At 63.0% G+C, this 46,041-nt stretch carries 51 protein-coding genes and 1 tRNA gene; 34 read left to right on the forward strand and 18 right to left on the reverse strand.

Annotated elements, in window-relative coordinates:
• Nucleotides 1-168: 168 nt before the first annotated feature.
• Nucleotides 169-1,458 carry a serine--tRNA ligase gene (serS, locus tag ACKLNI_RS00765; RefSeq protein WP_413717080.1) on the reverse strand — a complete coding sequence of 430 codons (1,290 nt, stop codon included), beginning with the start codon at nt 1,456-1,458 and terminating at the stop codon, nt 169-171.
• Nucleotides 1,459-1,570: 112 nt separating this feature from the next.
• Between serS and ACKLNI_RS00770 the strand changes: the two genes are divergently transcribed.
• The 12 genes from ACKLNI_RS00770 to ACKLNI_RS00825 all read left to right on the forward strand — a co-directional run bounded on the left by ACKLNI_RS00770 (nt 1,571) and on the right by ACKLNI_RS00825 (nt 10,032).
• The gene (locus tag ACKLNI_RS00770) at nt 1,571-2,107 is read left to right on the forward strand and encodes a hypothetical protein (RefSeq protein WP_413717081.1); all 537 of its coding nucleotides are present in this window, start codon (nt 1,571-1,573) and stop codon (nt 2,105-2,107) included.
• Nucleotides 2,108-2,232: 125 nt separating this feature from the next.
• Nucleotides 2,233-2,556, forward strand: coding sequence for a preprotein translocase subunit YajC (gene yajC, locus ACKLNI_RS00775; protein WP_413717082.1), 324 nt, complete (start codon nt 2,233-2,235; stop codon nt 2,554-2,556).
• A gap of 16 nt (nt 2,557-2,572) precedes the next feature.
• Entirely contained in the window at nt 2,573-4,237 is a 1,665-nt protein-coding gene (secD, locus tag ACKLNI_RS00780) for a protein translocase subunit SecD (protein ID WP_413717083.1), read from the forward strand.
• Nucleotides 4,238-4,241: 4 nt separating this feature from the next.
• Nucleotides 4,242-5,213: a protein translocase subunit SecF gene (gene secF, locus ACKLNI_RS00785; RefSeq protein ID WP_413717084.1), complete on the forward strand. Its 972-nt coding sequence runs from the start codon at nt 4,242-4,244 to the stop codon at nt 5,211-5,213.
• Nucleotides 5,206-6,102 carry a sulfotransferase domain-containing protein gene (locus ACKLNI_RS00790; protein WP_413717085.1) on the forward strand — a complete coding sequence of 299 codons (897 nt, stop codon included), beginning with the start codon at nt 5,206-5,208 and terminating at the stop codon, nt 6,100-6,102. Before secF ends, ACKLNI_RS00790 begins: the two co-directional genes overlap by 8 nt.
• Complete coding sequence (locus tag ACKLNI_RS00795; RefSeq protein ID WP_413717086.1) at nt 6,095-6,847, forward strand: sulfite exporter TauE/SafE family protein; 753 nt, start codon at nt 6,095-6,097, stop codon at nt 6,845-6,847. The genes ACKLNI_RS00790 and ACKLNI_RS00795 overlap by 8 nt, the downstream gene beginning before the upstream one ends.
• A 5-nt stretch (nt 6,848-6,852) precedes the next feature.
• Nucleotides 6,853-7,200, forward strand: coding sequence for an Mth938-like domain-containing protein (locus ACKLNI_RS00800; RefSeq protein ID WP_413717087.1), 348 nt, complete (start codon nt 6,853-6,855; stop codon nt 7,198-7,200).
• A gap of 3 nt (nt 7,201-7,203) precedes the next feature.
• Entirely contained in the window at nt 7,204-7,821 is a 618-nt protein-coding gene (ccmA, locus tag ACKLNI_RS00805) for a heme ABC exporter ATP-binding protein CcmA (protein WP_413717088.1), read from the forward strand.
• Entirely contained in the window at nt 7,818-8,474 is a 657-nt protein-coding gene (gene ccmB, locus ACKLNI_RS00810; protein ID WP_413717089.1) for a heme exporter protein CcmB, read from the forward strand. Before ccmA ends, ccmB begins: the two co-directional genes overlap by 4 nt.
• Before the next feature lie 133 nt (nt 8,475-8,607).
• Nucleotides 8,608-9,336 carry a heme ABC transporter permease gene (locus ACKLNI_RS00815; protein WP_413717090.1) on the forward strand — a complete coding sequence of 243 codons (729 nt, stop codon included), beginning with the start codon at nt 8,608-8,610 and terminating at the stop codon, nt 9,334-9,336.
• Complete coding sequence (gene ccmD, locus ACKLNI_RS00820; protein ID WP_413717091.1) at nt 9,336-9,488, forward strand: heme exporter protein CcmD; 153 nt, start codon at nt 9,336-9,338, stop codon at nt 9,486-9,488. The genes ACKLNI_RS00815 and ccmD overlap by 1 nt, the downstream gene beginning before the upstream one ends.
• A complete protein-coding gene (locus ACKLNI_RS00825; RefSeq protein WP_413717092.1) occupies nt 9,481-10,032 on the forward strand; it encodes a DsbE family thiol:disulfide interchange protein in 552 nt (183 codons plus the stop codon). The genes ccmD and ACKLNI_RS00825 overlap by 8 nt, the downstream gene beginning before the upstream one ends.
• 641 nt (nt 10,033-10,673) lie before the next feature.
• Here ACKLNI_RS00825 and acnA read toward each other — a convergent pair.
• Nucleotides 10,674-13,424, reverse strand: coding sequence for an aconitate hydratase AcnA (acnA, locus tag ACKLNI_RS00830; RefSeq protein ID WP_413717093.1), 2,751 nt, complete (start codon nt 13,422-13,424; stop codon nt 10,674-10,676).
• Between the two features lie 239 nt (nt 13,425-13,663).
• On the opposite strand from acnA, the gene ACKLNI_RS00835 reads away from it, so the two are divergent.
• Nucleotides 13,664-14,362, forward strand: coding sequence for a DUF1223 domain-containing protein (locus ACKLNI_RS00835; RefSeq protein WP_413717094.1), 699 nt, complete (start codon nt 13,664-13,666; stop codon nt 14,360-14,362).
• Nucleotides 14,363-14,423: 61 nt separating this feature from the next.
• Here ACKLNI_RS00835 and ACKLNI_RS00840 read toward each other — a convergent pair whose 3' ends face one another.
• The 4 genes from ACKLNI_RS00840 to purB form a co-directional block, all read right to left on the reverse strand.
• Nucleotides 14,424-15,122 (reverse strand): ArsR/SmtB family transcription factor, encoded by a 699-nt coding sequence (locus ACKLNI_RS00840; protein WP_413717095.1) that lies wholly within the window; start codon nt 15,120-15,122, stop codon nt 14,424-14,426.
• Between the two features lie 243 nt (nt 15,123-15,365).
• Complete coding sequence (locus ACKLNI_RS00845) at nt 15,366-16,397, reverse strand: flagellar motor switch protein FliG (protein ID WP_413717096.1); 1,032 nt, start codon at nt 16,395-16,397, stop codon at nt 15,366-15,368.
• Nucleotides 16,398-16,541: 144 nt separating this feature from the next.
• Complete coding sequence (locus ACKLNI_RS00850) at nt 16,542-16,709, reverse strand: hypothetical protein (protein WP_413717097.1); 168 nt, start codon at nt 16,707-16,709, stop codon at nt 16,542-16,544.
• A gap of 84 nt (nt 16,710-16,793) precedes the next feature.
• Nucleotides 16,794-18,101, reverse strand: a complete 1,308-nt coding sequence (gene purB, locus ACKLNI_RS00855) for an adenylosuccinate lyase (protein WP_413717098.1) — start codon at nt 18,099-18,101, stop codon at nt 16,794-16,796.
• A 129-nt stretch (nt 18,102-18,230) separates the two neighbouring features.
• On the opposite strand from purB, the gene ACKLNI_RS00860 reads away from it, so the two are divergent.
• The 4 genes from ACKLNI_RS00860 (at nt 18,231) to ACKLNI_RS00875 (ending at nt 23,948) form a co-directional block, all read left to right on the forward strand.
• Nucleotides 18,231-18,665, forward strand: coding sequence for a DUF6314 family protein (locus tag ACKLNI_RS00860; RefSeq protein ID WP_413717099.1), 435 nt, complete (start codon nt 18,231-18,233; stop codon nt 18,663-18,665).
• 85 nt (nt 18,666-18,750) lie between these two features.
• Nucleotides 18,751-19,350 carry a biotin transporter BioY gene (locus ACKLNI_RS00865; protein WP_413717100.1) on the forward strand — a complete coding sequence of 200 codons (600 nt, stop codon included), beginning with the start codon at nt 18,751-18,753 and terminating at the stop codon, nt 19,348-19,350.
• 170 nt (nt 19,351-19,520) lie between these two features.
• On the forward strand, nt 19,521-20,687 hold the full coding sequence (locus ACKLNI_RS00870; protein ID WP_413717101.1) for an amidohydrolase: 1,167 nt from the start codon (nt 19,521-19,523) through the stop codon (nt 20,685-20,687).
• 57 nt (nt 20,688-20,744) lie between these two features.
• Nucleotides 20,745-23,948, forward strand: coding sequence for a glycosyltransferase family 2 protein (locus tag ACKLNI_RS00875; protein ID WP_413717102.1), 3,204 nt, complete (start codon nt 20,745-20,747; stop codon nt 23,946-23,948).
• A 63-nt stretch (nt 23,949-24,011) separates the two neighbouring features.
• Here the strand turns inward: ACKLNI_RS00875 and ACKLNI_RS00880 are convergent, their stop codons facing one another.
• The 3 genes from ACKLNI_RS00880 to ACKLNI_RS00890 are packed head-to-tail and all read right to left on the reverse strand — an operon-like array spanning nt 24,012 to nt 27,228.
• On the reverse strand, nt 24,012-24,476 hold the full coding sequence (locus tag ACKLNI_RS00880; protein ID WP_413717103.1) for a DUF6173 family protein: 465 nt from the start codon (nt 24,474-24,476) through the stop codon (nt 24,012-24,014).
• 2 nt (nt 24,477-24,478) lie between these two features.
• Complete coding sequence (locus ACKLNI_RS00885) at nt 24,479-25,522, reverse strand: MBL fold metallo-hydrolase (RefSeq protein ID WP_413717104.1); 1,044 nt, start codon at nt 25,520-25,522, stop codon at nt 24,479-24,481.
• Nucleotides 25,522-27,228, reverse strand: coding sequence for an acyl-CoA dehydrogenase family protein (locus ACKLNI_RS00890; RefSeq protein ID WP_413717105.1), 1,707 nt, complete (start codon nt 27,226-27,228; stop codon nt 25,522-25,524). The genes ACKLNI_RS00885 and ACKLNI_RS00890 overlap by 1 nt, the downstream gene beginning before the upstream one ends.
• 114 nt (nt 27,229-27,342) lie before the next feature.
• Here ACKLNI_RS00890 and ACKLNI_RS00895 point away from each other — a divergent pair, with 114 nt between their 5' ends.
• Nucleotides 27,343-28,287 carry an L-threonylcarbamoyladenylate synthase gene (locus tag ACKLNI_RS00895; RefSeq protein ID WP_413717106.1) on the forward strand — a complete coding sequence of 315 codons (945 nt, stop codon included), beginning with the start codon at nt 27,343-27,345 and terminating at the stop codon, nt 28,285-28,287.
• Here ACKLNI_RS00895 and ACKLNI_RS00900 read toward each other — a convergent pair.
• Nucleotides 28,284-28,520, reverse strand: coding sequence for a hypothetical protein (locus tag ACKLNI_RS00900; RefSeq protein WP_413717107.1), 237 nt, complete (start codon nt 28,518-28,520; stop codon nt 28,284-28,286). The two genes, ACKLNI_RS00895 and ACKLNI_RS00900, sit on opposite strands and share 4 nt — an antisense overlap.
• A 147-nt stretch (nt 28,521-28,667) precedes the next feature.
• Between ACKLNI_RS00900 and ACKLNI_RS00905 the strand changes: the two genes are divergently transcribed.
• Both ACKLNI_RS00905 and ACKLNI_RS00910 read left to right on the forward strand, forming a co-directional pair.
• Complete coding sequence (locus ACKLNI_RS00905; RefSeq protein ID WP_413717108.1) at nt 28,668-29,369, forward strand: M48 family metallopeptidase; 702 nt, start codon at nt 28,668-28,670, stop codon at nt 29,367-29,369.
• A gap of 71 nt (nt 29,370-29,440) precedes the next feature.
• A complete protein-coding gene (locus ACKLNI_RS00910) occupies nt 29,441-29,716 on the forward strand; it encodes a DUF6455 family protein (protein ID WP_413717109.1) in 276 nt (91 codons plus the stop codon).
• A gap of 105 nt (nt 29,717-29,821) precedes the next feature.
• On the opposite strand, the gene ACKLNI_RS00915 is transcribed toward ACKLNI_RS00910, so the two are convergent.
• From ACKLNI_RS00915 to ACKLNI_RS00930, 4 genes are all read right to left on the reverse strand, one after another.
• Nucleotides 29,822-31,168: a pilus assembly protein TadG-related protein gene (locus ACKLNI_RS00915; protein ID WP_413717110.1), complete on the reverse strand. Its 1,347-nt coding sequence runs from the start codon at nt 31,166-31,168 to the stop codon at nt 29,822-29,824.
• Between the two features lie 4 nt (nt 31,169-31,172).
• Nucleotides 31,173-31,577 carry a TadE/TadG family type IV pilus assembly protein gene (locus ACKLNI_RS00920; RefSeq protein ID WP_413717111.1) on the reverse strand — a complete coding sequence of 135 codons (405 nt, stop codon included), beginning with the start codon at nt 31,575-31,577 and terminating at the stop codon, nt 31,173-31,175.
• Nucleotides 31,578-31,579: 2 nt separating this feature from the next.
• A complete protein-coding gene (locus tag ACKLNI_RS00925; RefSeq protein ID WP_413717112.1) occupies nt 31,580-32,011 on the reverse strand; it encodes a TadE/TadG family type IV pilus assembly protein in 432 nt (143 codons plus the stop codon).
• A gap of 285 nt (nt 32,012-32,296) precedes the next feature.
• Nucleotides 32,297-32,950, reverse strand: coding sequence for an alpha/beta hydrolase (locus ACKLNI_RS00930; protein ID WP_413717113.1), 654 nt, complete (start codon nt 32,948-32,950; stop codon nt 32,297-32,299).
• A gap of 177 nt (nt 32,951-33,127) precedes the next feature.
• On the opposite strand from ACKLNI_RS00930, the gene iscR reads away from it, so the two are divergent.
• The 12 genes from iscR (at nt 33,128) to ACKLNI_RS00990 (ending at nt 42,867) form a co-directional block, all read left to right on the forward strand.
• Nucleotides 33,128-33,589 (forward strand): Fe-S cluster assembly transcriptional regulator IscR, encoded by a 462-nt coding sequence (gene iscR, locus ACKLNI_RS00935; protein WP_413717114.1) that lies wholly within the window; start codon nt 33,128-33,130, stop codon nt 33,587-33,589.
• A 100-nt stretch (nt 33,590-33,689) separates the two neighbouring features.
• The gene (locus ACKLNI_RS00940; RefSeq protein ID WP_413717115.1) at nt 33,690-34,772 is read left to right on the forward strand and encodes a cysteine desulfurase family protein; all 1,083 of its coding nucleotides are present in this window, start codon (nt 33,690-33,692) and stop codon (nt 34,770-34,772) included.
• Between the two features lie 14 nt (nt 34,773-34,786).
• On the forward strand, nt 34,787-36,310 hold the full coding sequence (gene sufB / locus ACKLNI_RS00945; RefSeq protein WP_413717116.1) for a Fe-S cluster assembly protein SufB: 1,524 nt from the start codon (nt 34,787-34,789) through the stop codon (nt 36,308-36,310).
• A 4-nt stretch (nt 36,311-36,314) separates the two neighbouring features.
• Nucleotides 36,315-36,503: a hypothetical protein gene (locus tag ACKLNI_RS00950; RefSeq protein WP_413717117.1), complete on the forward strand. Its 189-nt coding sequence runs from the start codon at nt 36,315-36,317 to the stop codon at nt 36,501-36,503.
• Complete coding sequence (locus tag ACKLNI_RS00955; RefSeq protein WP_413717118.1) at nt 36,500-37,453, forward strand: component of SufBCD complex; 954 nt, start codon at nt 36,500-36,502, stop codon at nt 37,451-37,453. Before ACKLNI_RS00950 ends, ACKLNI_RS00955 begins: the two co-directional genes overlap by 4 nt.
• On the forward strand, nt 37,450-37,761 hold the full coding sequence (locus ACKLNI_RS00960) for a heavy metal-binding domain-containing protein (RefSeq protein WP_413717119.1): 312 nt from the start codon (nt 37,450-37,452) through the stop codon (nt 37,759-37,761). Before ACKLNI_RS00955 ends, ACKLNI_RS00960 begins: the two co-directional genes overlap by 4 nt.
• 141 nt (nt 37,762-37,902) lie before the next feature.
• Nucleotides 37,903-38,433 carry a hypothetical protein gene (locus ACKLNI_RS00965; protein WP_413717120.1) on the forward strand — a complete coding sequence of 177 codons (531 nt, stop codon included), beginning with the start codon at nt 37,903-37,905 and terminating at the stop codon, nt 38,431-38,433.
• 81 nt (nt 38,434-38,514) lie between these two features.
• The gene (gene sufC / locus ACKLNI_RS00970) at nt 38,515-39,270 is read left to right on the forward strand and encodes a Fe-S cluster assembly ATPase SufC (protein ID WP_413717121.1); all 756 of its coding nucleotides are present in this window, start codon (nt 38,515-38,517) and stop codon (nt 39,268-39,270) included.
• The gene (gene sufD / locus ACKLNI_RS00975; RefSeq protein ID WP_413717122.1) at nt 39,270-40,562 is read left to right on the forward strand and encodes a Fe-S cluster assembly protein SufD; all 1,293 of its coding nucleotides are present in this window, start codon (nt 39,270-39,272) and stop codon (nt 40,560-40,562) included. The genes sufC and sufD overlap by 1 nt, the downstream gene beginning before the upstream one ends.
• A 12-nt stretch (nt 40,563-40,574) precedes the next feature.
• Nucleotides 40,575-41,075, forward strand: a complete 501-nt coding sequence (locus tag ACKLNI_RS00980) for a YIP1 family protein (protein WP_413717123.1) — start codon at nt 40,575-40,577, stop codon at nt 41,073-41,075.
• 2 nt (nt 41,076-41,077) lie between these two features.
• Complete coding sequence (locus ACKLNI_RS00985; protein WP_413717124.1) at nt 41,078-41,647, forward strand: YIP1 family protein; 570 nt, start codon at nt 41,078-41,080, stop codon at nt 41,645-41,647.
• Nucleotides 41,647-42,867: a cysteine desulfurase gene (locus ACKLNI_RS00990; protein ID WP_413717125.1), complete on the forward strand. Its 1,221-nt coding sequence runs from the start codon at nt 41,647-41,649 to the stop codon at nt 42,865-42,867. Before ACKLNI_RS00985 ends, ACKLNI_RS00990 begins: the two co-directional genes overlap by 1 nt.
• A 96-nt stretch (nt 42,868-42,963) precedes the next feature.
• On the opposite strand, the gene ACKLNI_RS00995 is transcribed toward ACKLNI_RS00990, so the two are convergent.
• Complete coding sequence (locus ACKLNI_RS00995) at nt 42,964-43,092, reverse strand: hypothetical protein (protein ID WP_413717126.1); 129 nt, start codon at nt 43,090-43,092, stop codon at nt 42,964-42,966.
• A 152-nt stretch (nt 43,093-43,244) separates the two neighbouring features.
• Here ACKLNI_RS00995 and ACKLNI_RS01000 point away from each other — a divergent pair.
• A tRNA-Arg gene (locus ACKLNI_RS01000) sits at nt 43,245-43,321 on the forward strand.
• An 82-nt stretch (nt 43,322-43,403) separates the two neighbouring features.
• Nucleotides 43,404-43,595, forward strand: coding sequence for a hypothetical protein (locus ACKLNI_RS01005; protein ID WP_413717127.1), 192 nt, complete (start codon nt 43,404-43,406; stop codon nt 43,593-43,595).
• Between the two features lie 132 nt (nt 43,596-43,727).
• On the opposite strand, the gene ACKLNI_RS01010 is transcribed toward ACKLNI_RS01005, so the two are convergent.
• The 3 genes from ACKLNI_RS01010 to ACKLNI_RS01020 form a co-directional block, all read right to left on the reverse strand.
• Nucleotides 43,728-44,309 (reverse strand): hypothetical protein, encoded by a 582-nt coding sequence (locus tag ACKLNI_RS01010; protein WP_413717128.1) that lies wholly within the window; start codon nt 44,307-44,309, stop codon nt 43,728-43,730.
• Between the two features lie 227 nt (nt 44,310-44,536).
• Nucleotides 44,537-44,956, reverse strand: coding sequence for a hypothetical protein (locus ACKLNI_RS01015; RefSeq protein WP_413717129.1), 420 nt, complete (start codon nt 44,954-44,956; stop codon nt 44,537-44,539).
• A gap of 576 nt (nt 44,957-45,532) precedes the next feature.
• A partial coding sequence (locus tag ACKLNI_RS01020) for a hypothetical protein (protein WP_413717130.1) occupies nt 45,533-46,041 on the reverse strand: 509 nt, incomplete at its 5' end.

A 46,041-nucleotide genomic window follows, 5' to 3' on the forward strand; every position in this document is an offset into this window, starting at 1 on the left:
CCTGCGGAAACATCTGGGCAAACCGCCTCTGGGCCAGTGAGCGGCCGCAGGCGGAGTCGCTGTCCCCGAAGCATATTTCCGCGAGCAGGTGCATCCTGACGAAAACGCACATTCTTCCTGGGCGAAATACGGCGGGGAGCGCGAGGGGCAGCGCCCCTCGCATTCGTGTCAGACCAGCTGACCCTCGGGCGTGATCCGGGTCCGGCCGCCGAGCCATGGATAAAGCCCCTCGGGCAATGCCACGCCGCCATCCTCGGTCTGGCCGTTCTCGAGGACCGCGATCAGGCAGCGGCCCACGGCAAGTCCCGAGCCGTTCAGCGTGTGCACGAACTGCGGTTTGCCATCCGCGTCGCGGAACCGAGCGTTCATCCGACGCGCCTGGAAATCGCCGCAGGTCGAGACCGAACTGATCTCGCGATAGGTGTTCTGCCCGGGCAGCCAGACTTCGATGTCATAGGTGCGCCGCGCGCCGAAGCCCATGTCTCCGGTGCAGAGAACGACCGTCCTGTAGGCAAGGCCAAGCCGCTGCAGGATACCCTCGGCGCAGCCCAGCATGCGCTTCTGCTCGTCGTCCGAGGTCTCGGGATGGCAGATCGTGACCATCTCGACCTTCTCGAACTGGTGCTGGCGCAGCATGCCGGAAGTGTCCTTTCCCGCGCTTCCCGCTTCCGAGCGGAAGCACTGGGTATGCGCCGTGTAGCGCCGGGGCAGGCTGTCGCCATCGACGATCGTCTCGCGGACGATATTCGTCAGCGTGACCTCGGACGTGGGGATCAGCCACCAGCCGTTCGTCGTGCGATAGCTGTCCTCGGCGAATTTCGGCAGCTGGTTCGTGCCGTACATCGCCTCGTCCCGTACGAGGACCGGCGTGATCGCCTCGGTCAGGCCGTTTTCGGTCGTGTGAATGTCCAGCATCATCTGTGCCAACGCCCGGTGAACGCGGGCCACGGCGCCCGACATCAGGACGAACCGGCTGCCCGAGAGCTTCGCAGCGGTCTCGAAATCCATACCCGGCTTCACGCCCTCGATCTCGAAATGCTCCCTGGGCTTGAAGGAAAACTCGGGCGGGGTGCCCCAGCGGTGGATCTCGACGTTGTCGTTTTCGTCTTCGCCAACGGGCACGTCGTCGGCGGGAAGGTTGTCCAAAGACATCAGCAGGTCGCGCAACCGGTCGTCCTCGGCCTTGGCCTCGGCTTCCAGCCGCGCGATCTCGTCCTTCTTCTCGGCAACGAGCGCGCGCAACCGTTCGAATTCGGCCTCGTCGCCTTTGGCCTTCGCGGCGCCTACCTCTTTCGAGGCCGCGTTGCGCTCGGCCTGAGCAGCCTCTGCTGCGGCGATCCGGGCCCGGCGGCCGGCGTCGATTTCCAGGATTTCCGACGAAGCGCCCGAGATCCCACGCTTCGCCATGGCGGCGTCGAAGGCGGCGGGGTTCTCGCGGATGGCGCGAATATCGTGCATCGGTCTCTCCTCGGGTCATGTCGATGCGCCGCTATATGGCGGATTCGCAACGGCTTTGGAACCATGAAGCGCATGCCTTGATCCGGCCACGTTGCATGGAGATATGAGACGCATGTGGAGCCTTGTCTTCAGACTGGCGCTGATGGCCAGCGCATTGCTCGTGGCGTGGAATTTCGCGCGCGCCTGGCTTGGTGTTCTCTCGGCCCCGAAGAAGCGTCCGGAACTGCCGCCCGAAAGCCCCGCCGAGATCGCGGCGCGCGTCATGGCCGAGGAAGCGACGCGCCATGTCACGGCGATCGAGGTCGCGATCGCGGGGCTGGCCGACACGGAACTCTGGGCGGCGACCGAGCGTTTCACCGGCGCGGTCAGCCGCCTCAAGGACGCCATGTTGGCAGAACCGGCGCATTACCGGCGGGCGAAGCGGCATCTTGGCCAGATCCTGATCGCCGCCGAACAGACCGCGAAACATTTTGCCCGACACTACGCCGCGACGCCCGACCCCGGCACGCGCCGGCGGTTCCTTGAGCTTTTGGGCGATCTGGGAGAGGCCTTCGACCGGGCGGCGGGACACTACGCCAGCGCGGGCGCCGCCGAGTTGCAGGCCGAGGCCGAGGCGCTGAAGGAGCTTCTGCGCCGGACCCGTCGCTGAACCGAAACGGGCGCGGGCAAGAAAAACCCGGTCCTCCCTTGCTTGCCAAGGTCAAAGCCCACAGATAGGGTGCGCGCCAATCCAAACGGGGGGGACACCCCCGGCCAATAACACAAGGACTGACGATGTTCGTGACACCAGCCTACGCCCAGGCGGCCGGTGGAGCAGGGGGAGCCTTCGCGAGCTTTCTGCCCCTGATCCTCATTTTCCTGATCATGTATTTCCTGCTGATCCGCCCGCAGCAGAAGAAACTGAAAGAGCATCAGGCCATGGTCGAGGCGCTGCGGCGCGGTGACCAGGTGGTGACCGCCGGCGGCCTCGTGGGCAAGGTGACCAAGGTGCGCGACGACGGCGAAGTCGAAGTCGAGATCGCATCCGGTGTCAATGTTCGCGTGGTCAAGCACACGATCACAACGGTGCGGTCCAAGACGGAACCCGCGAACTCCTGACGAAGGGGCCGCCCCGATGCTTCAGATCCCTGCGTGGAAGCGCATTTCCATTCTGGCCGTATGCCTGGCTGGCATTGTCTTTGCGTTTCCGAACGCGTTCTACACCCGCGTAGAACAGCATAACGACGCTGTTGCCGAGATTGACGCCTTGGGTGCTACGCCCGAGCGCGAGGAGGCGGCGGCCGGCTGGCCCTCGTTCCTGCCGGCGACGCTGGTCAACCTCGGGCTCGACCTGAGGGGCGGGGCGCACCTGCTGGCCGAGGTCCATGTCGAGGACGTCTATTCCGACCGGATGGACGGCTATTGGCCCGAGGTGCGCGACGCACTCGTCGGCATCCGCGACCAGGTGGGGTTCGTCGAACGTCTGGACAGCGCGCCCGAGGGCACGCTCCAGATCCGCATCCAGAATGCCGAGGCGATGCCGGGCGCTCTCGAAGCGGTCCGCGCCTTGGCCCAGCCCGTCGTGTCCCTGACCGGCGTCGGAGCGCGAGATATCGAAGTCGCGGGTGACGGCAACGTCATCACCGTGCAGCTGACGCCCGAAGAAAAGGTCGCCACCGACAACCGGACGATCCAGCAGGCGCTGGAAATCATCCGCCGTCGTGTGGACGAGGTCGGCACGCGCGAGCCGACCATCCAGCGGCAGGGCGAGAACCGTATCCTGATCCAGGTGCCGGGCATCGGTTCGGCCGCGGAACTCAAGGCGCTGATCGGCACGACCGCGCGCCTGACCTTCCACCCGGTTGTCAGCCGCACGGGCGACCCACAGGCCATCCCGGGGCCGGGCAACATCGTGGTGCAGGATCTCGAGAACGAGAACGAGTATTACATCGTCGAACAGGCGGCGGTGCTGTCGGGCGAGGACCTCGTGGATGCCCAGCCGACCTTCGACCAGAACGGGATGCCGGCGGTCAGTTTCCGCTTCAACCCGTCCGGCGCGCGGGTTTTCGGCCAGTACACCTCAGAGAACGTGGGTGCCCTGTTCGCCACCGTTCTGGACGACCGGGTGATCACCGCGCCGCAAATCCGAGAGCCCATCACCGGCGGATCGGGGCAGATCACCGGAAATTTCTCCGTCGAATCCTCGACACAGCTTGCCGTTCTCCTCCGGGCCGGCGCCCTGCCGGCAGAGCTGACCTTCCTGGAAGAGCGCACGATCGGCCCCGAACTGGGGCAGGACAGCATCGACGCGGGCCGCATCGCCTGTATCGTCGCCTTCGTGGCCGTGCTGGTCTTCATGGTCCTGTCCTACGGGCTGTTCGGCGTGTTCGCGAATCTCGCGCTTCTCCTGAACGTGGGGCTCATGTTCGGCGTGCTTTCGGTCATCGGTGCGACGCTGACGCTGCCGGGCATCGCCGGGATCGTGCTGACCATCGGCATGGCGGTCGACGCCAACGTGCTTGTCTTCGAACGGATTCGCGAAGAACTGCGAACGGCCAAGGGTCCGTCGCGGGCCATCGAACTGGGCTACGAGCGCGCGCTGTCAGCCATCATCGACGCCAACATCACCACGTTCATCACCGCCACGATCCTCTTCGTACTCGGCTCGGGCCCGGTTCGCGGCTTTGCCGTGACGCTGGGAATCGGTATCCTGACATCAGTCTTCACCGCGATTTTCGTGACCCGGCTGTTCATCGTGATGTGGTTCGAACGCAAACGTCCCCGGACCATCGAGGTGTGATCCCATGCGACTGAGACTGGTTCCCGAACAGACGAATATCGACTTCTTCCGCTTCGCGCGGGTGACCCTGGGCGCTTCCGTTGTTGCCGTCATCCTGTCCATCGCCGCCTGGCTGCTGATCGGACTTAACTTCGGGATCGACTTCCGCGGCGGCACCACGATCCGCACCGAGGCAAGCCAGCCCGTCGACGTGGCCGCATACCGCGCCGCGGTCGAGGCGCAGAATCTCGGCCAGGTCTCGATTTCCGAGGTTTTCGATCCCTCCTTCCGTGACGACCAGTATGTGGCGATGATCCGCATCGAGGCCCAGGAGGGCCAGGAAAGCGCCACGGGAGAGGTCATCCAGGCCGTTGAAGCCGCGCTTTTGGCCGTCGAGCCCTCGATCAAGTTCACCTCGGTCGAATCCGTGGGTCCCAAGGTTTCGGGCGAGCTGATCCAGACCGCCATTCTTGCCGTCCTTGCGGCGATGGGGGCGATCCTCGTCTACATCTGGCTCAGGTTCGAGTGGCAGTTCGCCGTCGGCGCCATCGCGGCCCTGATCCATGACGTGATCCTGACCATCGGCATTTTCAGCATTCTGCAGATCCGCTTCGATCTCGCCACCATCGCGGCGCTTCTGACGATCGTCGGCTACTCGATCAACGACACGGTGGTCATCTTCGATCGCCTGCGCGAGAACCTCAGGAAGTACAAGACGACGCCTCTGCAGGAGGTCATGAACCTGACCACGAACGAAACTCTCAGCCGCACCCTGATGACCTCCGGCACGACGCTGCTGGCGCTGATCGCACTCCTGATCCTTGGCGGCGACGTGATCCGCGGATTCATCTTCGCGATCACCTGGGGCATCATCGTCGGTACCTATTCCTCGGTCTATGTCGCCAAGAACGTGGTCCTGATGCTGGGCGTGAAGCGCGACTGGTCAAAGCCGACCGATGGCGGTGCGGGCACGCGGTTCGGCAATATCGATGCCTGACGCTGCCGCCCAGCTTCTGAGCCCACGGGCACAGAGCTATCGCGGCAGAATCACCGACCCTGACCTCTGGGACGGCTTTGCGCCCAGGCGGGGCGACGTGATCCTGGCGACACCTGCGAAATCCGGCACGACATGGGCGCAAAGCATGATCGCGATGCTTCTGCGGGGTACGACCGATTTGCCGGACGTTCTGGGGCGCGTCTCGCCGTGGATCGACGCGACGTTCCAGCCCGCCGCCGAGACGCAGGCGCTTCTCGACCGCCAGACCGGGCGCCGCGTGATCAAGACCCATACGCCTCTCGACGGCTGGCCCGTCTGGGACGGTGTCCACGTGGTCGTGGTCTTCCGGCATCCCATGGAAGTCTTCCTGTCCAGCCGGAAACACCTCCAGAACCGGCGGGGCCTCGACTCGCATCCAATGCTGGAAAGCCAGTCCGATGCTCTGGATTTCTACCTCGAGACACCGTTCTCGCCGGACGAGGTCGACCGGGACACGCTGGCGACCATCGTTGCGCATTTCGAGGCCACGCAGCTTGGCCGCTGGCCCGGGGCGCTCATGCTGAACTACGCCGCCATGTCGCGCGACCATGCCGGGACCATCGCGCGCCTTGATGCTCACCTTGGAGCCGGCGCATCGCCCGAATTGCGGGAACGGATTCGCCAGGCGACCGAATTCGGCGCAATGAAATCCCGCGCCGCCGAGTTCGCGCCCGAGGTGTCCAACAACCTCTGGCATGATGAACGCGCGTTCTTCGCCTCCGGACGATCCGGCGGCTGGCAGGACCAGTTCACCGAGGCCCAGATCGCGCGCTACGACGCGCGCTTCGCCGACCTTTTGCCCGACCCGCGGCTCCGGCGCTGGATCGAGACCGGTCAGGGAGATGTCTGACTCGCTGGCCCGCGCCTTTGCGACGGAGGGACTTTGGCTTCTCACCCTCGGCGCCTTTCTCGCCGGAATCGTGCGCGGCTTCACGGGTTTCGGCACAGCGATGGTTTATCTGCCGGTCGCCGCGCAGGTGCTGTCGCCGTTCGAGGCCTTGACGACGCTCCTGATCAAGGATCTGACCGGCCCCTTGATCCACGTCCCCCGAGCCCTGCGCGACGGGCATCCGGGCGACGTGGTGCGGCTTGGTATCGGCGCACTCGTTGGTCTGCCGTTCGGAGTGTGGGTACTGGCGCAGGTGCCTCCCGAGGTCTTTCGCTGGGGCGTGTCCCTCGTGGCGCTCGGCATGCTTGCCCTGCTGATCGGCGGAGTGCGGTACCGAGGCCGGCTTACAAAGCCGCTGATCTTCGCTACGGGAGCCATCGGGGGCTTTCTCGCCGGATGCGTCGGGCTTCCGGGCCCGCCGATCATCCTTCTCTACATGGCCTCGACGTTGCCGATCACGGCGATCCGCGCCAACAGCATGCTCTACCTGATCCTGGCGGACATTCTTCTGCTGGCGGTTCTTTGGTGGAACGGGTACCTCGTGGTGACGGCGCTCATGCTGGGCGTTCTGATGATCCTGCCCTATACCTTGGGCAATTGGGCGGGTGGGCGGCTTTTCCGGCCCGAGGCCGAGCGGTACTATCGCGTGGCGGCCTACCTGATCATCGCGGGCTCGGCGCTTCTGGGCCTGCCTGTCTGGGACTGAGAGAAATGCGGCTGAACGAAGTCAGATATACCGACGCACTTCCCGTAGAGGGCTATGGCCCCGGCTTCTTCCGTATCGGCGGCGTCCCGCGCAAAGGCGCCGTGGCCATTCTGCCCACCGGTGTCGCCGCCTGGGGCGGATACGGGGATACCGCGACACTCGTCTCCGCCGACATCGACGTTCTCCTCGTCGGAACCGGCGCCGAGATCGCCCATGTGCCGCCGGCATTCCGCGACGCCCTGGAAAGCGCGGGTATCGGGGTCGAGGCCATGGCCAGCCCGCAGGCCTGCCGCACCTACAACGTTCTTCTGGGCGAGGGGCGCCGCGTGGCGCTCGCCGCGCTGCCGGTCTGATCCATGGCGCTGCTCTCGGTCACGAACCTGACCTGCGCGCGCGGCGGCCTGCCTGTCCTGGCGGGGCTCGCCTTCTCGCTTTCGCCCGGCCAGGCGCTGATCCTGCGCGGCCCGAACGGTTCCGGCAAGACGACGCTTCTTCGCACCATCGCCGGTCTCCAGCCTCCGGTCACCGGCACGATAGAGGCCGCGCCCGACAGCATCGCCTACGCGGCCCATTCCGACGGACTGAAGTCGACGCTGACGGTGGCCGAGAATCTCGAATTCTGGGCTGCGCTTTTCGGCACCTCCGGCATCGGCCCGGCGCTTGAAGCCTTCGATCTCACCGGTCTCAGGGACCGCATGGCGGGCCGCCTGTCGGCTGGGCAGAAGCGCCGTCTCGGCCTGGCCCGGCTTCTGGTTGCCGGCCGTCCGGTCTGGGCGCTCGACGAACCCACCGTGTCGCTCGATAGCGCTTCGGTGGGGCTCTTCGCCGCCGCCACCCGCGCGCACCTCGCCGAAGGCGGCGCGGCGCTCATCGCGACCCATATCGATCTCGGCCTCGACGCCGACACGCTGGATGTCTCGGGTTTCCGCGCCACCGAGGCGGCGGCCACCGATTTCGACGAGGCCTTCGCATGATCCGCCTCCTGACCCGGGACCTGAAACTGGCGATCCGGGCCGGCGGGGGCTTCGGCCTGGCCCTGGCCTTCTTCCTGATCGTGACGGTGCTGGTTCCCTTCGGCGTCGGACCTGACGCGGCGATCCTCGGGCCGATCGCGCCGGGTATCCTCTGGATCGGCGCGCTTCTCGCCTGTCTCCTGTCGCTCGACCGCATCTTCGCCACCGATTTCGAGGACGGCTCGCTGGAACTGCTGGCCACCGCACCGATTCCGCTCGAGGCCGTCGTCGCGATCAAGGCTCTGGCGCACTGGATCACCACGGGCCTGCCGTTGACGCTGGCGGCGCCGCTCTTCGGCATCTTCCTGAACCTGCCCGGCCCGGCCTTCGCGGCGCTGGTGCTGACCCTGCTCCTCGGCACCCCGGCGCTCTCGATGATCGGCGCGTTCGGCGCGGCGCTGACGGTGGGGCTCAAGCGCGGCGGGCTTCTGCTGTCGCTTCTCGTCCTGCCGCTCTACGTGCCGACCCTGATTTTCGGTGCCACCGCCGTGCGCCGCGCGGCGGAGGGACTGGCCTCGGGCGCCCCGGTCACGCTCCTGGCCGGTATCACCTTCGCGGCGCTCGCGCTCCTGCCGTTCGCCGGCGCCGCGGCGCTCCGGATCAATCTCCGATGACCCCGGTCCTTCTTCCTGGCTCAAATACGGCGGGGAGCGCGAGGGGCGGCGCCCCTCGCATCGGGCGGGCCGCGACACTTCGCACAAGCGGTCGTGACTTGTAGGCGGGGCCGGGGCTGAGTAGGTAAATTCCATGTCACTCTGGGAATACGCCAATCCGCGGAAATTCATGGCCACGACCGATCGGCTCGTGATGCCGCTTTTCGTGCTGGCCGGACTCTGCCTTGCGGTCGGACTGGTCTGGGGCTTCTTCTTCACCCCCGACGACTTCCGCATGGGCTCGACCGTCAAGATCATCTACATCCACGTGCCGTCCGCGATGATGGCGATCAACATCTGGGCGATGATGCTGGTGACCTCGCTCGTATGGCTGATCCGGCGGCATCACGTCTCGGCGCTTGCGGCGAAGGCTGCGGCGCCCATCGGGGTCACCATGACGCTGATCGCGCTCTTCACAGGGGCCGTTTGGGGTCAGCCGATGTGGGGCACATGGTGGGCCTGGGATCCGCGTCTGACCTCGTTCCTGATCCTCTTCCTCTTCTACCTCGGCTACATGGCGCTCTGGGCGGCGATCGAGGACCCGGACACGGCGGCGGACCTGACCAGCGTCCTCTGTCTTGTCGGTTCGGTCTTCGCGCTCCTGTCCCGTTACGCGGTCAATTTCTGGAACCAGGGCCTGCACCAGGGCGCGACACTGTCGCTCGACAAGGAAGAGAACATCTCGGATGTCTTCTGGTTGCCGCTTCTCGTGTCCATCGCCGGCTTCATCCTCCTGTTCGTCGCACTGGTGCTCCTGCGCACGCGGACCGAGATCCGTGCCCGCCGCATTCACGCGATCGAAGCCCGCGAGAGGATGACCTGATGCCCGAACTCGGCAAATACGCGGTCGAGGTCGCGCTGTCCTATGGCGTCACGGCGATCCTGCTCATTGGGATCGTGACCCTCTCGGTGGTGCAAAGCCGCAAGGTGCGCCGGTCGCTGGAAAGCGCCGAGGCGCGTCAGAAGAATGGCTGAGAAGCGGTCTTTCCCTTGGCTGGCCCTGATCCCGCCAGTCGTATTCGCCGCTCTTGCGGGACTGTTCTTCGGTGGGATGTACCGCGACGACCCCGATGCGCTGCCGTCCACCCTGGTAGGACAGCCTGCGCCGCCGGTATCCCTGACGCCGGTGGGGTCCGTGCCGCCCTTTGACAATTCCGTGATGGCCGACGGTCAGGTCAAGATCGTGAATTACTGGGCCAGCTGGTGCGCGCCCTGCCGGGTGGAACACCCGCAACTGATGCGGCTGGCCGAGGAGGGGCTGCCCATCTACGGGATCAATTACAAGGATGATTCGCAGAAGGCGATCGCCTTCCTGGAAGAGCTGGGCGACCCCTATGTCGGGATCGGCGCCGATACCGCGGGACGCGTCGCGATCGACTGGGGCGTCTACGGAGTGCCCGAGACATTCGTGCTCGATGGTACCGGAAACGTGGTCCTGCGCTTCGCCGGTCCGATCACCGAAAGCATCCTGGAAAACAGGATACGTCCGGCGATCGGAAAGGCGTCAGGAACCCAATAGCCAGATCAGGATCAGTGCCACCAAAGCCGCGCCTTCCAGGGGCGGAAGTGAAAGCGGCATTGCGCGGGCTATCACCCTGAGACTGTCACTCGTACGATGCATACTACGCTACCCCTGAACTGTTTACGGTCCCATTTATGCCTAATTTTCGCCAATTTACGAGGGAAACAGCCTGTTCAGGTTGTATTTCGAAGCAGCGCCGAAACAGTGCGCCTGTCCTTTCGGAACTGTTCGAAATTTCTTCGCAATCATTCGGGATGATGGCCACGGAACCGACGCAATTTGACCGCGTGGGCCGACTCACTTCGGGACAGAACGGGGGTCCGAAAAGCACGGGCGCTCCGGTCTTCCGACCGAAGCGCCCTGAAGATGGATTGCCTGCCCTAGTTGAGTATTCGTAAGGCACGACCTAGGCCACAGGCTCGTCGTCCACGACCGAATAATATCTCGGCGATTGTCTGGACTATCCCCCTCTGCACGCACTCATTAAAATCGTTAGTCTTAACCCCTCACTCGTTACCTACCTATCCGTTAGCATATATTTGACCCTGCGTCATCGGTTTCGTCGCCAATTTCACGTTTCTGAAACGAAAGCGGCCGCGCAAAAAGCGCGGCCGCACAATTCTTCATCGCTTTGAAAATCAGGCCGACTTGGCGAGATCCCTCAGCACATAGTGCAGAACACCGCCGTGCTCGATGTATTCCTTCTCGATTGCGGTATCGATCCGGCACTTGATCTGGATCTCCTTCACGGAGCCGTCCGCAAAGGTGATTGTACAAGGCACAAGCGATTGCGGCTTGAGATCGCCTTCCAGACCCGTGATCGAGACCGTCTCTTCGCCGGTCAGGCCCAGCGACTTGCGGGTGTCGCCGTCGGTGAACTCGAAGGGAATGACCCCCATGCCGACCAGGTTGGAACGGTGGATACGCTCGAATGATTCCGCGACCACGGCCTTCACGCCCAGAAGGGCGGTGCCCTTGGCGGCCCAGTCGCGCGACGATCCTGCGCCGTACTGCTCACCGGCGAAGATCACCAGGGGCGTGCCCTGCTCCTGATAGGCCATGGCGGCGTCGTAGATCGCCATCTGGCTGCCGTCCGGTCCGGTGGTGTAGCCGCCCTCGACGCCATCCAGCATTTCGTTGCGGATACGGATGTTGGCGAAGGTGCCACGCATCATGACCTCGTGGTTGCCGCGGCGCGAGCCGTAGGAGTTGAACTCCCGCGGAGCCACCTGACGGTCGACAAGGTACCGCCCGGCTGGGGTCGTGTCCTTGAACGATCCAGCCGGGCTGATGTGGTCGGTGGTGACCATGTCGCCCAGGATTGCCAGAATGCGAGCGCCTTCGACGTTGCTGATGACGCCGGGTTCCTGCGCCATGCCCTGGAAATAGGGCGGGTTCTGAACGTAGGTCGAGGTCGACGGCCAGTCATAGGTCAGACTGTCGGTGGTCTTGACGCCGCGCCACTTCTCGTCGCCCTTGAACACATCGGCATATTTCGACTGGAAGGCTTCGCGCGTCACGGTCTGTTCGACCAGCTCGGCGACTTCCCTCTGCGTCGGCCAGATGTCCTTCAGATAGACAGGGTTGCCGTCGCTGCCGGTTCCGATCGGATCGGTCGCCACGTTGATGTTCATGTCGCCGGCCAGAGCGTAGGCCACCACCAGCGGCGGCGAAGCCAGGTAGTTGGCGCGGACATCGGGGCTGATCCTGCCCTCGAAGTTCCGGTTGCCGGACAGAACGCTGGTGGCGATCAGGTCGTTTTCGTTGATCGACTTGGAGATTTCCGGCTGAAGCGGACCGGAGTTGCCGATGCAGGTCGTGCAGCCGTAGCCCACGAGGTTGAACCCGATGGCGTCGAGATCCTCCTGCAGACCGGCGGCCTCCAGGTAGGCTGAAACCACCTGGCTGCCCGGTGCCAGCGAAGTCTTGACCCAGGGCTTGCGGGTCAGGCCCTTGGCGCGCGCTTTCCGCGCCACGAGGCCGGCGCCGATCATGACATAGGGGTTCGAGGTGTTGGTGCAGGAAGTGATCGAGGCGATCACCACCGAGCCGTCCCGCAGCGTGTACTCTTCGCCTTCGACCTTGGCCGTCTTGCGTGCATCGGCGGGCGCGGTCAGCGTGTCGCCTTCGGAGGCCATGTCCAGCGCACCGTTCGAGGCATCAACGCCGCGGTATTCGCATACGACCTTGTAGAACGAGTCGGCAGCGCGATCGAGCGGGGTATAGTCCTGCGGACGCTTCGGTCCCGAGATCGCCGGAACGATGGTTCCCATGTCGAGGTGCAGCGTGTCGGTGTAGATCGGTGCGTAATCCGCGCCGCGCCAGAAGCCGTTCTCCTTGGCATAGGCCTCGACCAGCGCAATGCGGTCCTCGGAGCGGCCCGACTGGCGCAGGTAGCGTAGAGTTTCGTCGTCGATCGGGAAGAAGCCGCAGGTCGCGCCGTATTCCGGTGCCATGTTGGCGATGGTCGCGCGGTCGGCCAGCGGCAGGTGATCCAGCCCCTTGCCGAAAAACTCGACGAACTTGCCGACGACACCTTTCTTCCGCAGCATTTCCACGACCTTCAGCACCAGGTCGGTGCCCGTGGTGCCCTCGACCATCTGGCCGGTCAGCTCGAAACCCACGACCTCGGGAATCAGCATCGAGATCGGCTGGCCCAGCATCGCGGCCTCGGCTTCGATTCCACCGACGCCCCAGCCAAGAACGGCAAGGCCATTGACCATCGTCGTATGGCTGTCAGTGCCGACCAGCGTGTCGGGGTAGGCCACTTCCTGGCCGGCCTGATCGGTGTCGGTCCAGACCGTCTGCGACAGGTATTCCAGGTTCACCTGGTGGCAGATCCCCGTTCCCGGCGGAACGACGCGGAAATTGTTGAACGCGCTCTGACCCCATTTGAGGAAGGTATAGCGCTCCATGTTCCGCTCGTACTCGCGGTCCACGTTCATCTGGAACGCGCGCGGGTTGCCGAACTCGTCGATCATGACCGAGTGGTCGATCACGAGGTCAACGGGGTTCAGCGGGTTGATCTTCTCGGCGTCGCCGCCAAGCGCCACGATGCCGTCGCGCATCGCCGCCAGGTCCACAACCGCGGGCACACCGGTGAAATCCTGCATCAGCACGCGGGCAGGGCGGTATGCGATCTCGCGCGGGTTCTGTCCGCCGTTCGCTCCCCATTCGCCGAAGGCGCGGATGTCATCGACGCTGACCGTCTTGCCATCCTCGAAGCGCAGCATGTTTTCCAGAACCACTTTCAGCGAAGCGGGCAGGCGGCTGAAATCGCCAAGACCTGCGGCCTCTGCCGCCGGGATCGAGTAATAGGCAACGGACTGGCCGCCGACTGTCAGGGTCTTGCGGGTCTTGGAACTGTCGTGTCCGACGGTGATGGGCATGGATGACCTCCCTGGGGTTGAACGGGAATTTGAGGCGGGCATACTCCCCTCGCGGGCCTTTCCGCAAGGGGGTGCGGCTATTTTGTATACCATGGTGCACAAAAAAATCCACCAACTTCGGGTCATCCGCGTCCTGTGGTGCTCGCGCCGCTGTAACCAACTCTCTCAAAACCTTGATTGGCACGTCGGGGATGTCTCGGTTACGCAGGGATCAAGCTTGGAATGAAAAGGACCGCGCCATGCGATCGCGCCTTCTGACTCTTGTTGCGGCAGCCTGGACCGCACTCGGCGGCGCTGCTGCCGCCGACGGACCTGTCGTGGTCGAACTCTTCACCTCGCAAGGTTGCTCCTCCTGCCCGCCGGCTGACAAGATTCTTGCCGAGATCGCGGAGCGCGACGATATCATCGCCCTCGCGCTTCATGTCGACTACTGGGACTATATCGGGTGGAAGGACCTGTTCGCGAAACCCGCCTTCACGCTGCGCCAGCGTGCCTATGCCCACGCCGCCGGAGAGCGTTCGATCTACACCCCGCAAATGATCGTCGGAGGGGTCGACCACGTGGTCGGCACCAAGCCGATGAAATTGGCCGAGCGGATTGCGGCGCATGCCGATGCGGCGGACGCGGTCTCGGTGCGGCTGTCGCGGTCCGGCGATCGCGTCTCGATCGAGGCCAGGGCCGAGGGCCGGGTGCCCACCGGCATGGTCGTGCAACTGGTGACCTATACACCAAAGGCGACGGTTGAGATCGGCCGGGGCGAGAATGCCGGGCGCCGTCTCAGTTATCACAACATCGTCCGCGATTGGGTCGAGGTCGGCACTTGGGACGGGCGCGGGGTTTTCAAGTCCGATGTCCGGGTATCCGCGGATATGCCGGTCGCGGTCCTCGTGCAGGCAAGGGACGCGGGTCCCATTCTCGGCGCCGCAAAAACCCGCTAGAGTGTCCACTCCTGCCGCGGATACCGGACCCGGCGACGATCAGGCACCTGTGTCCTGCGCGCTAGAGGCCGCGTGACCTCAGATCCAGCCCCAGCGTTTCGCGAAGGCCCGTGGCGCCGCGCGGCGTCACGAAGACCCGCATTTCACCCCGGCGCGTGCGTATCCAGTCGCGCTGCCGCATCGCGTCAAGAAGGGCCGAGGCCAGCCCGCCACCAAGGTGGTGGCTGTCTTCCGTCCAGTCGCGGCATAGCCGGAGCGCGCAGCGTGGCCGGTCTTCGAACTCGCGATGATCGATGCCGAACTGACCGAACCATGCCGATCCTGCCTCGGTGACGACCGGGCCTTTCGGGCTCTGAGTCAGGATGCCTTTCGAGAACAGGGCGGCGGTCATTTCGCAGCCCAGACGCCCGGCAAGGTGGTCATAGCAAAGCCGGGCATGAAGCAAGCCTTCGGGCAGGGTCGCCTCGTATGTGGCATCCCGCCTGCGATCGGCCATGGCGGTGATCGAGTCGAGGATGTCGCAAACTTCTCCGTCCGCCAGCGAGTAGAGCCGGCTGCGCCCGATCTTCTGTTGTACGATCAGGCCCGCCGCAGCCATCCGGGCCAGGTGCTCGCTGGCCGTGCTGGGCGCGATATTTCCGACCCGCGCCAGTTCCGAGGCGGTCAGCCCGCCATCGAAACGCAGCGCCAGCAGCATGTTGACCCGCACCGGATCGCCCATGGCCGACGTGATCAGCGCAATTTGAGTCGAGCTCGTCATGCTTCGGTATTTACCGAAATAATAGTCGCCGCGAAAGTGCGAGGTTCGGTGCGGAACCCATAACAGCACCGAGGTCCACCATGAATTTCAACGATATCGAGCTGCGGCTTCGCCATCCCGAGGTGTTTCGGCACAGGACGCCGCGCGTGATGCGCCAGCGCGAGAAAGTCAGGCGTGCAGACCCATGGAAGCAGGTCAGAACTCCGCGCAGCGGCGTCTTGCACTCATGGTTGCCGGGCTGGCTCACCCGTCGTCTGCCACGAAGAAAATCTCTCCCGCGGTCTCCAATTCGCGGATCGCATTGACGATCCGCATCATCGCTGCCTCGCGGTCCTGCGTTTTTACCGCGCCTTTCTCCTTCGCTTCTTCGCCGATGTTTTCGGCCAGTCTCTTCGAGATGTTTTCCAGGAAGAACTCGACGGCCTTGCGGTCTGCGCCCTCTGCACCAGCGACGACGGTGACAAGATCGGCCTGCTCGATCCTGGCCTGGATCTTCGGCATGTCACGGGGCGAGATGCGCTCGGGGATATTGGCGAAGGTAAAGATCGCCTGGCGGACTTCGCGGGCGAATTCCGCGTCGTCCTTGTCCAACCCCTCGAGGATCTGGTCGCGCACCGAACCGGGAGCATAGTTCAGGATTGCGCCCACCCGCGTGACCGGACCCTCGGAAAAAGCGCGGGCAGGGCGTTTTTCCAGCTCATCCGCCAGCGAGACGCCGATGCGATAGACCACGTCCGGCGAGACGCTGCCGGTCAACGAGACGCCATAGGTGATCCTGCGCGCTCGCTCGCCGGGCAGCATCCCCAGCAGTTCCGCCGCCTTCGAGACCTTCAGTTTGGACAATAACACCGCGGCCACCTCGTTCGACTCGCGTTCCAGAATCTTCACAAGGCGCTCCGGGTCGACCGAACCGATCCGTTCCCAGGGATCTCCGCGATAGGCGGCAGGCGCCATTTCCCGCAAGCGGCTCGACGCGCTGGAGCTTATGACCCCGTCCAGCAGCCCAAGCGCACCGTCAAGCCCGGAGGGGAAGGACAGGCCGATATTCTCGATCGCGCTGACGAACTCGTCGACCACGGCGGCGACCGTGGCCTGGTCGACGGGGGCCATGCGCGCCAGCTGGATCGCAAGCTCGGTCTGTTTCGATTCCGGCAGCGACGACAGGGCCGGCACGGCGCCCTCCGCCAGCAGCAGGCGAACCACGACGGCGGCCTTTTCCTTGGGCGTCAGCTGTACGCCCGGCGCGGACGCAAAATCGAGAGACAGATCTGGCATGTCGGTGTCAAAAGGCATTCAGCATTCCCGGTTCCTGTTTCGTTCTTAGCAGGGCAGCCGTTAACGCATGGCTACCGACAGACGGCGCCGGAACAAAAAAGGGGCGGCCGTTTCGGGCCGCCCCTGACGCACATTCGGGAAAAACTAACTTGTGGTCGACGGGACGCAGGCCTGTTGCGCCGCATCGTATTCCGTGCCGTCCGCGCAGGACATCACGACTTCCTCTTTCGCGTGCTCGCCGAAGCATGCGGCCGAGGCAATGCTCGGCATCACGGCAAGGGCCAGAACGGCGAGAAGTGTCTTGGTCTTCATGGGTCGCTCCTTGTTGGTCCTCAACTACAAAGTAGCACGGGTTGACCCTTGGTCAAAGCGGCGATTTTCAGCAGTTTGAAAACCTCATGCTTCTCCGAAGACCCGCCGGAAGATCGTGTCGACATTCTTGGTGTGGTAGCCAAGGTCGAACTTCTCCTCGATCTCCGCGTCGCTCATGGCAGCGGTGACCTCCGGGTCGGCTTTCAGCTCTTCCATGAAATCCTTGCCTTCTTCCCAGACCTTCATGGCGTTGCGCTGCACCAGGCGATAGGAATCCTCGCGGCTGACGCCTTTCTGGGTCAATGCCAGAAGCACGCGCTGCGAATGGACCAGGCCTTTGAACTTGTTCAGGTTCGCCATCATGTTGTCGGGATAGATCACCAGCTTCTCGATCACGCCGGTCAGCCGCGCCAGGGCGAAATCCAGATGGATGGTGGCGTCAGGCCCGATCCCGCGCTCGACCGAGGAATGGCTGATGTCGCGCTCGTGCCAGAGCGCGACGTTCTCCATCGCGGGGACCACCGCCGAGCGCACCAGCCGGGCAAGCCCTGTCAGGTTCTCGGTCAGGACGGGGTTGCGCTTGTGCGGCATCGCGGACGAGCCCTTCTGTCCCTTCGAGAAGAACTCCTCGGCCTCCAGCACCTCGGTGCGCTGCATGTGGCGGATCTCGGTGGCGATGTTCTCGATCGACGACGCGATGACGCCGAGCGTGGCAAAGAACATCGCGTGGCGGTCGCGGGGGATGACCTGCGTGCTGATCGGCTCGGGGCGCAGGCCCATCTTCTCGCAGACATGCTCCTCGACCGCCGGGTCGATATTGGCAAATGTGCCGACCGCACCCGAGATTGCGCCGGTGGCCACTTCCCACCGCGCCTTTTCCAGCCGGTTCTTGTTGCGCTCCATCTCGGCATAGAAGCGCGCGAACGTCAGACCCATCGTGACCGGCTCGGCGTGAATGCCGTGGCTGCGCCCGATGCGCACGGTCATCTTGTGTTCCATCGCGCGCCGCTTCAGCGCGGCCAGAAGCGCGTCCATGTCAGCCAGAAGGATGTCGGCGGCGCGCACGAGCTGGACGTTCAGCGTGGTGTCGAGCACGTCCGACGAGGTCATGCCCTGGTGAACGAAGCGGGCCTCGTCATTGCCGATGATCTCGGCGAGATGCGTCAGGAACGCGATCACGTCGTGCTTGGTGACCGCTTCGATCTCGTCGATGCGGGCGACATCGAACTCGACATCCTTCGCTTTCCAGACCGCCTCGGCATTGGCGCGGGGGATCACGCCCAGATCGGCCTGCGCGTCGCAGGCATGGGCTTCGATCTCGTACCAGATGCGGAACTTGGTTTCGGGTGACCAGATCGCGGTCATCTCGGGGCGGGCATAACGGGGGATCATGAGTTCAGGGCCTTTCGTCTTGTCGCCGCAGTCCATAAACTGACCTCCGCACAGGGACAAGGAGGCTGGCTTGCGCCCATCTCATCGCATAACCGCGCGGGATCGCGGCACCGGACGGCGGAACCGGCTATGACCGGGCTGACCTCGCTCTCGCAGCTCGAGGGCCTCTGGCGACTGGACCGGCGCATCCGCCACTCTGACGGCGCCGAGAACAGGTTCGAGGGCATCTCGCGGTTCTCGCGCTCGGGCAAGCGCCTGGTGCAGGACGAGGAGGGTCACCTCACCGGCGTGGCCGGGCAGCCCGGCCTGAGGGCGACACGGCGCTATGTCTGGATGCTGGACTCGCAGCGGATCGAGGTATTGTTCCACGACATGCGCCCCTTCCATACGATTCCGACCGGCGTGGTCTGTCCCGAGACGACCTATCTCTGTTCCCCGGACCGCTATCATGTCGCCTACGATTTCAGCGACATGGCAGCCTGGCGCGCGCAGTGGCGCGTCGAGGGGCCGAAGAAATCCTACGTCATGGACAGCACGTTCCACAGGATGGATCGGGAAAGGTGAGGCACCTTGACCGCTTGCCAGCTTCAACGCCGGGTGCAATAAGCCGTTGAAAGTGGAATTCTTGGCGGAAAAGGGAGCCTTATCCATGTCAACTCTCGCCCATCGTCCGGTCCTCAGCGACCTCGTCTGGAACGCCGAAGGCACCCAGCTCTGGCTGAAGCGTCTTGCGCTTCTGGTGGCCGGCGTGGCCGCGCTGACGGTTTCGGCCAAGGTGCAGATCACGACGGTTCCGGTGCCTGTCACGCTTCAGATGCTTGTCGTCATGGTGATCGGCGCCTCCTACGGCCCGCGCCTTGCCGGCGCGACGCTGGCATCCTACCTGGCGCTTGGCTTCCAGGGCCTGCCGGTATTCGCCGGCGCAGTGGCCGGACCGGCCTATTTCGCGGGTCCTACGGGCGGATATCTCGTGGGCTTCCTGCTTGCCGCAGTGCTTGTCGGAGCGCTGGCCCGCGCGGGCTGGGACCGGTCTCCGGTGTCGATGGCGCTGGCCATGGCCGCGGGCATCCTCGCCGTCTACGTTCCCGGCGTCGTCTGGCTTGCTGCCTCCTGGGGCGCGGCGCTTGGCTGGGAAAACTGGTATGCCTATGGAGTAAAGACCTTCATCTGGGTCGATGCGCTGAAACTGGTCGTGGCCGTCATCGCCTTCCCGGCGATCTGGAAGCTGGTCGGTGACGCCCGCGCCTGACCTGACTGGTCCTTGAAGACTTTGGAACGCGGCCCCCGGGGCCGCGTTTTTCGTTTGCATCGGCTTCTGGCGAAGCCGACCCGTGCGAGGGGCCTTGCCCCCCGCGCCCCCCACCGTATTTTAGCCAGAAAGAAAGGCCGTCCGGCCCAGTCTGGAACCCAGGAGACTCCATGCCCGTCCGTAACCGATTTGCCGAACTCCATGACGAAATCACTGCCTGGCGACGGGATTTCCATGAACACCCGGAACTTTTGTTCGACGTTCATCGCACAGCCGGAATCGTCGCCGAGAAGCTGAAGGAATTCGGATGCGACGAGGTGGTCACGGGGATCGGGCGCACGGGTGTCGTCGGGATCATCCGGGGAAAGAGCAATGCGTCCGGGCGCACGGTCGGTCTGCGCGCCGACATGGACGCGCTGCCGATCGAGGAGGCAACCGGCGTGGCTTACGCCTCGAAGACCCCCGGCAAGATGCATGCCTGCGGCCACGACGGGCATACGGCGATGCTTCTGGGTGCGGCCAGGTACCTGGCCGAGACGCGCAATTTCGACGGCTCGGTCGCCGTGATCTTCCAGCCCGCCGAGGAAGGCGGCGGCGGCGGCCGCGAGATGGTCGAGGAGGGCATGATGGACCGGTTCGGCATCGACGAGGTCTACGGGATGCACAACATTCCCGGCCGCGCCCTTGGCACCTTCGCCATCCGTCCGGGCATGTTCTATGCCGCCACCGGCCTGTTCGAGGTCGAGATCCGCGGCAAGGGTGGTCACGGCGCCTATCCGCATGACACGATCGATCCCATCGTGGTGGCCAGCCAGACGGTGCTGGCTTTGCAGACCATCGCCAGCCGCAACGCGGACCCGATGCGCCCGCTGGTCGTGTCGGTCACCTCGATCGAGAGCAGTTCGAAGGCTTTCAACGTGATCCCGGAAAAGGTGGTACTCAAGGGTACGACGCGTACCATGGACGAACGCACCGCGGACCTTGCGGAAGCACGATTCGGGGAGATCGTCGCGAAGACGGCCGAGCTGTACGGCGCGACGGCGACCTTCCAGTACACCCGGAACTATCCCGCATTGGAAAACGCCGAGGCCGAGACGGAATACGCTGCCGCTGCCGCCAAGGCGGTTGCCGGGGATTGTGCACTGGCCGATGCCTCGATGTGGGGCGAGGATTTCTCGTTCTTCCTGAACGAGCGGCCCGGCGCCTATATCCATCTCGGCATCGGGGACGCCGCCGACCTGCATAACGAAGCATACAACTTCAACGACGAAGCGATCCCCTTCGGGTGTTCCTGGTTCGTCGAGATCGCCGAAAGCCGGTTGCCGGTTCGCACCTGACCCGGTGGCATCTGCCCCGCCGCTCGGGTAACATCGCCCAAAACGGGCAGGGCAGGCATGGACCACCAGATCGCGATGCTGTGGATGCGGGGAAGCCTCAGCTTCCTCGAGCAGCTTTGCGTCCAGTCCTTCCTGGATGCCGGGCACCACGTTGTTCTCTACAGTTATGCGCCCATCGGCTGTGTCCCGGAAGGCGTCGAGCATCGCGACGCGGCCGACATCCTGCCCGAAGAGGGCTTTCTCGTGCACGAGCGCACGGGGTCGCCGGCGCTGCATTCCGATCTTTTCAGGTACCGGCTGCTCCAGACAGGCGACCGGGTGATCTGGGCCGACACCGATGCCTATTGCCACCGGCGGTTCCGACCGCGCGAGGGGCATCTCTACGGCTGGGAAAGCGACAGCCACGTCAATGGCGGCGTCCTTGCCCTCCCGCCTGACAGCCCGACACTCGGGGCGCTTCTGGAGTTCACCCGCGACGAGTTCGCCATCCCACCCTGGGAGAAGAAATGGCGTCGGCGAGAGATGGAGGCGGCCCATGCGGCGGGTACTCCGGTGCATGTCAGCGAACAGACCTGGGGCGTCTGGGGGCCGCATGCGATCACGCATTTCCTGGGCGAGACCGGCGAGATCGCGCGCGCGCTTCCTCAGGCCGCGCTCTACCCGTATTCCTTCGCCAGAAGACGGCGGCTCCTGCTGCCGGGGCTGGACCACTCGGCGGTGATCACGGATGAGACCCAGTCGATCCATCTCTACGGGCGCCGGGTCAGGAAGCGCATGGCCGAGCGGGACCAGGGCCTGCCCGATCCCGACAGCCTGATGGGGCAACTCCTGATCAAGCACCGGATCGATCCCTGCGAAGCGCCCCTGCGCGATTGCCCCGAACCGGACCGCGACGCGCCCATCGCGAAAGTCTACCGCGAGGCCGCATCAGGCATTCCCCGCGTCGCGGCTGCGATCTCCGAACCGGTCGTTCCGCGCCCGCTGGACGAGGTGGTCGTCGTCACCACCATGAAGAACGAGGGGCCGTTCATCCTGGACTGGGTGGCTTATCACCTCTCGGTCGGCGTGACGCATTTCCTCGTCTACACCAATGACTGCGACGATCCGACCTGCGAAATTCTCGACGCCCTTGCCGTGCGCGGTATCGTCACCCGCGTCGACAACCCGGTGGCCATGGGAGAGAGGCCGCAGAGGATCGCGCTGGAACTTGCGGCGGTGCACCCCCGCGTTGTGCAGGCCGATGCATACATTGTCATGGACGTCGATGAATACATCAACGTCCACACCGGCGAGGGCACGCTGAGCGATCTTTTCGCCGCCGCCGGCGACCCCGACATGATCTCGATGACATGGCGCTTCTTCGGCTCTGCCGGGGTGACGGCCTACGAGGACTGCCCGGTGCCGGCACAGTTCACCCGCGCCGCGCCGCTGCACATCCGCAAGCCCCATCAGAACTGGGGCTTCAAGACCATCGTGCGCCGCGGCGCTCCATTTGCCGCGGTCGGGGTCCACCGCCCGCTGGAGCCTGAAGCCGACCGGATGCCCGCGTGGACAAACGGGTCGGGGCGGCAGATGCCGGACAGCTATCTGTCGGACGGGTGGCGCTCGAACCTTGAAAGCTGGGGCTACGATCTGGTCACGCTGAATCATTATGCGGTCCGCTCGCTTGAAAGCTTTCTCGTCAAGCGTGACCGGGGGCGTACCAATCATATCGCCCGCGATCAGGGCGTGGAGTACTGGAATCTCTACAACAGGAACGACGAGGAGGATCGGTCGATCCTTGCCCGGCTGCCAAGGGCAGAACCGCTGCGCAAGGTCTTCGCGCTCGATCCGGTGCTCTTGCGCCTTCACGACCGCGCCGTCGCATGGCACCGGGCTCGGATCGGAGAGTTGCGCAAGACCGATGGGTTCCGCGAACTCTACCGTCACCTTGCGGCCGATCCCCTGTCGCATCAGCGTCCCGGTCTTGATGTCGTGCGCGCGCCGGTGTCGGACCAGTGGCGCGAGGCAGAGTTGGAATCCGCTGACCGGTCCGAGCCGCGGGAACCCACAAAATGCGACCCGCAGGTGACCATGACCGATGACCGCGCCGACCGGCCGCGCAACGCCTTCGGCGACCTGATCCTTCTGGGTGAGGAGAACGAGCACGCCTTCCGCGCGCTGTTGAGCCGGGTGGAGCCTCGCCACCCCATGCTGGCGCCTCTCGATGCACGTCTGCCAAGCGGCCGGATCACCGTCGTCACCTCGATGAAGAATGAAGGCTGTTTCATCCTGGAATGGATTGCACATTACATGGCGATCGGGGTGACGCATTTTCTCGTGTATACGAACGATTGCGACGATCCCACGAATGCCATTCTCGACCGCTTGCAGGATCTGGGCCACGTCACCCGCCTCGATAACCCGTACAACCGGGACGCCGGACAAAAGCCGCAACGCGGGGCGCTGAACGATGCCGTCTCTCAGGAAGCCGTGAGAACCGCCGACTGGGTGGGCGTTGTCGATGTGGACGAGTTCATCGCCATCCACGAGGGCGCGCGCAGCCTGCCGGACCTTTTCGAGAGGATGGGCGATCCCAACATCGTTTCCCTGACATGGCGTCTTTTCGGCAACCGGGGACACCATCTCTACGAAGACAGATGGATCACCGAACGGTTCACGGCATGTGCGCCGCGCTACCTGCCGCGCCCGCGCCTTGGCTGGGGGTTCAAGAGCTTCGTGCACCGAAGCGTGCCCTACGAGAAGCTGGGCGTGCACCGGCCGCTGGATATCGACACCTCGGAGCCGCATACGCTGCGCTGGGTCAACGGCTCGGGCCGGGCGATGCCCGAGAAGACCGTCAGGAATACCGCCTGGTTCTCGCGTAAGGCGTCGGTCGGCTACACGATGGCAACGCTCAATCACTACATCCTGCGCTCGGCCGAAAGTTTTCTCGTCAAGCGCCAGCGGGGCAGGATCAACCATGTCGACCAGGATCAGGGTTTGGCCTACTGGGCGGAGCGGAACTACCGCTCGGAGACCGACACCTCGATCCAAGCCCAGGTTCCCGCCGCGCGCCGGGTGCTGGACAAGTTGAAGAGCGACCCGCTTCTGTCTCGCCTTCATGACGAGGCTGTCGCCTGGCACCGTTCGCGGATCCGGACGCTTCTGGGCGATCCGGAATACGCGGCGCTATTCGCGGCGATCACCGACCCGGCGCTGGAAGACGCGGTCTTCGTCGCGGGCCGCAGCGCGCACGATGTCATGGAAAGCGTGGAATAGCCCCGCCATACACCTGCCATACACTTTGCCGACTGTTTGCCGACGCTTCGCCGCCCGGTGTTTTCAGGCGCTGTCGTCCAGCGCCTTGGCCAGTTCGAACCCGATCCGGCGTGGCTCTTCGGTCTCGACGGCCTTCGGCATGGCGCGCAGAAGGACGTTGAGCTGGCTGACATGCTGCACCAGCTGCACGCGGCCTCCGGCCTGGTCGGTGCCGTAGAAGGTCACGATGTCGGGATCGAAATAACCCAGCCCCTCGATCCGCAGGAAACCGGCTCCCGTGTCAGTGAAACCCATAGCGATTTCATGTTCATCATCAAGTGTTTTCTCGAAGTTCTTGATGTAGAGTATCAGCCGCTGATAGGCCCATTCCGCCGGGCTTTTCTGCTCCAACGGCTTCTTTGCGACGGCTTCGGGCAAAGGTTCTTGCTCGGCAGTGGCGGCATGGCCGGGCAGCGTTGTGGCGGCGCCGCAGCGGCGCAGCGCCTCGGCCTCCGCATGCTCCGCCGCCGTCTCGATCTTGTCGTCCATCGTTACCTCACCCTCTGCCAAAGCCAGGCCCCATCCGCGCGCCGCACCCGCGTCACCCGCCCAGCGTGCCAGAGATGCATGCAATGCGCCACCGCCTCGACAAGCGCCAGGCCGTATTCACCATTGCCGATCTGACGCTTGAAAAGCGGGTGAAAACAATCTGCTGCGGTGCGAGGATCGACAAGGAATGCTTCCAACCTGACCAGAGCGCTTTCGTGGTTTTCGATCAGTTGATCCAGTCGAGTCTTCAGACCGGTGAACGGCAGCTTGTGACCCGGCAGAACCAGCCTGTTGTCATCCGACAGCGCCCGGAACCGGTGGCAACTCTCCATCCACTCCGCGACGGGGTCGGCTTCGGGTTCTGTGGCGTACACGCCAAGGTTCGGCGAGATCGACGGCAGCAACTGGTCGCCGCCGATCACAAGGCCGTCGTCCTCGCTCCAGAAAGTCGCGTGTTCCGGTGCGTGGCCATTTCCAGTCTTCACGCTCCATGTGCGTCCGCCAGCGAAAAGCGTGTCGCCCTCGCGGATTCGGGTGAAGCCCAGGGGCAGTGGCGTCAGCATGTCGGCAAAATTGAAGGGGCGCTCGGCCAACCGGCGTTCCAGCGTGGCGTCATCCATGCCTGCGCCCCGCCAATAGGCAATCGTTTCAGGGGTCGGCCTGTCCTGTACGTCAAGTGACAGCATTCGCGCGAAAAGCCAGGCTGTGCGGGTGGTCACCAGTTCGGCGCCCATGTCGGCCTGAAACCATCCGGCAAGGCCGATATGATCGGGATGGTGATGCGTGACGATCAGTCGGCGCACCGGTTTCCCGTGCAACGGCTTGGCGAGAATCGCGTCCCAGATCGCACGGGTTTTCCGTGTATCAAAGCCTGTATCGATCACCGACCAGCCATCTCCGTCATCCAGAGCGTAGACGTTGACGTGATCCAGCGTCATCGGCAGCGGTATTCTGAACCACAGGATACCTTCCGCGATTTCAATGGCTTCGCCGTGATCCGGTGGGATTTCTACAGGATAGCGTATCTGGCGGACGTGGTCCTCCATCACGATGCCAAGTCATCGGGCGACAAATCGTAGAGCCCTTCGGCCCCTTCGCGCACCTGAACAAGAAGCCCCGCGTGTTCGGGTAGAATACGTCTGAGGTAGAACCGGGCCAAGGCGGTGCGCGGTCCCGCGCCGCCCTCGGCCAGCGCGGCCTTCAGGTGGTAGTGCCCGCCCAGAACCCGAGCGAAGGCGCGCAGATAGGGGACCGCGCCCGCAAAGCGCTCGTTCAGATCCTCACCGACCAGCCACTCGGTCGTCTCACGCAGGGTTTCGGCTGCGCCCCATGCCGCCTCGGCAAGATCGGGCAGCCTATTGCGGGCCGCCTCTGCTGCGGTTTCGATCTCGTCCAGCAGGCGATAGGCCGCTTCGCCGCCATCCATCATCTTGCGTGCCACGAGGTCCATCGCCTGTATGCCGTTCGTGCCCTCGTAGATCGACGTGATCCGCACGTCGCGCAGGTATTGTGCCGCGCCGGTTTCCTCGATGAAGCCCATGCCGCCGTGCACCTGAACGCCGTCGCTGGCGACCGCTATGCCGACATCCGTGCCGAAGGCTTTTGCAATCGGCGTCAGGAAAGCCGCACGCGCAATCCAGTCGGCGTCACCGGTGGCATGCCCCATGTCGATGGCGCTCGCGCAGGCATAGGCGATAGACCGCGCGGCGAAGATATCGGCCTTCATCGCGGTCAGCATCCGCCGCACGTCGGCGTGCTCGACGATGGTTCCGGTTCCGGGCGCCTTGCCCTGCTTGCGGTCGCGGGCATAGGACAGCGCATGCTGAAACGCCGCTTCGGCCATGCCTATGCCCTGCGCTCCGACGGCAAGGCGGGCATTGTTCATCATGGTGAACATCGCGGCCATTCCGCCATGTTCCTCGCCCACCAGCCAGCCGGTCGCGTTGTCGTATTCCATCACTGCCGTGGGCGAACCGTGGATGCCCAGCTTGTGCTCGAGGCTGACCACGCGCAGGCTGTTCCGATCACCCGGGTTTCCGTTGGCATCGGGCAGATGTCTCGGCACCATGAACAGGCTGATGCCCTTGGTGCCGGGCGCGCCGTCGGGCAGGCGGGCCAGAACCAGGTGACAGACATTCGCCATGAAATCCGCGTCGCCCCAGGTGATGTAGATCTTCTGTCCGCTGATCCTGTAGGTGCCATCGCCATTGGGTTCGGCCTTCGAGCGCAGAGCGCCAACATCCGATCCTGCCTGTGGCTCGGTCAGGTTCATCGTTCCGGACCATTCCCCGGAGATAAGCTTTGGCAGGTAAAGGTCTTTCAGAGCTTCGGAGCCATGCGCCTCCAGAGCCTCGATCTGGCCCTGCGTCAGTAGCGGGTTCAACTGCAGCGACAGGCAGGCTCCCGACATCATGTCGTTCACGGCCGTTCCGAGCGCCGCAGGGAGGCCCATCCCGCCATAGTCCGGGCTTGCCGTCAGTCCGATCCACCCGCCATCCGCGATGGCACGGAAGCCGGTCTCGAAACCCGGAGGGGTGCGCACCACGCCATTCTCCAGCTTCGCCGGGTTCAGGTCGCCCGCCCTGTTCAGCGGCGCAAGCACCTCGTTGCACAGCCGACCTGCCTCGCTCAGGATCGCGGTGACTGTGTCGGGAGTGGCATCGGAATAGCGCTTGGTCTCCGCGACCAACGCGAAGGGAACGACATGTTCCAGAATGAACCGGATTTCAGAAGCGGGTGCAGTGTAGGACATGTGTGTGCTCCGGTGTTCGGCTTGGCAAATCTCGGGCCGGACGGTATCGGGTGTTCGTCAGAACTGAGCATGCAGGTCCACTGCGCGAGCCACAACCGGGACGCAACGTCACAAATGGCAGAGAAGCCGATAAAGACCAGACGCTTGGCGGCGGATGAGGAGGGGATTGCCGAGGCGGCAGCGATCCTCCGCGCGGGTGGGCTCGTCGCGTTTCCAACGGAAACCGTCTATGGGCTCGGGGCGGATGCGACCAATGGCGAGGCCGTGGCGCGCATCTACGCCGCCAAGGGGCGGCCCAGCTTCAACCCGCTGATCGTGCATGTCTGCGATATCGACATGGCCGACCGGATCGGAGTGATTGTCGGCGAAGCCCGCGATCTGGTTCAGGAATGCTGGCCCGAACCCGTGACGATCGTCGTTCCCTTGCGCGAGGACGCCATGGTCTCGGAACTCGTTACCGCGGGTCAGCCCTCCGTCGCGCTTCGCATGCCCAAGTCCGACATCGCCCTTGCCCTGATCCGCGAGACGGGACGCCCGCTCGCTGCGCCCTCGGCCAACCCGTCGGGCCGCGTGTCAGCGACGACGGCCGAGCACGTCGTGGCCGGGCTGGACGGAAAGATCGACGCCGTGATTGATGGCGGACCCACACCTGTCGGGCTGGAATCGACGATCATCGGATTTCTCGACGACAAGCCGCGCCTGCTGCGCGAAGGCGCATTTTCGGTCACCCTTCCTGATATTCGGATTGATGCCGGGGTCGCCGAAAAGCCCGTAGCTCCGGGCCAGCTGGCTTCGCATTACGCGCCCTTGGCCAGTGTGCGGCTGAACGCGACCAAGGCCGAACCGGGCGAATTTCTGCTGGGTTTCGGCGACGTGAAGGGAGACCTCACGCTTTCCGCTGTGGGAAGCCTGACGGAAGCGGCCGCGAACCTTTACGCGATGCTCCACGAAATCGATGCCCGCGGCGTGACGCGGCTGGCGGTTGCGCCTATTCCGGACGTAAGCCTCGGGCGTGCCATCAATGACCGTCTGCGCCGGGCGGCGGCTCCGCGCGACTAGTCCGGTCGTTTGCGCGCGTAGACGCCTTCGGGCAGGTTCAGCGCGGCGGTCAGGTCGGCAACCTGCGACAGCGACAGCGTGATCTTCTGGACTTCCTCGGTCCTTGGGTCGAGTTGTTCGATGGTCACGCAATCCTCGAAGGCCGTGATGGTCACGTCTTCCTGGCGATGGGGCGCGGGGTCATCGACAAGTGTGACGACCGTGGCGTCGAAGTCATGTTCGATGGTAAACATGCGGCAAAGAATGTCCGTGGTCCGGGTGTGGTGCAAGCGGATTCCAGCCTTCGGCCCCGGCTGATATCCGATAGCAGCGGCGAAGCGTTGCAACGGATGGCGCTTTGTCCCAAAATATTATTGAGCAGAGACCAAGAGGCAAATTTCGTGTTGAGATCCCTGATAGTTGCGGGTGCCGCGCTGACAGTGCTTGCGGGCTGTGTCGAGACGACATCCGTCCCGCAAAGCGCCGAACCTTTGCCCGTCGTGACCCGCGTGGGCGGTCCGCAAAGCGTGTCCGATTTCCGAGCGGTCGTAGCTCGGGTGGAGCCTGTGGCCGAGCGCACCTGCCGCGAGATGCGGCCGGGAGAGAACTGCGACTTCGCGATTCTCATCGATCCCGATTCCAGCCTCCCGCCGAACGCCTATCAGACGCTCGACCGCTCGGGCCGGCCCGTGATCGGCTTCACGCAGGCACTTCTGCTGGAGATGCGAAACCGGGATGAACTGGCGTTCGCGCTGAGCCATGAGGCCGCACACCATATCGAAGGCCATATTCCGCAAACGGTTCGCTCCGCCCAGACCGGCGTTTTGCTTGGCGCGGTCATCGGTTCGCTGGCGGGTCTGGATCAGTCGGGTATCGAGATCGCCCAGAACATCGGCGGCACGGTTGGGGCACGGCGGTTTTCCAAGGGGTTTGAGCTTGAGGCGGACTCGCTGGGCGCCCGGATCGCGCTGCGTGCCGGATACGATCCGCTGAGAGGGGTGCTCTACTTCCAGGATGCCGCCGATCCCGGCGATCGGTTCCTCGGCACGCATCCGCCCAACGCCGACCGGATCAGGGTCGTCCGGCAAGCCGTGGGCGGCTGAGACTTGATCCAGATCAGAGTGTGACGGAACCGGATACCGCAATCTCGCTCCCATAAAACGGGAGAAACCTAATGTCCGATACCGAAAAGCTGAGACGCCACCAGCAGTTGATGCTGCGCATGGGCGACCGCAACGGTGCCGATTTCATGCTGGCCGAACAGGTGGGGCTGGTGTCGCCGGAGGAGATCTTCGAGGCCACTCTGTCCTGCACAGGCTGCTCGGAAGTCGAGGCCTGCGAGACGCATCTGGACACCGGCGCCAAAGGCATACCCTCCTATTGCCGAAACGAGAGTCTGATCCGTCGCCTTGCCGGCGATCTCGGCGATCTGGGACTTGCGGACCACTGAAAGTTTCCCGAGACGTCGGTTTGTTGGTCCTCACCGACGTTCAAGGCCCGGCGCGATGCGCCGGGCCCTTTTTTGCTCGATGGTACTGTTTTCACCTGTGAAAGATCACGTGGCCAGACGGAAGTACTCGGCCATGAAGTTGTTACCCATTCCGGCGCCGCCGCAGAATCCGACGTTGATCAGGGACGATCCGTCGATGCTGCCGCCGGAGACGATGGAAACGCCTTCGATACCGTCGGGGCGCGCTGCGAACTCGATATTCTTGGCTGCAATCAATTGGCCGCCGTAGATTTGCAGGTTCGAAGGGAAGCGCATTCCCCCGGTGGTCACCAATTGGGCGCCGCCGCCGGCCGTGCATCCGTCGTCCAGCCCAATGGTTGCACCAGACGCACCGCTGAAGGCGTCGTCTTCGGTCGAGGTGCTGACCATGATGATATCGCGGATCTCCGAGTTTGAGCCGAATTCGACTTTGCAATTGGTGATCAGAACACCCTTCGTCAGGACCGTGTTCGACGGGATGGTCACCTTCTGGTTCGCGGCGTTGCAGTTCACTTCGTGAATAGCCCCGTTGACCCAGTTAGAATTGTCCAGCTTGTCACGACGGTCGAGGGTAAGCCGCGCCGGCGGCAAGCCCGTGATCGGATCGAGGTCGACATAATCGCTCCGGAAATAGGTGCTGGTGGGATCGTCGATATAGCTGATGATGTCGTCGATCCGGTCAACGATGCGCATCTGGTATGAGCCGGAGCGAAGCGCGTCGGCGAGGCCGGGGTTGGACGTGAAGCCGTCGGTCGGGATCACAAGGTCCGCCTTGTCAGGCATCGACACGATGGTGCCATTGGCGAAGGCATTGCCGTTATTGATTTCGACATGGCTGTTCGAGTGGATGCAGAACCCGTTGCCGTAGACGTTGTTCGACTGCACGTCGACGATATCCTCGGCCACAAAGCCTTCGCGGAAACAGGTCGGGTAGTAGGTCTCGAACACCGACTGGCTGACAACATCGAAGTTGTAGACGCCGACGAAGCGCAGGAAATAGGTGGTAACCCCGTTGGCGCGGGCCGCCAGGCGCTGCGTGTTGACCAACACGGCCTCGCGCGAGGTCGAATCCGGGCTGAACACGCGCGTGGCGGCATCCCAGGTTCCGAACGAGATGTCGTTGGCGTTGATCGTGTCACCGAAGGCCGACGCAGGCATGGCAGCCTGTGCCACGTTGACCGCGATGGTCTTGGCTTCGGCTTCGGATTTGTATTCGCGCGCGACCAATGCAGCATGCGCGGCCGAGTCGGCGGCAACCTGCAATTGGGTTCGCACCATGATTGCATTGGCGACGTCGAGGCCAAGGCCTCCGACGCATATCATTGCGATTGTCAGGAACAGTCCGAAGGCGGTAAGGGCGCCGTCTTCGCGGCGTGTGAACCTGGCAATCAACCGTGGCAGCGGCTTGGTCATCTTATCAGACCTCCCAGTTCTCGATCATGTGTTCAGCAGTGATGCTCAGCTGCAGTCCCGAAAAAGCGCTGAAGTAGCCCAGAACCTGCAGCTGGTTGGCGGGCACCCGGACAAGCGTGTGAGCGACGCCGGCAACTTCGGTGGTCGTCGCCGTGGCCTGGATGTCCATCAGGGCGAGCGTGTTCTCGATGTAGGTCTCGGCGGCGTCCGGAGTGGTCAGACGACCGATCGAGTATTCGCGGTTGCCGTCCTGGACGATCCGCAGAACCTTGGCCTGCCCGTGAAAGATCATCGCCATGTCCAGCATCAGCCCGAAAACGGCGATGAAAAGGGGAAACCAAAGAACGGTCTCGACTGTCGCCGTACCGTCGTCGCGTTTCAGGAAGCGGGCAAGAGATTGCAGTCTCATCGTCATGCACTCCAGTCTTCGCGCATGTGCTGCGCTGTGACGGGGACCTGAAGATTGGTCAGCGCACTGAAGTACCCGAGGATCTGGAACTCTCTGGCGGGTACGACGACAAGCGTCGAGACAATCCCGGTCGTGGGGTCCGACAGGGCCTCGGTCCGCGAAGGGGTCACGTTGATGGCGGCCAACTGCGCGTTGATATAGGTCTCGACATCGGCGTCGGTCTCGAGGCTTTTGATCGACAGTTTGCGGTTCGCGTCCTGAACGACCCGCAAAACCTTGGACTGTCCATGGAAGATCATCGCAGAATCGACCATCAGGCCGAAGACGGCGATGAAGATCGGAAACCACAGAACGGCTTCCACGGTGGCTGTCCCATCCTCCTGGCGTCGGAATCCGGGAACGAGCGCGCGTATCTGCTTGAAGCGGTCAAACATCCGAGTGTCCCACAGGAAAACTACAGGTTGTAATTATCCGCGCTCGATGGGACGGCAGAGTGGCGTGATTGCGGCGGAAAAGTGACGTTTGCTGCTTTTTGAGCTGATTTTTGTGCAATTGCGACCGTTATCGGAACATGACGTTTCCCGAGCATGTTCAATTCGCGTCACGAGCGCGAATTCAAGCCCGTTTCATGTACCTATACGCTCGACGGAATGTGGCCGTGCCGGAGCATTGCCTTGTTGGGGCGGTCGCCGGACAACTCGTCCGCCCCGAGCGGGTCATCAACGCGTGGTTTCGGTCAGACGACGTTCGACGTATTCCGTGACGTTGCCGATCATTTGCTCCATGTGGGGGTCCTCGAAGAAATGCCCGGCGCCTTCGATCTCGGTATGAGTGATCGTGATGCCCTTCTGTTCATGCAGCTTGTCGACAAGGGCATGGGTGTCGCGAGGCGGGGCCACGCGGTCGGCCGTGCCGTTGATGATAAGGCCCGAGGACGGGCAGGGCGCAAGAAACGAGAAATCGTACATGTTCGCCGGAGGCGAGACGCTGATGAATCCCGTGATCTCCGGGCGGCGCATCAGAAGCTGCATGCCGATCCATGCGCCAAAAGAGAAGCCCGCCACCCAGCAATGCTTGGCGTTCTGGTTCATCGACTGGAGGTAATCCAGCGCCGACGCCGCGTCGCTCAGTTCGCCGATGCCCTGGTCATATTCACCCTGGCTGCGTCCGACGCCCCGGAAATTGAACCGCAGGACGTTGAAGCCCATGTTATGGAAGGCATAATGCAGGTTGTAGACGACCCGATTGTTCATGGTGCCGCCGAACTGGGGATGCGGATGCAGAATGATCGCGATGGGCGCGTCTTTGGTCTTCTGCGGATGATAGCGGCCTTCCAGTCGGCCCTCGGGGCCTGGAAAAATCACTTCGGGCATTTTGGTCGTCTCACCTTTTTTCTTACTGCAGTCGCTTTTTCCGGGCCCGCCAATTGTTGACTGAATTGGTCAGGGTCTTTAGAAGCGTTCTAAACTGGGAAAACATCCCGCGCAGACCCGGCTGAGGTAAGGTGCGCGGGGCGAAAGGTCAATGAGTTAAGGCGGGAACCGCGTCCAATGAAACTTTCGACCAAAGGCCGTTACGCCATGGTGGCGTTGACCGATCTGGCTCTGGCCAAGCCCGGCGCGCTTCTGTCTCTGGCCGAGATATCCAAGAGGCAGGACATCTCGCTGCCCTATCTCGAGCAGCTTTTCGTCAAGCTGCGTCGCGCCGGACTGGTCGAATCCGTTCGGGGGCCAGGAGGCGGATATCGTCTTGCGCGTCCACCTTCCGAAATTCGGGTGTCCGACATTCTTGGCGCGGTGGATGAGACCGTGAGTGCGATGCACACCGGCGCCGGCGCGTCCGGCGCGGTTTCGGGCAGCCGTGCTCAAAGCCTGACCAACCGGCTCTGGGAGAGCCTCAGCGCGCATGTCTATGTCTTCCTGCACCAGACGCGGCTTTCGGATATCGTCTCGAACGAGCTTGCGCCCTGTCCGGCCGTTCCGGCGCTGCTCGAAGTGGTGGACGAAACGTGAGCGCGGTCGCGATGTCCGTTATTGCGCCGCCTTCGGTGTCTCTGGGGGCGAGGGGACTGTCTGCCCCCTCGCGCTCCCCGAGGATATTCGAGGGCCGGTAATGGACAGGAGAGCATATCTCGACTGGAACGCGTCCGCCCCGCTGCGGCCAGAGGCTCGGGATGCGGTGGTCGCCGCGCTTGATGTCACGGGAAACCCGTCCTCGGTCCATGCCGAAGGCCGCAAGGCGCGCGGCATCGTCGAGCGGGCGCGGGCAGAGGTCGCCATGCTGGTCGGCTGCAAGCCAGGTGAGGTGATCTTCACGTCCGGGGCCACCGAGGCTGCGTCGATCTTGCGGCACCTGCCATCCGCTTCGGCCGTTTGTGTCGAGGAAACCGCGCATGACTGTCTCTGGGCCCATCTTGACCTTGGAGGCACGCGGGACCGGCCCGAGGGGCCGGGACACGTGCTGGCCATGGGGCTGGCCAATTCGGAGACCGGTGTCATTACCGAGCCCGCGGCGGACGAAGACGGGCACTGGAGATATGGCGCGGTCCGTTGCGACAGCCTGCTTCTCGACGTGGTGCAGGCGGTCGGGCGCATTCCGTGGTCGTTCCACTGGTCGGGCGCGACGGTGGCGATCCTTTCGGCCCACAAGCTCGGCGGCCCTCGGGGCGTCGGCGCGTTGCTGGTCAAGGATGGCACTGATATCGAGGCGCTTCAGAAGGGCGGCGGTCAGGAGCTCGGTCGCCGTTCGGGCACCGAAAACGTGGCCGGAATCGCCGGGTTCGGGGCCGCCTGTGCCGCCGCGGCCCGTGATCTTGAGGCAGGGGTCTGGGCCGAGGTTGAAAAACTTAGAAATATTCTAGAATCAACTCTGGCTTCCGAGACAAAAGAGACTATTTTTGTCGGGAATGACCGGCGCCGTATTCCGAACACGTCGTGTTTCGCAACGCCCGGATGGAAGGGTGAGACGCAGGTGATGCAGATGGACCTTTCCGGGTTCGCGGTCTCGAGCGGCTCGGCCTGTTCGTCGGGAAAGGTGAAGGTGCCGCGTGTCTTGCGCGCCATGGGGCTGGACGACCATACGGCGGAGGGCGCCTTGCGCGTCTCGCTGGGGCCGACAACGACTGAGACGGACGTGATGCGCTTCTGTGAGGCGTGGCTGCGTCAGGAAAAGAAATTCCGCGAACGCGCGGCATGATTGGGGAGCCGAGGATGGCAGCTTTGGACAACACAGAGGTGAAGGAAGGCGTCGACCAGGAGACGGTCGATGCGGTCCGCTCGCTTTCCGGCAAGTACAAGTACGGCTGGGAAACCGAGATCGAGATGGAATACGCGCCGAAGGGTCTGACCGAGGATATCGTGCGCCTGATCTCGGCCAAGAACGACGAGCCAGAGTGGATGACCGAATGGCGGCTTGAGGCCTATCGCCGTTGGCTTCAGATGGAAGAGCCTGACTGGGCGATGGTCGATTACCCCGAGATCGACTTCCAGGACCAGTATTACTACGCCAAGCCCAAGAGTATGATGGAGAAGCCCAAGTCGTTGGATGAGGTCGATCCCAAACTGTTGGAAACCTATGAAAAACTCGGCATCCCACTGAAGGAGCAGATGATCCTTGCAGGCGTCGAGGGGGCCGAAGACGCTCCCGCCGAGGGCCGCAAGGTCGCCGTGGACGCGGTGTTCGACTCGGTCTCGGTCGGCACCACCTTCCAGGCGGAACTGGCGAAGGCCGGCGTGATCTTCTGCTCGATTTCGGAGGCGATCCGCGAGCACCCGGAATTGGTGAAGAAGTACCTCGCCAGCGTGGTTCCGGTTTCGGACAACTACTACGCGACGCTGAACAGCGCGGTGTTCTCCGATGGTTCTTTCGTTTATGTGCCGCCCGGCGTGCGCTGTCCGATGGAGCTTTCGACCTATTTTCGGATCAACGCCGAGAATACCGGCCAGTTCGAGCGGACGCTGATCATCGCTGACAAGGGGGCTTACGTGTCCTACCTCGAGGGCTGTACGGCGCCGCAGCGAGACACCTCGCAGCTGCACGCCGCCGTGGTTGAGCTCGTCGCCCTGGAAGATGCCGAGATCAAGTACTCGACCGTCCAGAACTGGTTCCCGGGTGACGAGAACGGCAAGGGCGGGATCTACAATTTCGTGACCAAGCGCGCCGATTGCCGGGGCGACCGTTCCAAGGTGATGTGGACTCAGGTCGAAACCGGTTCGGCGGTGACGTGGAAATACCCATCCTGCATCCTGAGGGGTGAGGAGAGCCAGGGCGAGTTCTACTCGATCGCGATCACCAACAACTACCAGCAGGCCGACACCGGCACCAAGATGATCCATCTCGGCAAGAACACGAAGAGCCGGATCGTCTCGAAAGGTATCAGTGCCGGTCGCGCTCAGAACACCTATCGCGGACTTGTTTCCATGCATCCGCGCGCAAAGAACAGCCGCAACTACACCCAGTGCGACAGTCTTCTGATCGGCGACAAGTGCGGGGCGCACACGGTGCCGTATATCGAGGTCAAGAACAATTCCAGCCGGGTGGAGCACGAGGCGACGACGTCTAAGGTGGATGACGACCAGCTCTTCTACTGCCGTCAGCGCGGCATGGACGAGGAAGAGGCCGTCGCCCTTGTGGTCAACGGGTTCTGCAAGGAAGTGCTGCAGGCGCTGCCGATGGAGTTTGCCATGGAAGCGCAGCAACTGGTGGCCATCTCGCTGGAAGGCTCGGTGGGATAGGGCGATGATCCGCCCGGTTCTGCTTTCCGCCGTGCTTACGGGCGTTTTCTGTGCCGTTTTCGCGGTCTTCATCGACTGGGCCACCGACATGCTGGAGCAGAACCAGGTGATCGCTGTCAGTTTTGTTTCGGGTTTTCTGGGATCGATCTTTGCTCAGACCGTTTTGAGCCGCTGGAGGGAAAAGGACGAATGAGAACACTTGCGGCCATCCGCACCCACAGGTGGGGCGAGGACGAAGAGCGTCTGCTCGCGTCCCTTCGGCCTGTGTTCGGTGACGATGTCGCGGTGGTGTTCCATGACCGCCCTGAGAATCTGAAGCCGCCGGTCAGAGTGGCCGATATCAGCGGGGCCTGGGTGGCGGACAACGGATTTCGCCCGATACAGAAATGGGGCTGGCAATGCGGCGACTATTTCTATTACCGGCTGCGCGACGCATTTCCGGCCTATGACCGTATCTGGTTGATCGAACCCGACGTATTCTTTTCGTCGGACCCGGCGGGATTTTTTTCGGCATGCGCCGATGCTCCCGAAGATGTGCTGGGCCTAAGGCCGGGCCCGCGCGTCGGCCGCGGTGCTTTCGGCGAGATCGGCGATCTTCGACCCAGCCGGGCCATTTTTGCGCTCACCCGCCTTTCGGCGCGGGCGATCGACATCCTTGCCGATCTGCGGCGCATCTATTGCCAGTTGCCGCCGGGTCGCTGGAAATTCGCAAATGACGAAACATTCGTTTTCTCCCATGCCTTCGCGCGCGAGGACCTGACCGTCGGCGATATGGAGACCTATGCGCCGGGATGGTTTGACGGCGTTCAGTTCGACACCGATCCCGACATCTTGCTCGAGGCGATCTCGGGGGAATGGCATGTGCCGGGCCGTGCCTACCATCCGGTACGCAGCCGGGATTCGTTCAAGGCGGCGCTAACCTCGCGGTTTGGGAACGGAATCAACTGGTTGTCCGGCATGAAGTCTTCGATCGATGAGCTTGATGACACCGACATCGACGACATCGCGGGCGGTGTTGCCGATATCGTACGCTGGCGGCTGCATCGGATCAGGAACAATCGCAGATTGGCCGCACAGGTTTCCGAGAAACGCCAGGCGCTGGCAGCGGCGGTCGAAGTTGCGGACACAGGAGAGACGCGATGATCGTGACAACCACCCCTTCCGTCGAAGGACGCAGCATTCTTGAATACCGCGGTGTCGTTGTGGGCGAGGCTATTCTCGGCGCGAATGTCTTCCGGGATATCTTTGCTTCCATCACCGATATCGTGGGCGGACGTTCAGCCGCTTATGAGCAGGAGTTGGGCAGGGCCCGAGAGATCGCGTTGCGCGAACTGGAAGAGCGCGCTGTCGCCGCGGGCGGCAATGCGGTGGTGGGCGTCGATCTCGACTACGAGGTGATCAACAACATGCTCATGGTGTCTGCCAGTGGAACGGCGGTGGTTCTGGCGTGATGTTCTGCGGGTCACATATCCTGCCAGGCGGTGCGTTTGGGCCAGATTTGGGGATTCGCAAAGATTTCTCCCAAGCCTTGCCCTTTTTTGGCCTTGTTCCTTTGGGATCTACTGCACAATCCGTAATTGGGGACCTGTGGAATGGCTATCGCAGACACGCAACGAAAAGGGTTCGAAGACCGTCTATCGCGAATCAAGCAAGGCGGAGCGAACACCATGGGCGAGGTTCAGATCGGACCTCGGGACGAAACCGACTCCCGGAAAAGCAAGCCCACCAACACCGTTCGCATCAAGCGCAAGAAGCCCAAGAAGGTGAATATCGGCGAGGGGTCGAATGTGGTCCTCGCTCCGATCGCGGCAGCCGTGGGCGGCCTGTCGATGTTCGTGGGGCAGGCGGCGGAGTACCATCTGTTCCAGCCGGGCGGTTTGTTCAACATCTCGATCCCGCTGGAAGCTGCCGCAATGGCAATTCCCTATGCGCATTTCATAATCGCCATCGCGCTTGCGCTGTCCCTGTCCTGGGCGTTCGGACTGACCAACCTCGTTCGTCGCATGGCGATGATCACGGGACTGGCAGCTGTCACCGTCTGGCAGACGGAACTGGTCGAACGCTATCCGGGTGTCTACACGGGCGTATTCTCGGAAGCCTTCGTGCAAGAAAAACTCGGCTGACGCCGACCCGACCCACACTTCGAAAATCGAACAAAAGGGCCCGCTCCGGCGGAGCCCTTTCTTGTGCTTGAGAGGAAGAAAATGCTGAAAATCAACAATCTGCACGTCAAACTTGAAGACGAAGACAAGCAGATCCTGAAGGGGGTGAACCTCGAAGTTCCCGCCGGCAAGGTGCACGCGATCATGGGCCCGAACGGATCGGGCAAATCGACCCTCTCCTACGTCCTTTCGGGCCGCGACGGCTACGAGGTGACGGAAGGGTCCGCCACGCTCGATGGCGAGGACATACTGGACATGGAGGCCGAGGAGCGTGCGGCCGCCGGCCTGTTCCTCGCGTTCCAGTATCCGGTCGAGATTCCCGGCGTCGGCAACATGACCTTCATGCGCACCGCGCTGAACGCGCAGCGCAAGGCGCGTGGCGAAGAGGAAATGAGCGCGGGCGACTTCCTGAAACTGGTCCGCGAAAAAGCCAAGGGCCTCAAGATCGACGCGGAAATGCTGAAGCGTCCCGTGAACGTAGGTTTCTCGGGAGGCGAGAAGAAGCGGAACGAAATTCTCCAGATGGCACTGCTCGAACCAAAGATGTGCATCCTCGATGAAACGGATTCCGGCCTTGATGTCGACGCCATGAAACTGGTCGCCGAGGGCGTGAACGCGCTCCGCGACGAGGGGCGGTCTTTCCTCGTCATCACGCACTACCAGCGGCTGCTCGACCACATTCAGCCGGATGTCGTGCACATCATGGCCGATGGCCGCATCGTCAAGACTGGCGGGCCTGAACTGGCACTCGAGGTCGAGAACAACGGGTATGCCGATATCCTGGCGGAGGTGGCGTAATGGCGCTGCCGCAAGTCAGGATAGACGCGACCGAGGCGCGGATCGCTGCGCTGGACATTCCGTCCGGAGCGGCATGGGCCAGCGAGGCGCGCCAGGATGCGCTCAGGCGCCTGCGCACCATGGGCCTGCCCGGACCGCGGGATGAGTACTGGCGTTTTACACGCCCCGACGACCTGAACGCGGTGGACGTGCCCGAAGCGGCGCTCTTCGATGCCAAGGGCGAAGCGCCCGTCTTCGGGGAGATCGATCGCCTCAGGATCGTGTTCCGCGATGGCGTGTTCGATGCCGCGGCCTCCGACGATCTGTCGCTCGAAGGGCTGGAAATCGAGCGGCTCGCTTCGGCGACGTCCGCAGATATCCATTGGGCGAAGGACCTTTACGGGGTTCTGGAAACTCGGGGCCAGACACCGGTTGCCCGACCCTTTGCCGCGCTGAACACGGCTTTCGCCACCGATGGTGTCGTGATCCGCGCGACGGGCAAGGTGTCCAAGCCGGTCTCGCTGGTCTACCTTCACGAGCAGACCGACAGCGATGCCATCCTGCATTTCGTGATCCGCGTTGAAGAGGGGGCCGACCTGACCGTGCTCGAGAACGGGCCGGCGGCTGCGCGCTTCAACAAGTGCATGGAAGTTGACATTGCGGACGGTGGCGCCTTCCACCACGTCCGCGCACAGGGCCGAGACCATGAGCGCCGGGCGGTGACGCATCTGTTTGCACGTCTTGGCGAAGAGTCCACGTTCAAATCCTTCACACTGACGGCCAACGGCGTGCTGACGCGGAACGAGGCCTTTATCGAACTGACCGGAGACAACGGGGTGGCCCATATCGCGGGCGCCGCGCTCGGCGATGGTGCGTTCCACCATGACGACACGGTCTTCATCACCCATGACGCGGTGAACTGCGAAAGCCGCCAGGTGTTCAAGAAGGTACTGCGCAACGGCGCGGTCGGTACGTTCCAGGGCAAGATCCTCGTGAAGCCGGGGGCGCAGAAGACCGACGGTTATCAGATCAGCCAGTCGTTGTTGCTGGACGATGACGCCCAGTTCCTGGCCAAGCCGGAATTGGAAATCTACGCCGATGACGTGGCCTGTTCTCATGGTTCGACTTCGGGGGCGATCGATGAAGAAGCCTTGTTCTACCTCCGGTCACGCGGCGTGCCGACGGGTGAAGCGCAAGACCTCTTGACGCTCGCCTTCCTCGCAGAGGCCATCGAAGAGATCGAGAACGAGGCCATCGCCGCCGACATTCTTGGTCGGCTGGAAGGTTGGCTGATGCGGCGCCGCAATCGCTGACCGGAGGACTTCGTGAGCGTCGTTCTGGATATCGTCCGAACGTATCGTGCTCCGCGTGACACGCTCGCGCGGCGCATCGGTTCGCAGGTGCGCGAGGATCGCGCACTGGCGGTGCTGATGGGGGCCTGCATCCTTATTTTCGTGGCACAATGGCCTCGCCTCGCCCGCGAGGCGCATCTCGACGGCGAAATCGGGTTCGACGCGCGTCTTGCGGGCGCGCTATTCGCCTGGCTCTTCATGGCGCCACTGATGTTCTACGTTCTGTCGCTTCTCGTGCAGGGGGCTCTGCGCCTGTTTCGCCGCAAGGCTGATGGCTATTCAGTGCGAATGGCTCTGTTCTGGGGGCTGCTGGCCGCCGCGCCGCTTTTTCTCTTCACGGGACTTACGGCCGGGTTCGTCGGGCCGGGGCCGGCATTGAATCTCGTAGGTGGGCTTGCCTTCGGGGCACTTGTCGTGTTCTGGGTTTCGGGCATTTCTCTCGTCGCCTCAAAGCGAACCGATAGCGGACATTGATCTTGGAACAGGCCCTCATCTCCATCGCAGTCCAGGCATATCGCGAACCTCGCGAGGCCGGCGTTCGGCTTCTGTCGCTCGGAGTGCCCAAGGCCGCGATCTGGCCCGCATTCGGTGTCATCGTGCTGGTCAGCGTCCTTATCGGCGGGATCAGCGATTTGATCGCGCCGCCGGCCGTGGAAGCGCCTGTGTCCTATTTCCTGATGGCCGTCCTTCTGGGCGTCGTCTTCCTGTCCTTTGCCGCTGCGATCTGGAAGGTCGGGCAGTTGCTCGGCGGCAAGGGCAGTTTCGAGGAATCTCTCCTGATTGGCGTCTTCTTCCAAGCCGCGCTACTTCCACTTCAGGCGCTGCAACTCGTCCTGGCGATCGTCATGCCGGGGCTGGCGGGAATATACGGGATTGCATTGCTGCTGTTCGGGATCTGGGTGAATGTGAACCTCATCGACGCGCTGCATGGCTACGCCTCTTTCGCAAGGTCGCTGGGCGTTATGCTGCTTGCGTCCTTCGTCGCGGCCATCGCTCTCCTGATCGCGGTGGCGCTGTTCGGACACTCTCTGCTGGGACCGATGTGATGTATGATGTCCAGAAGATCCGGGCGGATTTTCCTATCCTTTCTCGTGAAGTGAACGGAAAACCGCTTGTCTATCTCGACAACGGGGCGTCCGCCCAGAAACCGAAAGCTGTGATCGACGCGGTGACGCGCGCCTATTCCGAGGAATACTCGAACGTTCACCGCGGCCTTCATTACCTGTCGAACCTCGCCACCGAAAAATACGAAGGCGTGCGGGGCACGATCGCCCGGTTCCTCAATGCCGCCTCGGAAAACGAAATCGTGATGAACTCGGGCACGACCGAAGGCATCAACACGGTGGCCTACGGCTGGGCCATGCCGCGGATGGAGTCGGGCGACGAGATCGTTCTGTCCGTAATGGAGCACCACGCAAACATCGTGCCATGGCACTTCCTGCGCGAACGCCAGGGCGTTGTCCTGAAATGGGTCGACGTGGACGAAACCGGCGCGCTTGACCCGCAGAAAGTTGTCGACGCGATCGGCCCGCGTACGAAACTCGTGGCCGTGACCCATCTCTCGAACGTCCTCGGAACCCGGGTCGACGTGAAATCGATCACCGAGGGCGCCCATGCCAAGGGCGTCCCGGTGCTGGTCGACGGCAGCCAGGCGGCGGTTCACATGCCGGTGGATGTCCGGGACATCGGGTGCGATTTCTACGCCATCACCGGCCACAAGCTCTACGGCCCCTCCGGCTCCGGAGCGATCTATATCCGGGCCGAACGCCAGGCCGAGATGCGCCCCTTCATGGGCGGCGGAGACATGATCCGGGAAGTCCACAAGGACGAGGTCACCTGGAATGACCCGCCGATGAAGTTCGAGGCCGGCACGCCCGGCATCGTCCAGCAGATCGGGCTGGGCGTCGCGCTGGATTACATGATGGGCCTCGGCATGGAAAATATCGCGGCCCATGAAGAGACCCTGCGGGACTACGCCCGGTCACGGCTCGACGGGCTGAACTGGCTGCAGGTTCAGGGAACGACCCGCGACAAGGCGGCGATCTTTTCGTTCACGCTGGACGGCGCGGCCCATGCGCATGACATCTCGACGATCCTCGACAAGAAGGGTGTCGCGGTCAGGGCAGGGCACCATTGCGCGGGCCCTTTGATGGACCATCTCGGGCTGACGGCGACCTGCCGTGCCTCCTTCGGTCTCTACAACACCGAGGCCGAGGTCGATACGCTGATCGAGGCGCTTGAACTGGCGCACGAACTTTTCACCTGATTGCCTGTCACCGGCACCTTCTCGGCCTCTAAAGGCGGAGAAGTCCGCGTCTCACATCCCACGAGACGCGGTTATCTTCCCAACACGCGGCTTGGCCTAAGGGTCAAGATTGCCCAGAATTCTTGCGACCTTGCCGTGGGTTTCCCGGTATTCCGTGTTGTGCAGGAAGTGCGACAACGCATGCAGGATGCGTTGCCAGTCGTCCTTGTTCAGTGCTGTGGTCATTGCGCCACCCCTCTTGCTCGTCCCCACAGGGCGGGTCATCGCACCGAAGCCTTAAAATCGGGTGTGCGCCGCATGGACCTTACGGGCGTGGTGCCGGGTTTTGTCAAACGGCGTCTTGCGTCATCGAAGAGTGGCGGCTATCAGAGCGCCAGGCACCCGTAGCTCAGCTGGATAGAGCGCTGCCCTCCGAAGGCAGAGGCCACAGGTTCGAATCCTGTCGGGTGCGCCATAAAATCAAATGCTTAGCGGATTTTCGGAATGCTCACCTTGGCGCAAGGTAGCAAATAGGTAGCAGAATAAAGCAGAATCCAATGCCCGACCGCCGAGGACGCAAAGCCAGCATCGAATCCTTGATCCCTGACGACCGTGTGCCGTGGGCGCGGGAGGTATGGGCGGGTCGTGCCCAGATCGCGAAGCTGCCCGCCGGGGCGTGGATGCTGAGAGAAGCGGCGAAGGTCATGGGGCCGGACGAGGAAGCCGTGGACGAGGTGCTGCGGTCTTAGCTGCCGCCGAATATGTAAAAGCAAAACCCCATCCTACGGTGCCAAAAGCGACAGGGGGCCGGGCATTGGGACCATTAGAAGCATTATTCGGTCAACAGCACGCGGAACCCATATGCGAAAAGACTGGCCCAATCAGTCCCAAAAAGATCTTCTACCTGCACGGATGGCGTCCCACTCAACAACCGGTAACGGTCTAAACAAGCACTCGATATCCATTTCGTTTAGCCGCGAGCATTCTCCGCTAGACCCAAAGTCGATTTTAGTTCCATCCTCTAGCGAGCCTGAACCCAGAGTGCGATGAGGATAGGGCATATCCCAGCGGCTGCTCCCGTTTGAATGGTTCCGTATGGTGGTCACAACCAAGGTACCGGTCCGGCCATCGCTGCATTCGATGTCAAGAGTATGTCGCAACTGACGAAAGTGCAGGTGCCTGCGCTCGGTGAACCAGTTCTCACCGAGCCACCCCTCGGCATTATTCGTAAGCACACCGTTATCCGAGTTTCCGACGCAGACAAGCGTCCCGCGTTTGACCCGCAATGAAGCTTTTCGCTCTTTGTAGCTCGCCCCTACGTAAAAATCACCAACAAGTATCACCTGTTCTCGGTTTCGGCCTTCCATCTTCATCGCCGCATTCGGCGGAAATAAGGCCGTTCCACAGCCGGAAAAAAGCAACACCAGCAAGCTGGACAAAACAGCAGTTGGTAACCATTTCATGATCGCTGCCTCCCTTGTGAATCAATAGGTGGAGAGGCCGAAATGGGCCTTGATATCAATCAACGTCCGTCGCTGCCGAAATCCTGAATATTCTCTTTTCAGAAGACCGTCTCTTTCGGGACACCCCATCAGAAAGTCCTAGCGCTTGTGATGCGCACGCCAAGCCTTCATGTCCTTGGCCGCCTGTTCTGCCATCCGCCGCCCGATCTCGGCTTCCTGTTCAGCCGTCATCGATCAAGCTCCCACGGCTTGCGGCCCTCGGCCCGTGCCTTGTCCGCCTGCTTCGGGAGATACCGAGCCTGTGGTGTCAGCCTGAGAGCCGTTGCAAGCGTCTTGATCGTCTGCGCCAGCTTCGAATGCGCCGCGATCAGCTTCAGCAATTCGTCAGGGTCGAAGTCTTCCGCCCGCTCGGCTTGATATACAAGCTGCCCGATCCGGCGGGCTGAAACCGTGGCCCGGCAATAGGCCGCCAGGACAGGCGCGTTACCCGCATTGATCCAGTCGGCAGGCAGGCTTTCCGTGATCGCCTTCCAGACTTCGCTTTCTTCATCTCGCAGCGAATAATCCGCATCCATCCGCGCTGAAACTTCCGTTTCGGGCCTCGGAATGGTCAATTCTTCCTGCGATTTTGGGCCTCGTGTTCCCATGTCCTGAAACCTCGTTTGTTACCGTTTCTGACAGAAAGGCTAGCCCCGCCGGTCCGTGGCGTTTTGCCCTAGAAATTGATGTACCCCCCTCCCGTTCGGGACGCTTTTCTCGATGGTTGAGTAGCGCAAACGCAGGAAGTACGCTGCTTTGTGGTGATGAAGAAGCGCCGTCTCGGATGGGAAAGTTCCGTCCGTCGCATTGCGGAGCAGAGAGGAAGAGCTTGAAGGCTCTGAGCGGCTTTTGTGTTGATCAGTTGTCTGGCAAGATACGAAATCCAAAGCGTTCGCGCGAAGCGGCGCCGTTCTTGCTAACTGGCCGGCCACACTCATTTGGCGAACTCCGATCGTTGGAGCAAGTTTGAGAGCTGCCGAGCCATGATGGCCTCTCCTGACCGTCCTCCATGCACCCACCTTGGATGGCTCGGCCCGGCTATGTGGCCACCACCCGCGCCATGAACACGGCACACACGCCAGCCTCGGACCGCAGGGCACTTGCAGCGCTCTCCAGTGGACTTCGCCCTGGCATGGCATCTGGGCGCTTTTCGGAGGCGATGGACAGGGCTCATGGGGTTATTGTCAGCTTTCGTCATCATCCCCCCTCCGGTAGCTGATATCGCCCACCACGGCCTGACCACCGTCTTTCACCTCGACGCGTTCAACCCGAACGACCTGTTGTGCTTTCGCTCGATACTTCTTCAGACGCTCCACCTGCGCCAGGAAGGTCCGATTAAGGCGCGTCAACGATCGCTCGTAGGTCTCCCTGAGTTCAGGGCTGGTTGCGGAGAGAAACCGCGATGACATGCACGATGTCGCAAAGTGCGTGGCGGCCATCTGGTTGACCAGCATGACTTCGATGGCATCTCTCGGCTCCATCTCGATGGCCAGGGCGGGAACGAGTTCAAGCTGATTGAACCCGGCGTTTCCAAGGGCGCCGACGCCGATTTCCAAAAGAAGGTTGGCCGCCTCCTGTGTCTTCAGGCCATACAGCTGGCGTATCTGATCCTGCGTGTCGGGTTGGATGGTGACGCTGTTGTCACTGGTGCGTTCGAGTTTGGGAGCGCTTCGTCCCGGGGCCTCAAGTGCCA

The sequence above is a fragment of the Silicimonas lutimaris genome (assembly GCF_047314965.1).
Lineage (GTDB): Bacteria > Pseudomonadota > Alphaproteobacteria > Rhodobacterales > Rhodobacteraceae > JAVJUV01.

What these genes read in the sequence shown, in the direction of transcription:
- serS (WP_413717080.1), bottom strand. Translation starts at nt 1,458, where the DNA reads ATGCACGATATTCGCGCCATCCGCGAGAACCCCGCCGCCTTCGACGCC.
- ACKLNI_RS00770 (WP_413717081.1), top strand. Translation starts at nt 1,571, where the DNA reads ATGTGGAGCCTTGTCTTCAGACTGGCGCTGATGGCCAGCGCATTGCTC.
- yajC (WP_413717082.1), top strand. Translation starts at nt 2,233, where the DNA reads ATGTTCGTGACACCAGCCTACGCCCAGGCGGCCGGTGGAGCAGGGGGA.
- secD (WP_413717083.1), top strand. Translation starts at nt 2,573, where the DNA reads ATGCTTCAGATCCCTGCGTGGAAGCGCATTTCCATTCTGGCCGTATGC.
- secF (WP_413717084.1), top strand. Translation starts at nt 4,242, where the DNA reads ATGCGACTGAGACTGGTTCCCGAACAGACGAATATCGACTTCTTCCGC.
- ACKLNI_RS00790 (WP_413717085.1), top strand. Translation starts at nt 5,206, where the DNA reads ATGCCTGACGCTGCCGCCCAGCTTCTGAGCCCACGGGCACAGAGCTAT.
- ACKLNI_RS00795 (WP_413717086.1), top strand. Translation starts at nt 6,095, where the DNA reads ATGTCTGACTCGCTGGCCCGCGCCTTTGCGACGGAGGGACTTTGGCTT.
- ACKLNI_RS00800 (WP_413717087.1), top strand. Translation starts at nt 6,853, where the DNA reads ATGCGGCTGAACGAAGTCAGATATACCGACGCACTTCCCGTAGAGGGC.
- ccmA (WP_413717088.1), top strand. Translation starts at nt 7,204, where the DNA reads ATGGCGCTGCTCTCGGTCACGAACCTGACCTGCGCGCGCGGCGGCCTG.
- ccmB (WP_413717089.1), top strand. Translation starts at nt 7,818, where the DNA reads ATGATCCGCCTCCTGACCCGGGACCTGAAACTGGCGATCCGGGCCGGC.
- ACKLNI_RS00815 (WP_413717090.1), top strand. Translation starts at nt 8,608, where the DNA reads ATGTCACTCTGGGAATACGCCAATCCGCGGAAATTCATGGCCACGACC.
- ccmD (WP_413717091.1), top strand. Translation starts at nt 9,336, where the DNA reads ATGCCCGAACTCGGCAAATACGCGGTCGAGGTCGCGCTGTCCTATGGC.
- ACKLNI_RS00825 (WP_413717092.1), top strand. Translation starts at nt 9,481, where the DNA reads ATGGCTGAGAAGCGGTCTTTCCCTTGGCTGGCCCTGATCCCGCCAGTC.
- acnA (WP_413717093.1), bottom strand. Translation starts at nt 13,424, where the DNA reads ATGCCCATCACCGTCGGACACGACAGTTCCAAGACCCGCAAGACCCTG.
- ACKLNI_RS00835 (WP_413717094.1), top strand. Translation starts at nt 13,664, where the DNA reads ATGCGATCGCGCCTTCTGACTCTTGTTGCGGCAGCCTGGACCGCACTC.
- ACKLNI_RS00840 (WP_413717095.1), bottom strand. Translation starts at nt 15,122, where the DNA reads ATGACGAGCTCGACTCAAATTGCGCTGATCACGTCGGCCATGGGCGAT.
- ACKLNI_RS00845 (WP_413717096.1), bottom strand. Translation starts at nt 16,397, where the DNA reads ATGCCAGATCTGTCTCTCGATTTTGCGTCCGCGCCGGGCGTACAGCTG.
- ACKLNI_RS00850 (WP_413717097.1), bottom strand. Translation starts at nt 16,709, where the DNA reads ATGAAGACCAAGACACTTCTCGCCGTTCTGGCCCTTGCCGTGATGCCG.
- purB (WP_413717098.1), bottom strand. Translation starts at nt 18,101, where the DNA reads ATGATCCCCCGTTATGCCCGCCCCGAGATGACCGCGATCTGGTCACCC.
- ACKLNI_RS00860 (WP_413717099.1), top strand. Translation starts at nt 18,231, where the DNA reads ATGACCGGGCTGACCTCGCTCTCGCAGCTCGAGGGCCTCTGGCGACTG.
- ACKLNI_RS00865 (WP_413717100.1), top strand. Translation starts at nt 18,751, where the DNA reads ATGTCAACTCTCGCCCATCGTCCGGTCCTCAGCGACCTCGTCTGGAAC.
- ACKLNI_RS00870 (WP_413717101.1), top strand. Translation starts at nt 19,521, where the DNA reads ATGCCCGTCCGTAACCGATTTGCCGAACTCCATGACGAAATCACTGCC.
- ACKLNI_RS00875 (WP_413717102.1), top strand. Translation starts at nt 20,745, where the DNA reads ATGGACCACCAGATCGCGATGCTGTGGATGCGGGGAAGCCTCAGCTTC.
- ACKLNI_RS00880 (WP_413717103.1), bottom strand. Translation starts at nt 24,476, where the DNA reads ATGGACGACAAGATCGAGACGGCGGCGGAGCATGCGGAGGCCGAGGCG.
- ACKLNI_RS00885 (WP_413717104.1), bottom strand. Translation starts at nt 25,522, where the DNA reads ATGGAGGACCACGTCCGCCAGATACGCTATCCTGTAGAAATCCCACCG.
- ACKLNI_RS00890 (WP_413717105.1), bottom strand. Translation starts at nt 27,228, where the DNA reads ATGTCCTACACTGCACCCGCTTCTGAAATCCGGTTCATTCTGGAACAT.
- ACKLNI_RS00895 (WP_413717106.1), top strand. Translation starts at nt 27,343, where the DNA reads ATGGCAGAGAAGCCGATAAAGACCAGACGCTTGGCGGCGGATGAGGAG.
- ACKLNI_RS00900 (WP_413717107.1), bottom strand. Translation starts at nt 28,520, where the DNA reads ATGTTTACCATCGAACATGACTTCGACGCCACGGTCGTCACACTTGTC.
- ACKLNI_RS00910 (WP_413717109.1), top strand. Translation starts at nt 29,441, where the DNA reads ATGTCCGATACCGAAAAGCTGAGACGCCACCAGCAGTTGATGCTGCGC.
- ACKLNI_RS00915 (WP_413717110.1), bottom strand. Translation starts at nt 31,168, where the DNA reads ATGACCAAGCCGCTGCCACGGTTGATTGCCAGGTTCACACGCCGCGAA.
- ACKLNI_RS00920 (WP_413717111.1), bottom strand. Translation starts at nt 31,577, where the DNA reads ATGAGACTGCAATCTCTTGCCCGCTTCCTGAAACGCGACGACGGTACG.
- ACKLNI_RS00925 (WP_413717112.1), bottom strand. Translation starts at nt 32,011, where the DNA reads ATGTTTGACCGCTTCAAGCAGATACGCGCGCTCGTTCCCGGATTCCGA.
- ACKLNI_RS00930 (WP_413717113.1), bottom strand. Translation starts at nt 32,950, where the DNA reads ATGCCCGAAGTGATTTTTCCAGGCCCCGAGGGCCGACTGGAAGGCCGC.
- iscR (WP_413717114.1), top strand. Translation starts at nt 33,128, where the DNA reads ATGAAACTTTCGACCAAAGGCCGTTACGCCATGGTGGCGTTGACCGAT.
- ACKLNI_RS00940 (WP_413717115.1), top strand. Translation starts at nt 33,690, where the DNA reads ATGGACAGGAGAGCATATCTCGACTGGAACGCGTCCGCCCCGCTGCGG.
- sufB (WP_413717116.1), top strand. Translation starts at nt 34,787, where the DNA reads ATGGCAGCTTTGGACAACACAGAGGTGAAGGAAGGCGTCGACCAGGAG.
- ACKLNI_RS00950 (WP_413717117.1), top strand. Translation starts at nt 36,315, where the DNA reads ATGATCCGCCCGGTTCTGCTTTCCGCCGTGCTTACGGGCGTTTTCTGT.
- ACKLNI_RS00955 (WP_413717118.1), top strand. Translation starts at nt 36,500, where the DNA reads ATGAGAACACTTGCGGCCATCCGCACCCACAGGTGGGGCGAGGACGAA.
- ACKLNI_RS00960 (WP_413717119.1), top strand. Translation starts at nt 37,450, where the DNA reads ATGATCGTGACAACCACCCCTTCCGTCGAAGGACGCAGCATTCTTGAA.
- ACKLNI_RS00965 (WP_413717120.1), top strand. Translation starts at nt 37,903, where the DNA reads ATGGCTATCGCAGACACGCAACGAAAAGGGTTCGAAGACCGTCTATCG.
- sufC (WP_413717121.1), top strand. Translation starts at nt 38,515, where the DNA reads ATGCTGAAAATCAACAATCTGCACGTCAAACTTGAAGACGAAGACAAG.
- sufD (WP_413717122.1), top strand. Translation starts at nt 39,270, where the DNA reads ATGGCGCTGCCGCAAGTCAGGATAGACGCGACCGAGGCGCGGATCGCT.
- ACKLNI_RS00990 (WP_413717125.1), top strand. Translation starts at nt 41,647, where the DNA reads ATGTATGATGTCCAGAAGATCCGGGCGGATTTTCCTATCCTTTCTCGT.
- ACKLNI_RS00995 (WP_413717126.1), bottom strand. Translation starts at nt 43,092, where the DNA reads ATGACCACAGCACTGAACAAGGACGACTGGCAACGCATCCTGCATGCG.
- ACKLNI_RS01005 (WP_413717127.1), top strand. Translation starts at nt 43,404, where the DNA reads ATGCCCGACCGCCGAGGACGCAAAGCCAGCATCGAATCCTTGATCCCT.
- ACKLNI_RS01010 (WP_413717128.1), bottom strand. Translation starts at nt 44,309, where the DNA reads ATGAAATGGTTACCAACTGCTGTTTTGTCCAGCTTGCTGGTGTTGCTT.
- ACKLNI_RS01015 (WP_413717129.1), bottom strand. Translation starts at nt 44,956, where the DNA reads ATGGGAACACGAGGCCCAAAATCGCAGGAAGAATTGACCATTCCGAGG.